Source organism: Phenylobacterium sp. (assembly GCF_031181185.1).
Taxonomy (GTDB): Bacteria; Pseudomonadota; Alphaproteobacteria; order Caulobacterales; family Caulobacteraceae; genus Phenylobacterium.
Map to the genome: position 1 here is coordinate 1 of NZ_JAPSKZ010000006.1, position 45,547 is coordinate 45,547.

The 45,547-nt window shown below is 70.1% G+C and carries 50 protein-coding genes; 25 read left to right on the top strand and 25 right to left on the bottom strand.

Features of this window, described 5'->3' with window-relative positions; all coding sequences use genetic code 11:
• Positions 1–60 precede the first annotated feature (60 nt).
• From RIF93_RS01285 to RIF93_RS01300, 4 genes are read left to right on the top strand one after another with little or no spacing between them, the layout of a single operon-like run.
• Complete coding sequence (locus RIF93_RS01285) at positions 61–552, top strand: MarR family transcriptional regulator (RefSeq protein WP_309087656.1); 492 nt, start codon at positions 61–63, stop codon at positions 550–552.
• Complete coding sequence (locus tag RIF93_RS01290) at positions 549–1,256, top strand: response regulator (protein WP_309087658.1); 708 nt, start codon at positions 549–551, stop codon at positions 1,254–1,256. The genes RIF93_RS01285 and RIF93_RS01290 overlap by 4 nt, the downstream gene beginning before the upstream one ends.
• Entirely contained in the window at positions 1,256–2,620 is a 1,365-nt protein-coding gene (locus RIF93_RS01295) for an ATP-binding protein (RefSeq protein WP_309087660.1), read from the top strand. The genes RIF93_RS01290 and RIF93_RS01295 overlap by 1 nt, the downstream gene beginning before the upstream one ends.
• Before the next feature lie 24 nt (positions 2,621–2,644).
• Positions 2,645–3,055 carry a DUF2147 domain-containing protein gene (locus RIF93_RS01300; RefSeq protein WP_309087663.1) on the top strand — a complete coding sequence of 137 codons (411 nt, stop codon included), beginning with the start codon at positions 2,645–2,647 and terminating at the stop codon, positions 3,053–3,055.
• Here the strand turns inward: RIF93_RS01300 and proC are convergent.
• From proC to RIF93_RS01315, 3 genes are all read right to left on the bottom strand, one after another.
• Positions 3,052–3,849, bottom strand: coding sequence for a pyrroline-5-carboxylate reductase (proC, locus tag RIF93_RS01305; protein WP_309087747.1), 798 nt, complete (start codon positions 3,847–3,849; stop codon positions 3,052–3,054). The genes RIF93_RS01300 and proC overlap by 4 nt on opposite strands.
• Before the next feature lie 46 nt (positions 3,850–3,895).
• On the bottom strand, positions 3,896–4,399 hold the full coding sequence (locus tag RIF93_RS01310; protein WP_309087665.1) for a YbjN domain-containing protein: 504 nt from the start codon (positions 4,397–4,399) through the stop codon (positions 3,896–3,898).
• Positions 4,400–4,543: 144 nt separating this feature from the next.
• The gene (locus tag RIF93_RS01315) at positions 4,544–4,801 is read right to left on the bottom strand and encodes an accessory factor UbiK family protein (protein ID WP_309087667.1); all 258 of its coding nucleotides are present in this window, start codon (positions 4,799–4,801) and stop codon (positions 4,544–4,546) included.
• Positions 4,802–4,921: 120 nt separating this feature from the next.
• On the opposite strand from RIF93_RS01315, the gene lgt reads away from it, so the two are divergent.
• From lgt to RIF93_RS01360, 9 genes are all read left to right on the top strand, one after another.
• Positions 4,922–5,794, top strand: coding sequence for a prolipoprotein diacylglyceryl transferase (gene lgt, locus RIF93_RS01320; RefSeq protein ID WP_309087749.1), 873 nt, complete (start codon positions 4,922–4,924; stop codon positions 5,792–5,794).
• Entirely contained in the window at positions 5,781–6,836 is a 1,056-nt protein-coding gene (locus tag RIF93_RS01325) for an SAM-dependent methyltransferase (RefSeq protein WP_309087669.1), read from the top strand. The genes lgt and RIF93_RS01325 overlap by 14 nt, the downstream gene beginning before the upstream one ends.
• 1 nt (position 6,837) lies before the next feature.
• Entirely contained in the window at positions 6,838–7,599 is a 762-nt protein-coding gene (gene pgeF / locus RIF93_RS01330; RefSeq protein WP_309087671.1) for a peptidoglycan editing factor PgeF, read from the top strand.
• 57 nt (positions 7,600–7,656) lie between these two features.
• Positions 7,657–8,592 carry a ribose-phosphate pyrophosphokinase gene (locus RIF93_RS01335; protein ID WP_309087673.1) on the top strand — a complete coding sequence of 312 codons (936 nt, stop codon included), beginning with the start codon at positions 7,657–7,659 and terminating at the stop codon, positions 8,590–8,592.
• Positions 8,593–8,705: 113 nt separating this feature from the next.
• Positions 8,706–9,728 (top strand): hypothetical protein, encoded by a 1,023-nt coding sequence (locus tag RIF93_RS01340; RefSeq protein WP_309087675.1) that lies wholly within the window; start codon positions 8,706–8,708, stop codon positions 9,726–9,728.
• 138 nt (positions 9,729–9,866) lie between these two features.
• Positions 9,867–10,487 carry a 50S ribosomal protein L25/general stress protein Ctc gene (locus tag RIF93_RS01345; RefSeq protein ID WP_309087677.1) on the top strand — a complete coding sequence of 207 codons (621 nt, stop codon included), beginning with the start codon at positions 9,867–9,869 and terminating at the stop codon, positions 10,485–10,487.
• 17 nt (positions 10,488–10,504) lie between these two features.
• On the top strand, positions 10,505–11,134 hold the full coding sequence (gene pth / locus RIF93_RS01350; RefSeq protein WP_309087679.1) for an aminoacyl-tRNA hydrolase: 630 nt from the start codon (positions 10,505–10,507) through the stop codon (positions 11,132–11,134).
• Between the two features lie 69 nt (positions 11,135–11,203).
• A complete protein-coding gene (ychF, locus tag RIF93_RS01355; protein ID WP_309087681.1) occupies positions 11,204–12,301 on the top strand; it encodes a redox-regulated ATPase YchF in 1,098 nt (365 codons plus the stop codon).
• A gap of 19 nt (positions 12,302–12,320) precedes the next feature.
• Positions 12,321–13,007: a dienelactone hydrolase family protein gene (locus tag RIF93_RS01360; RefSeq protein WP_309087683.1), complete on the top strand. Its 687-nt coding sequence runs from the start codon at positions 12,321–12,323 to the stop codon at positions 13,005–13,007.
• On the opposite strand, the gene RIF93_RS01365 is transcribed toward RIF93_RS01360, so the two are convergent.
• On the bottom strand, positions 13,004–13,474 hold the full coding sequence (locus RIF93_RS01365) for a hypothetical protein (RefSeq protein WP_309087685.1): 471 nt from the start codon (positions 13,472–13,474) through the stop codon (positions 13,004–13,006). The two genes, RIF93_RS01360 and RIF93_RS01365, sit on opposite strands and share 4 nt — an antisense overlap.
• 68 nt (positions 13,475–13,542) lie before the next feature.
• Here RIF93_RS01365 and RIF93_RS01370 point away from each other — a divergent pair, with 68 nt between their 5' ends.
• Complete coding sequence (locus tag RIF93_RS01370; protein WP_309087687.1) at positions 13,543–14,343, top strand: hypothetical protein; 801 nt, start codon at positions 13,543–13,545, stop codon at positions 14,341–14,343.
• A gap of 57 nt (positions 14,344–14,400) precedes the next feature.
• On the opposite strand, the gene RIF93_RS01375 is transcribed toward RIF93_RS01370, so the two are convergent.
• The 3 genes from RIF93_RS01375 to petA are packed head-to-tail and all read right to left on the bottom strand — an operon-like array spanning position 14,401 to position 17,101.
• Positions 14,401–15,246 carry a cytochrome c1 gene (locus RIF93_RS01375; RefSeq protein ID WP_309087689.1) on the bottom strand — a complete coding sequence of 282 codons (846 nt, stop codon included), beginning with the start codon at positions 15,244–15,246 and terminating at the stop codon, positions 14,401–14,403.
• Between the two features lie 8 nt (positions 15,247–15,254).
• Positions 15,255–16,541, bottom strand: coding sequence for a cytochrome b/b6 (locus RIF93_RS01380; RefSeq protein WP_309087691.1), 1,287 nt, complete (start codon positions 16,539–16,541; stop codon positions 15,255–15,257).
• A 5-nt stretch (positions 16,542–16,546) separates the two neighbouring features.
• Complete coding sequence (gene petA / locus RIF93_RS01385) at positions 16,547–17,101, bottom strand: ubiquinol-cytochrome c reductase iron-sulfur subunit (RefSeq protein ID WP_309087693.1); 555 nt, start codon at positions 17,099–17,101, stop codon at positions 16,547–16,549.
• Positions 17,102–17,290: 189 nt separating this feature from the next.
• Here petA and RIF93_RS01390 point away from each other — a divergent pair, with 189 nt between their 5' ends.
• Both RIF93_RS01390 and hemF read left to right on the top strand, forming a co-directional pair.
• The gene (locus RIF93_RS01390; protein WP_309087695.1) at positions 17,291–17,752 is read left to right on the top strand and encodes a tRNA (cytidine(34)-2'-O)-methyltransferase; all 462 of its coding nucleotides are present in this window, start codon (positions 17,291–17,293) and stop codon (positions 17,750–17,752) included.
• Positions 17,753–17,756: 4 nt separating this feature from the next.
• Positions 17,757–18,632, top strand: a complete 876-nt coding sequence (hemF, locus tag RIF93_RS01395; RefSeq protein ID WP_309087697.1) for an oxygen-dependent coproporphyrinogen oxidase — start codon at positions 17,757–17,759, stop codon at positions 18,630–18,632.
• Here hemF and RIF93_RS01400 read toward each other — a convergent pair.
• Genes RIF93_RS01400 through RIF93_RS01430 form a run of 7 tightly spaced genes read right to left on the bottom strand, consistent with a single transcriptional unit; the run spans position 18,629 to position 22,693 of the window.
• On the bottom strand, positions 18,629–18,769 hold the full coding sequence (locus RIF93_RS01400) for a hypothetical protein (RefSeq protein ID WP_309087699.1): 141 nt from the start codon (positions 18,767–18,769) through the stop codon (positions 18,629–18,631). The two genes, hemF and RIF93_RS01400, sit on opposite strands and share 4 nt — an antisense overlap.
• A 14-nt stretch (positions 18,770–18,783) precedes the next feature.
• Positions 18,784–19,479, bottom strand: a complete 696-nt coding sequence (locus tag RIF93_RS01405) for a type 1 glutamine amidotransferase (protein ID WP_309087701.1) — start codon at positions 19,477–19,479, stop codon at positions 18,784–18,786.
• A complete protein-coding gene (locus tag RIF93_RS01410) occupies positions 19,476–20,726 on the bottom strand; it encodes a CCA tRNA nucleotidyltransferase (RefSeq protein WP_309087703.1) in 1,251 nt (416 codons plus the stop codon). Before RIF93_RS01410 ends, RIF93_RS01405 begins: the two co-directional genes overlap by 4 nt.
• Positions 20,723–20,953, bottom strand: a complete 231-nt coding sequence (locus tag RIF93_RS01415; RefSeq protein ID WP_309087705.1) for a hypothetical protein — start codon at positions 20,951–20,953, stop codon at positions 20,723–20,725. Before RIF93_RS01415 ends, RIF93_RS01410 begins: the two co-directional genes overlap by 4 nt.
• 25 nt (positions 20,954–20,978) lie before the next feature.
• Positions 20,979–21,629 carry an NUDIX hydrolase gene (locus RIF93_RS01420; protein ID WP_375163813.1) on the bottom strand — a complete coding sequence of 217 codons (651 nt, stop codon included), beginning with the start codon at positions 21,627–21,629 and terminating at the stop codon, positions 20,979–20,981.
• Positions 21,626–22,156, bottom strand: coding sequence for a DUF1285 domain-containing protein (locus tag RIF93_RS01425; RefSeq protein WP_309087706.1), 531 nt, complete (start codon positions 22,154–22,156; stop codon positions 21,626–21,628). The genes RIF93_RS01420 and RIF93_RS01425 overlap by 4 nt, the downstream gene beginning before the upstream one ends.
• 36 nt (positions 22,157–22,192) lie before the next feature.
• The gene (locus RIF93_RS01430; protein WP_309087708.1) at positions 22,193–22,693 is read right to left on the bottom strand and encodes an N-acetyltransferase; all 501 of its coding nucleotides are present in this window, start codon (positions 22,691–22,693) and stop codon (positions 22,193–22,195) included.
• A gap of 221 nt (positions 22,694–22,914) precedes the next feature.
• Here RIF93_RS01430 and RIF93_RS01435 point away from each other — a divergent pair, with 221 nt between their 5' ends.
• A complete protein-coding gene (locus tag RIF93_RS01435; protein ID WP_309087710.1) occupies positions 22,915–24,213 on the top strand; it encodes an MFS transporter in 1,299 nt (432 codons plus the stop codon).
• A 33-nt stretch (positions 24,214–24,246) separates the two neighbouring features.
• Positions 24,247–25,179, top strand: coding sequence for an SDR family NAD(P)-dependent oxidoreductase (locus RIF93_RS01440; protein ID WP_309087712.1), 933 nt, complete (start codon positions 24,247–24,249; stop codon positions 25,177–25,179).
• Here the strand turns inward: RIF93_RS01440 and RIF93_RS01445 are convergent.
• The 5 genes from RIF93_RS01445 to RIF93_RS01465 form a co-directional block, all read right to left on the bottom strand.
• Positions 25,176–25,892 carry a polysaccharide deacetylase family protein gene (locus tag RIF93_RS01445; RefSeq protein WP_309087753.1) on the bottom strand — a complete coding sequence of 239 codons (717 nt, stop codon included), beginning with the start codon at positions 25,890–25,892 and terminating at the stop codon, positions 25,176–25,178. The genes RIF93_RS01440 and RIF93_RS01445 overlap by 4 nt on opposite strands.
• Positions 25,885–26,367 (bottom strand): GNAT family N-acetyltransferase, encoded by a 483-nt coding sequence (locus tag RIF93_RS01450; RefSeq protein ID WP_309087714.1) that lies wholly within the window; start codon positions 26,365–26,367, stop codon positions 25,885–25,887. The genes RIF93_RS01445 and RIF93_RS01450 overlap by 8 nt, the downstream gene beginning before the upstream one ends.
• Positions 26,364–27,161 carry an enoyl-CoA hydratase-related protein gene (locus tag RIF93_RS01455; RefSeq protein WP_309087716.1) on the bottom strand — a complete coding sequence of 266 codons (798 nt, stop codon included), beginning with the start codon at positions 27,159–27,161 and terminating at the stop codon, positions 26,364–26,366. The genes RIF93_RS01450 and RIF93_RS01455 overlap by 4 nt, the downstream gene beginning before the upstream one ends.
• Positions 27,162–27,197: 36 nt before the next feature.
• Positions 27,198–28,265 (bottom strand): MBL fold metallo-hydrolase, encoded by a 1,068-nt coding sequence (locus tag RIF93_RS01460; protein WP_309087718.1) that lies wholly within the window; start codon positions 28,263–28,265, stop codon positions 27,198–27,200.
• Between the two features lie 66 nt (positions 28,266–28,331).
• Positions 28,332–28,778 carry a MarR family transcriptional regulator gene (locus tag RIF93_RS01465; RefSeq protein ID WP_309087720.1) on the bottom strand — a complete coding sequence of 149 codons (447 nt, stop codon included), beginning with the start codon at positions 28,776–28,778 and terminating at the stop codon, positions 28,332–28,334.
• 153 nt (positions 28,779–28,931) lie between these two features.
• Here RIF93_RS01465 and RIF93_RS01470 point away from each other — a divergent pair, with 153 nt between their 5' ends.
• The 4 genes from RIF93_RS01470 to RIF93_RS01485 are packed head-to-tail and all read left to right on the top strand — an operon-like array spanning position 28,932 to position 32,680.
• On the top strand, positions 28,932–30,113 hold the full coding sequence (locus RIF93_RS01470; protein WP_309087722.1) for a glycosyltransferase: 1,182 nt from the start codon (positions 28,932–28,934) through the stop codon (positions 30,111–30,113).
• A 13-nt stretch (positions 30,114–30,126) separates the two neighbouring features.
• The gene (locus RIF93_RS01475) at positions 30,127–30,645 is read left to right on the top strand and encodes a PepSY domain-containing protein (protein ID WP_309087724.1); all 519 of its coding nucleotides are present in this window, start codon (positions 30,127–30,129) and stop codon (positions 30,643–30,645) included.
• 14 nt (positions 30,646–30,659) lie between these two features.
• A complete protein-coding gene (locus RIF93_RS01480) occupies positions 30,660–31,331 on the top strand; it encodes a response regulator transcription factor (protein WP_309087726.1) in 672 nt (223 codons plus the stop codon).
• Entirely contained in the window at positions 31,328–32,680 is a 1,353-nt protein-coding gene (locus RIF93_RS01485; protein ID WP_309087728.1) for a HAMP domain-containing sensor histidine kinase, read from the top strand. Before RIF93_RS01480 ends, RIF93_RS01485 begins: the two co-directional genes overlap by 4 nt.
• Here the strand turns inward: RIF93_RS01485 and RIF93_RS01490 are convergent.
• The 5 genes from RIF93_RS01490 to thrB form a co-directional block, all read right to left on the bottom strand.
• Positions 32,677–34,479: a DUF885 domain-containing protein gene (locus RIF93_RS01490; RefSeq protein ID WP_309087730.1), complete on the bottom strand. Its 1,803-nt coding sequence runs from the start codon at positions 34,477–34,479 to the stop codon at positions 32,677–32,679. The genes RIF93_RS01485 and RIF93_RS01490 overlap by 4 nt on opposite strands.
• Positions 34,480–34,574: 95 nt before the next feature.
• On the bottom strand, positions 34,575–39,059 hold the full coding sequence (locus RIF93_RS01495) for an ATP-binding protein (protein ID WP_309087731.1): 4,485 nt from the start codon (positions 39,057–39,059) through the stop codon (positions 34,575–34,577).
• Positions 39,060–39,236: 177 nt separating this feature from the next.
• The gene (locus RIF93_RS01500; RefSeq protein WP_309087733.1) at positions 39,237–40,502 is read right to left on the bottom strand and encodes a serine hydrolase domain-containing protein; all 1,266 of its coding nucleotides are present in this window, start codon (positions 40,500–40,502) and stop codon (positions 39,237–39,239) included.
• Between the two features lie 71 nt (positions 40,503–40,573).
• Positions 40,574–41,023 (bottom strand): ribonuclease HI, encoded by a 450-nt coding sequence (gene rnhA, locus RIF93_RS01505; RefSeq protein ID WP_309087734.1) that lies wholly within the window; start codon positions 41,021–41,023, stop codon positions 40,574–40,576.
• Entirely contained in the window at positions 41,020–41,988 is a 969-nt protein-coding gene (gene thrB, locus RIF93_RS01510; protein ID WP_309087736.1) for a homoserine kinase, read from the bottom strand. The genes rnhA and thrB overlap by 4 nt, the downstream gene beginning before the upstream one ends.
• Before the next feature lie 94 nt (positions 41,989–42,082).
• On the opposite strand from thrB, the gene RIF93_RS01515 reads away from it, so the two are divergent.
• On the top strand, positions 42,083–42,310 hold the full coding sequence (locus RIF93_RS01515; RefSeq protein ID WP_309087738.1) for a hypothetical protein: 228 nt from the start codon (positions 42,083–42,085) through the stop codon (positions 42,308–42,310).
• On the opposite strand, the gene ispH is transcribed toward RIF93_RS01515, so the two are convergent.
• Positions 42,307–43,251 (bottom strand): 4-hydroxy-3-methylbut-2-enyl diphosphate reductase, encoded by a 945-nt coding sequence (gene ispH, locus RIF93_RS01520; RefSeq protein WP_309087740.1) that lies wholly within the window; start codon positions 43,249–43,251, stop codon positions 42,307–42,309. The genes RIF93_RS01515 and ispH overlap by 4 nt on opposite strands.
• 122 nt (positions 43,252–43,373) lie before the next feature.
• On the opposite strand from ispH, the gene RIF93_RS01525 reads away from it, so the two are divergent.
• A complete protein-coding gene (locus RIF93_RS01525) occupies positions 43,374–44,072 on the top strand; it encodes a Tat pathway signal sequence domain protein (RefSeq protein WP_309087743.1) in 699 nt (232 codons plus the stop codon).
• Positions 44,069–45,547: arginine--tRNA ligase (gene argS / locus RIF93_RS01530; RefSeq protein ID WP_309087745.1), on the top strand; the 1,479-nt coding region annotated here is incomplete at its 3' end. The genes RIF93_RS01525 and argS, both read left to right, overlap by 4 nt.

Here is a 45,547-nt window from a genome sequence, read left to right on the forward strand (position 1 = left end):
CCCAGAAGCCTGGCTGGCCTGACCTAGCGAAACCCGGCGGGCGCGGCGTATGGTGACGGCGTGAACGCGCCTGCCGACCCGCGCCTGATCCTCCGAGAAGACGAGCTGGACGCCGGGCTCGAACTCATCATGCTGTCCGAAGCCGCCCTCTGGGCCGCCGTGGACCAGGGGCTCGAGGCCGAGAACCTGGGCCTGGGTCGCTCGCACTGGCGGGCCTGTTTCCTGCTGCGCCGCCGACCGGGCATCGGCGTCCAGGAGCTCGCCCACCTGACCAGCCTGTCGAAGCAGGCCGCCAGCCGCATCCTCGTCGACCTCGCCGGCAAGGGCCTCGTCGAGAAGACGGCCGGCGACCTCGATGGCCGCCGCCGCACCGCGGCGCTCACCGAGAAGGGCCTGGCCTTCGAAGCCGCCGTCAGCGAACGCCTGCGCAGCCAACTCGGCCGCGCCTACCGGGTGGGCGGTCTGGACGGCGTGGCCGGCGCCCGCAGGATCCTCGCCGCGCTGGCCGGCGGCCGCACGCGCAGCCCCAACGCCGGAGGAGGCGTCGGATGAGCCTAGCCCAGTCCAATCCCCGCGGCCGCCACCTGCTGGTGGTCGACGACGACGACCGCATCCGCGACCTCCTGAAGGCCTATCTCAGCCGCGCCGGCTTCCGGGTGACCGCGGCGGCCGGCGGGGCGCCAGCCCGACGTCTGCTCGCGACGCTGGACTTCGACCTCGCGGTCTTCGACGTGATGATGCCGGGCGAGGACGGCTTCTCCCTGACCCGCTGGCTGCGCGAGCAACGCGGCCCGGCCGGCAAGACGCCGGTCCTGATGCTCACCGCCCGCGGCGAGGCCGGCGATCGCATCGAAGGCTTGAAACTGGGCGCCGACGACTACCTGCCCAAGCCGTTCGAGCCCGAGGAGCTGCTGCTGCGCATCGAGGCGATCCTGCGCCGCGCCCAGGACAAGCCCACGCCCGGCGGCGTGCTGTCGCTGGGCCGCTGCCGGTTCGACGCCGAACGCGGCGAGCTCAGCTGCGACGGCGAGGCCGTGCGCCTGACCGAAGCCGAGGTCGCCCTGCTGCGCCAGCTGGCCCGCACGCCGCACGAGCCGGTCGACCGGCTGGAGCTGGCCCGCGGCTCGGTCGATCCCTCCGGCCGCGCGGTGGATGTCCAGGTGACCCGCCTGCGCCGCAAGATCGAGGAAGACCCCAAGGCCCCGCGCTACCTCCAGACCGTACGCGGCGTGGGCTACCGCCTCGTCCCCGACTGATGACCTCGCCGTCGTTCCTGCGCGGGATCGGCCGCTGGCTGAAGCGGCGCCTGCCGACGTCGCTGTTCGGGCGCTCCCTGCTCATCATCGTCCTGCCGGTGGCGCTGATGCAGATCGCGGTCACTTGGGCGTTCTTCGACGCCCACTGGCAGACGGTCACCGCCCGACTCTCCGAGGGCCTTGCCGGCGACATCGCCTGGGCGGTCGAGAGCTACAAGGACGACGCCCGGCCCGAGAGCTTCGCGCGCCTGTCGCGCCGCGCCGAGGAGTCGATGGGTCTCTCCATCGCCCTGCAGCCCGGCCGCCAGCTGCCTGCCCGGCGGCGCGACCCGCCCGTGATCTGGGAGCCGTTCTTCGCCCCCATCGACCGCTCGCTGCAGCGGGCGCTGTCCGAGCGGCTGGACGACCCGTTCTGGTTCGACACCACCCGCTACCCGGCCTACGTCGACATCCGCGTCGCCGTACCGGGCGGAGTGATGCGGGTGCTGGCGCCGCGCGACCGGGCCTTCGCCACGCAGGGACACATCTTCATCCTCTGGATGACCGTGGCCACGGTGCTGCTGACGGCGCTCGCCATCCTCTTCATCCGCAACCAGGTGCGCTCGATCGAGCGGCTGGCCAACGCCGCCGAAGCCTTCGGGCGCGGCGCCGACCAGCCCAGCTTCAAGCCGCAGGGCGCCAAGGAGGTCCGCCGGGCCGCACGCGCCTTCCTCGACATGCGCGCGCGTATCCAGCGCCACATCGACCAGCGCACGGCCCTGCTCGCCTCGGTCAGCCATGACCTGCGCACGCCGCTGACCCGCCTGAAGCTGGCGCTGGCGCTGGCCGAGCCCAGTTCGGCGACGGCCGAGATGAAGCGTGATGTCGTCGAGATGGAGCACATGATCGACGAGTACCTCGCCTTCGCCCGGGGCGAGGGCGGCGAGGCGCTCGAGGCCGCCCCACTGCGCCGGCTGATCGACGAGGTCAGCGAGAACGCCGTACGCGCCGGCGCCCAGGTGAAGGTCGTCGCAGACCCGGACCTCACCGCAACCGTCCGGCCGAACGCCATGAAGCGGGCGCTGTCGAACCTGGTGATGAACGCCGCGGCGCACGGCCAGCGCGTCGAGGTCGCCGCCCGCAAGCGGCCCCAGGGCGGCGTCGAGATCGTCGTCGACGACGACGGCCCCGGCATCCCTCCCGATCGCTACGAGGACGCCTTCAAGGCGTTCTCGCGCCTCGACGAGTCCCGCAACCAGAACACCAAGGGCGTAGGCCTGGGCCTCGCCATCGCCCGCGACGTGGCCCGCGGCCACGGCGGCGACATCACGCTCGATCGATCGCCGCTCGGCGGTTTACGCGCTGTTGTCCGGCTGCCGGGATAGACTGAAGCAAACCGGAGGAACCACATGCGTCCGATCCTGCTCGCCGCCGCCGCCTCGCTCCTCGCTACGCCCGCCTTCGCCGCCGATCCGGTGGAGGGCGAATGGCTCACCCAGGCTGGCACGGCCAAGGTCCGGATTGCGCCGTGCGCCGGCAAGGCCGACCGCCTGTGCGGCACGGTCGTCTGGCTGAAGAACGCGGGCGCGAAGGACGCCAACAATCCCGATCCGAAGCTTCGCGACCGCGCCATTGTGGGCATGAACCTGATCCGCGACTTCAAGCAGGCGGGCCCCGGCCGCTGGACCGGCGGCAAGATCTACGATCCGGAGAGCGGCAAGACCTACGACTCCAAGATCAGCGCGAACGCCAACGGGACGCTGAAGGTCGAGGGCTGCGTCCTGGTGGTCTGCCAGGCGCAGACCTGGCGGCGCGGCTAGGCGCCCAGCTCCTTCGACCGACGCACGGCCGCGCCCACAGCCTCGCGCAGCAGGTCGGGCAGACCGCCCTGGGCGGCCAGCAGCACGTTCAGCGCCGCCTCGGTCGTGCCCCCCGGCGAGGTGACCTGCCGGCGCAGTTCCGCGGGGTCTTCGCCGGTGCTCGCAAGCAGGGCCGCCGCTCCGGTCAGCGTGGAGCGCGCGAGCCGGCGCGCATCCGCCGGGGCCAGGCCCGCCGCAGCGCCCGCGCCTTCCAGGGCCTCGATGAAGGCATAGAGATAGGCTGGCGCGGACCCAGAGACGGCGGTGGCGGCGTGCATCTGGCCCTCGTCGGCGAGATCCACCACCGCCCCCAGCGGCTCGAACAGCGCATGCGCCCGCGCCAGGGCCGCCGGATCGTCCGAGAACAGGCTCGCCGTACCCTGGCCGATGGCCGCCGCCGTCGTGGGCATGACCCGCGCCACGGGGCGGCCGCCGAATTCCTTGGCAATGTCGGCGGCCTTCACGCCGGCCGCGATGGAGACGATCACCGCGTCGGCGGCGAGCCAGCCTTGCGTCTCGGCCGCGGCCTCGCGCCACAGCTGCGGCTTCACCGCCAGCACGACGGTCTTCGCCCTCGCGAGCTCCCCGTCCGGCGGATTGAGGATAGCGCCCGCCGCCGCGGCGTCCGTCGCGGACGGTCCCGGATGCGGGTCGCGGATCATCAGCTCGGCGGGGTGGAAGGCCTGGGCGGCGCGCCAGCCGTCCAGCATGGCGCCGCCCATCCGGCCGGCGCCCAGCATCAGTATGGGCGTCATCATCGCGGGCGAACCTAACGGCGCCGCCCGCGATGCGCGAGGGGTGTTACGCCTCGCCGACCGTCTCGAACATGCAGGCGGCGATCGCCTCCTGCGGGCTCTTGGCCCCGCGCAGCATGAAGTCGAAGGCCGGGTAGAAGCGGTCAGCCGCCTCGACGGCCACGTCGATCATCGCCGCGGCCTGGGCCAGGCTGGGCTGCTCGCCGGTCATCAGCGCCATGCCGTGGCGGAAGATGATCTCGCCGTCTTCCCAGAGCTCGAAGTGGCCCAGCCAGACGCGGGGGTTGATCGCCGCGATCAGCTCGTGGGCCGCCATCCGCCGCTCCTTCGGCGCCGTCAGGTCGACCGACAGGCACAGCTGCAGGGTGTCGCCCTCGGGCCGCCAGGCGAACCAGAGCTCATAGTCCTTCCAGTCGCCGGCCAGCGAGAAGGCCAGGTCGCCGTCTTCTGTCCGGTCGAAGGGAAGGTTCTCGGCGGTGAGCACGTGCTCGACCACATCGAGAGGATCGTTGGAGAGGAGGACGGTTTCGTCCGACAGGGAGGTGTCCAATCTAAGACCCCTTTCGCAGCGGGCTGGGGGCGGAGAGCCGTCCCCGAATCGCCTGCGATACTGAAAGTAATCTGGTTTGCGGCCGCGCCGTCACTTCGTTCTTGCGACGCGCGGGCCTCGTGGGCGTGTTGTGCACAGGAACGGTCAGGCCGGGCCGCCCTTGGTCGTGCGCTTGGGCGCGGTCTGCGCCGCGCGCAGGGCCTCCACCTCGAGGCGAAGGGCGGCGAGCTCGGCCTTGAGCGCATCGAAGTCCTCGCGTCGGACGAGGTCCATCTCGGCCGCGATCCGGTCGGCCTGGCTGCGGAAGGCGGCCTTGGCCTCCTCGCCCGCGGCCTGGGCCATGCCCATGGCGGCCGTCGTCAGCTTCGCGAGTTCGTCGAGGATCGGGTTCTGGGTCTGCATTCTGCGTTCGTCTTGGCCTGCGGGAGCGCCGGCCTCTTCCTCTATATGGCCCTTCAGGGGGTGAAAGCGAAGGGCTTCTCGTCTAACACCCAGGACACCAACGCCGGAGCAGCCCAAACCGTGCCGTTTCCAGAGTTCGATCCTGTCCTGGTCCAAATGGGACCCATCGCCATCCGCTGGTACGCCCTGGCCTACGTCGCCGGCATCCTGCTGGGCTGGCGCTATGCCGCAGCCATCGTGAAGAACCCCCGGCTGTGGACGCGCCGTCCGCCGCCGGCCACCACCGAACAGATCGACGACTTCGTCCTTTGGGTGACGCTGGCGATCATCATCGGCGGCCGACTGGGCCACGTGCTCTTCTACACGCCCCAGCTGATCTGGACCGAGCCTCTGCGGATCTTCCAGATCTGGGAAGGCGGCATGAGTTTCCACGGTGGGGCGATCGGCGTCTTCATCGCCATCATCCTCTTCGCGCTCCGCAACAAGGTCGACCTCTGGCGGCTGGGGGACGTCGTCGCCGCGGTCGTGCCGATTGGGCTGTTCTTCGGCCGTGTGGCCAACTTCATCAACGGCGAGCTCTGGGGCCGTCCGACCGACGTCCCCTGGGGCGTCGTCTTCTGCAACCAGAAGATCCAGGAGACGCTCGGCTGGTGCCCTGCCGGCGACGTCGCCCGCCATCCCAGCCAGCTCTACGAAGCGGCGCTGGAAGGGATCGTCCTCTTCCTGATCCTGCGCTGGGCCACCCATGGGGCGAAGCTTCTCAACCGCCGCGGCGTCGTCATGGGCCTGTTCACCGCCTTCTATGCGCTCTTCCGCATCAGCCTCGAGAACGTTCGCCAGCCCGACGCCGGCCTCGAGAACCTGCCGCTGGGCCTGACCATGGGCATCTATCTTTCCATCCCGATGCTGCTGTTCGGCCTCTGGCTGATCTGGCGCGGGATGCGCGAGCCCTTGCCGCCGGAGACCGCCGCCCAGGCCCATGACGCTCGCTGACAAGCTGGCCGCCGAGATCGGTGAAGGCGGCCCCCTGACGGTCGCCCAGTTCATGACCGCCTGCCTGCACGACCCGCAGTTCGGCTACTACGCCACGCGGCCGGCCCTGGGCGAAGCCGGCGACTTCGTCACCGCGCCGCTGGTCAGCCAGATGTTCGGCGAGCTGATCGGCGCCTGGGCCGCCGTCTCCTGGCAGCGGATGGGCGAGCCCGCCCAGGTGCGCCTCGTCGAGATGGGGCCCGGCGACGGCACGCTGATGAGTGACGTCCTGCGCGCGGCGCGAACGGCGCCGGGCTTCCTCGAGGCCTGCGATGTCTGGCTGGTCGAGACCTCCGAACCGCTGAAGGCGCGCCAGGCCGAACGCCTGGGCGATGCGGTCAGCTGGGCCGCCGCCCTGGCCGACGTGCCCGGGGATGCGCCGCTGATCCTCTTCGCCAACGAGCTCCTGGACTGCCTGCCGGCCCGCCAGTTCGTCCGCACCGCGACCGGCTGGGCCGAGCAGGTGGTCGGGCTGGGCGCCGACGGCCGCCTCGCCTTCCGGATGGCGCCGACGCCCGCGAACCTCCTGCTGCCCGACGCCCGCGAAGGCGCGGTGTTCGAGCAGTCGGCGCCACAGGAGGCCCTGGGCGCCGAGCTCGGCGCGCGGGTCGTGCGTGACGGCGGCGCGGCCCTCCTGGTGGACTATGGCCGCAGCCTGCCCGGCTTCGGCGACACCCTGCAGGCCCTGAGGCGGCACGAGAAGGTCGATCCCCTGGCCTGTCCGGGCGAGGCCGACCTGACTGTTCACGCCGACTTCCCCGCCGTGATGGCCGCCGCCCGACGCGAGGGCGCCTCGGCGGCTATCCTGACCCAGGCCGAGTTCCTGGCGAGGCTCGGGATCGGCGAGCGCGCCGAGGCCCTGGTCCGCGCCCGCCCCGACAAGGCGCCCGCCATCGGCCGCCAGCTCAACCGACTGGTCGCCGCCGACCAGATGGGCGAGCTCTTCAAGGCCTGCTGCCTGCACTCCCCCGGCTGGACCCCGCCGGCATTTGAAGAGGCGTGACATGACCCTCCCCGTCCTCACCTCGCCGCTGCTGGACCTGCCGGGAATCCGCCACGCGTTCTTCACGCGCCAGGGCGGCGTCTCCGAGGGCCTCTACGCCAGCCTGAACGTCGGCGCGGGCTCAAACGACGAGCCGGCGGCGGTGCAGGAGAACCGCCGACGCTGCGCCGAGCACCTCAAGGGCGAGCTCGTCACCGCCTACCAGGTCCATTCGCCCACCGCCCTCGTCGCCGACGGCCCGTGGCCCGCGGGACCGCCCCAGGCCGACGCCGTCGTCAGCGCCACGCCCGGCGTGATCTGTGGGGCGCTCTCCGCCGACTGTGCGCCCATCCTGCTCGCCGACCCCCAGGCCGGCGTGGTCGCCGCCGCCCACGCCGGCTGGAAAGGCGCGCTGACGGGCGTCGCCGAGGCCGCCATCGCCCGGATGGAGACGCTGGGCGCCCGCCGCGACCGCATCCGGGCCGCCGTGGGCCCCTGCATCGGGCCGGAGTCCTACGAGGTCGGCCTGGAATTCGCCCACCGCTTCCTGCAGCACGACCGCGCCTATGCGAAGTTCTTCCAGTCGGCCGCGAGCGACGACAAACGCATGTTCGACCTGCCGGGCTTCGTCCTGGCCCGGCTGAAGGCGGCCGGCGTGCAGCGTTGCGAGTGGATCGGCCGCGACACCTGCGCCGAGGAGGACCTGTTCTTCTCGAACCGGCGGGCCTTCAAGCGTGGCGAGAGCTACTACGGGCGCCTCCTGTCGGCCATCGTGCTGGCGTAACTGGACTCCCGCGCCGCCGCTGCTACAAGCGCGCGCATCAAGACATCTGGGGGTCCGATGAAGCTGCTGGCCGGCAACTCCAACCGCACCTTGGCGCAGGCGGTGGCTTCCCACCTCGACCTGCCCCTGACGCGGGCGCAGGTGAAGCGGTTCCCGGACAACGAGGTCTGGGTGACCATCGACGAGAACGTCCGCGGCGAGGACGTCTTCGTCCTGCAATCGACGGCCTATCCCGCCAACGACCACCTCATGGAGCTCTTGATCTGCATCGATGCGCTGAAGCGCGCGTCGGCCCGCCGGATCACGGCGGTGATGCCCTACTTCGGCTATGCGCGTCAGGACCGGAAGACCGGCGGCCGCACGCCGATTTCGGCGAAGCTGGTGGCGAACCTCATCACCCGCGCTGGCGCCGACCGGGTGCTGACGATGGATCTGCACTCGGGCCAGATCCAGGGCTTCTTCGACATCCCGACCGACAACCTTCAGTCCGCGCCCCTGATGGCCGCCGACATCAAGACCAACTACGCCAAGCCGGACGAGCTGCTGATCGTCTCGCCCGACGTGGGCGGCGTGGTCCGGGCGCTTGCGGTGGCCAGCCGGCTGAACGCCGACCTGGCCATCGTCGACAAGCGCCGCTCGGGCCCGGGCAAGTCCGAGGTCGCCAACATCATCGGGGACGTGACCGGCCGCCGGCTGATCATCTTCGACGACATTGTTGATTCGGCCGGGACGCTCTGCTCGGCGGCGCAATCGCTGATGGATGCGGGAGCGGCCGAGGTCTCGGCCTACATCACGCACGGCGTGCTGTCGGGCGCCGCGGCCGAGCGGGTGAAGAATTCGGTCCTCAAAGAGCTGGTGATCACCGACTCCATCGAGGCGTCGGACCAGGTGTCCCAGTGTGGGAAGATCCGCACCGTCGGCTGCGCGGCCCTGATCGGCGAGGCGATCCGCCGCATCGCCAACGAGGAGTCCGTCTCCAAACTGTTCGACTGAGAGACGTCGAGTTCCAGGCCACGCTTGCTCAGCAAGAGTTTACGGGTCTAGGGCACGATCTGCCGGGGGGCATGCTAAAGATTCATCCACTCGTAAGAGGGGGAAGCCGTCCGATGCCGTCCTTCATTCAGGCCCGCCGCGCGCTGACCGCGGCCGCCGTCGCCGCGGCCGCCGTGCTCGCCAGCTGCGCCGAGCCCGCCCCGCCCGTGATCGCCCCGCCGCCGGCCCCGCCGGCGGTCAGCCTTTCGCCCAAGGTGATCGAGCAGGCCAGCGCCTATCGGCGCTACGTCGCCACCGCCGGCGCCATCTCGCCGACGTTCGCCGGCCCTGAGGAGGTCGCCCAGGGCGTGCGCACTGGCGCCGCCTACGAACCCCAGCAGCTGCTGCGCGGCGCCATCGCCTATGGCGCGGTGGTGGCCTTGCAGGACCCCGGCTTCGTGGCGGGCGTGCGCACCTACGCCTCCGACCCGACCCAGCGCCGGACGATCGCCTACGAGATCATGAAGGACCCGGCCTACGTCATCGGCATCCAGGGCTCGGCCGGCGCCGCCGGCATGGTCATGAACGCCCTGGGCGAAGACGGCCGCAAGCTGCTCGCCGCCGGCAAGGCGGTGCGCCAGGCCGCCTATGACGTGCAGCGCGCCCCCTGGTCCAAGAAGGAAGTCGCCGGCCGCGAGGCCCGGCTGATCCTGGCAAAGCAGCTCTCCGCCACCCCGGTCATGGGCGACACCGCCGAGACCGCCCGCCTGCAGCAGGCGGTGGTCAGCGCCGGATCGCTGGGCGTCAGCGGCCAGACGGCCAGCCCGCCGTACACGCCGGTCGTCGTCCGCTCGATGGCGGTGGCGGCGCTCGCGGCCCTCGGCTTCGCCGACGACGCCAGCCTGGAGCAGGTGATGCCGATCCTGGCCGACCCGAACGCGGCCACCTGCCTGAACATGTCCAAGCTGAATCTCTATCAATGCCTGGCCGTCTCCAAGCCCCACTACGAGGACGTCTTCTGCCTCGGCGTGCACAGCCTGATGGACACCGGCAAGTGCGTGCTGAAGAGCGCGGGCGTGCCCGAGCCGGTCGAGCCTTCGACAAAGCTGACCGCCGCGCCGCAGGCCGCCGCGACGCCCGTCAGCACGACGCGCTAAGGCCCCGACTTTTCTAAGGCCCCGGCCGTTGCGCAGGCCGGGGCTTTTGTGTATCTACGCGCACCTTTCGACCCGGATGGGTCTGCGGAATTCCGTCGCCGCGCGGTTCGCGCGGCGGCTTCGTTTTGAGGCAAGGCCATGGCCGAGATCGTTTTGAACGTTGAAGTGCGCGAGCGGACCGGCACCGGCGGCGCGCGCGCCGCCCGTCGCTCGGGCCTGGTTCCCGGCATCCTGTATGGCGGCGACAAGGATCCCGTCGCCATCGCGGTGAAGAGCAATGAGTTCCGCAAGGCGCTCTACACGGGCAAGCTGCTGGGCCACCTCGTGACGCTGAAGTACGGCCAGGAGACCCAGCCGGTCATCGCCAAGGCGGTGGACATGCACCCGGTCACCGACGAGCCGTGGCACTTCGACCTCTACCGGGTCGACGAGCACCAGCAGATCAAGATCGAAGTGCCCGTGCACTTCACCAACCAGGACGATTCGCCGGGCCTGAAGCGCGGCGGCACCCTGAACATCGCCCTGCACACCCTGACCGTCTCCTGCCCGGCCGACCAGATCCCGGAAGAGATCGTGTTCGACCTGACCGGCCTGGACATCGGCGCGACCATCCGCGTCGGCGACCTGAAGCTGCCGGCCGGCGTCGTGGCCGCGGTCGATGCTGAGGCCACGGTCGCCAGCGTCGCTGGCGCGATGGCCGAGGCCGCTGAAGAGACGGGCGAGGGCGGTGAAGCGGCCGCGGAGGGCGGCGAGGAGTAGTCCTCCCCGCTTCGGCGATGCTGCTGATCGCAGGCCTGGGCAATCCTGGCCCGACCTACGCGAAGAACCGCCACAACATCGGCTTCATGGCCGTGGACGAGATTGCGCGCCGCTGGGGCTTCTCAGCGGCGCGTTCGCGTTTCCAGAGCCTGGCTTCGGAAGGCTCGATCGACACGCCGCAGGGTCCGGTCCGGGCGCTGATCCTCAAGCCCCAGACCTACTACAACGAGAGCGGCCGCGCCGTGGGCGAGGCCATGAAGTTCTTCAAGCTCAAGCCCGCCGACGTGGTCGTCTTCTACGACGAGATCGACCTCGCGCCCGGCCGCTTCCGGATGAAGACCGGCGGCGGCGCGGCCGGCAACAACGGCATCCGCTCGGTGACCTCGCAGATCGGTCCGGACTTCCGCCGCGCCCGCCTGGGCACTGGCCACCCGGGCGACAAGGCGCTGGTGCACGGCCACGTGCTGTCCGACTTCCACAAGGCCGAGATGAAGTGGGTCGAGCCGCTGCTTGAAGCCTGCGCCGACGCCGCTCCCTTGCTCGCGGCCGGCGACGACGAGAAGTACCAGGCCGAGGTCATGCGCCTGGCCCCCGCCGAGAAGGCCGATCCGCGCAAGCTCGCCCAAGGGAAGTCCCTGGGGGAATGACGCCGAAGGCATGACGCTACCGGCGGCCCGTGCTAGGTCCGCCGCCACTCTAGGAACACCGAAAGTCCCATGGCCCTGAAAGTCGCGATCGTCGGCCTGCCGAACGTTGGCAAGTCGACCCTCTTCAACGCGCTCACCCAGACCGCCGCGGCCCAAGCCGCGAACTATCCCTTCTGCACGATCGAACCCAACGTCGGCGACGTGGCCGTGCCCGAGCCGCGCCTCGACGCCCTGGCCAAGATCGCGGGCTCCAAGGAGATCATCCCCGCCCGCATCAACTTCGTGGACGTGGCCGGCCTCGTCCGCGGCGCGTCCAAGGGCGAAGGCCTGGGCAACCAGTTCCTGGCGAACATCCGCGACTGCGACGCCGTGGCCTTTGTCGCCCGCTGCTTCATCGACGACGACATCACCCACGTGGAGGGCCGCGTCGATCCGCTGGCCGACCTCGACACCATCGAGACCGAGCTGATGCTGGCCGACATGGAGAGCCTCGAGAAGCGGGTGGTGAACCTCGAGAAGCGCGCCAAGGTGGGCGACAAGGAGGCCACTCAGACCCTGCGCCTCGTGAAGGTGGCGCTCGCGGAGCTGAACGAAGGCCGTCCCGCCCGCGTCGCCAAGATCTCGCCCGAGGACGAGAAGGCCTGGCGCATGCTGCAGCTGCTGACGTCCAAGCCCGCCCTCTACGTCGCCAACGTTGACGAGGGCTCCGCCGCCGACGGTAACGAGCTGTCCCGCAAGGTGCAGGAGCGCGCGGCCAAGGACGGCGCCGACAGCGTGGTCATCTCGGCCAAGATCGAGAGCGAGATCGCCCTGCTCGACCCGGCGGAGCGCGCCGAGTTCCTCGAGACCCTCGGCCTGTCCGAGCCCGGCTTGAACAAGCTGATCCGCGAGGCCTACCACCTGCTGGGGCTGCAGACCTACTTCACCGTTGGGCCCAAGGAGGCGCGCGCCTGGACCATCCACAAGGGCGACACCGCCCCGGTGGCCGCCGGCGTTATCCACACCGACTTCGAGAAGGGCTTCATCCGGGCCGAGACCATCGCCTACGACGACTACGTCCGTCTCGGCGGCGAAGCCGGCGCCCGCGACGCCGGGAAGTTGCGTTCCGAGGGCAAGGAGTATGTGGTCAAGGACGGCGACGTGATGAACTTCCGGTTCAACGTCTAGCGGACCAAGGGTGGCGAAGATGGGCGAGACGATCCGGCTGACCAGCTCCCTGGACGGTTTCGAGTTCGACGCCTACCGCGCCCGCCCCGACGACGCCCGCCGCGGCGGCCTGCTGCTGATCCAGGAGATCTTCGGCGTCACCGACCACATCCGCGAGCTCGCCGACGGCTTCGCCGCCGACGGCTACGAGGTGATCGCGCCCAGCTTCTACGACCGCCTCGAGCGCGGCTTCGAGGCCGACTACAGCGAGGCCTCGATCCAGAAGGGCGTCGACCTTTCCAAGGCGACGCCCTGGGACCAAGTGGCCGCCGACGCCCAGGCGGCGCTGGACGCTCTGGCAGGCCCGCGTTTCGTCGCCGGATACTGCTGGGGCGGCGCCGCCACCTGGCTGGTCGCCTGCCGTTGCGAGGGCGTCGCCGCGGCCGCCTCGTTCTACGGCCGGCGGATCAGCGAACTCGTGGACGAGACGCCCCGCTGCCCCACCATCCTCCACTTCGGCAAGACCGACGCCTCCATCCCCATGGAGCGGGTGGATGAGATCCGCGAGAAGCACCCCGATCTGCCGATCTACCTCTACGACGCCGGCCACGGCTTCGTGTCGGATCGTCGTCGCGACTACCACGAGGACTCCGCCCGTTTAGCCCGCCTCCGCACCCTGCAGCTCTTCGCCCGCAACGGGGGCGGCAGCAGCCGCGGCGACGTCTAGGGCGTCTCGATCTCGCGCCTCACCTCGGGGTGCTTCTCCAGCACCCGCACCAGCAGCGCCTGGGCCGCGAGGATGCCGATGCCGGCGGCGTAGCCCGAGAACACGCCCGCAGGATAGCGCCCGCCGTTCTCGGCGCTGGCGATCTGCCAGTACATGAAGAGCGCCGCCCCCATCAGCAGCACCACGCCCATGACGACCGAGCCCGCGGTCTGGCCGAAGCCCGCCTTGAAGCTCATCCAGACATAGCGAGCCAGCGGCCGGCGCACGACGCCCACGGCCAGGGGCACGCCCAGCGACAGCAGAAGGAAAATGCCTGGCCATACCAAGGTGCGCTGGACGATCAGCGCCGTCGGCCCCGGCAATCGCTCGAAGGCGTGCAGCACCGCGCCCGCATAGATCAGCACGGCCGCGGCGGCGGTCATGTCCTGCATGCGTCTGAAGTTCCGCCAGGCGGGCGTGTGGGTCATCCCCCACTCTAGGCCGGGCGATAGGGCTGGGGTAAGGCGCAAAGCCGCGGAAGCCGCTATGGTCGGGCGTGACACGCGACAGACTCACCCTGGCGATCCTGGCGGCGGCGCTGGCGGCCCCTGCGGCGGCGCGCGCCGGCGAGACCGCCTGCTGGTTCGAAGGCGGCGTGGTCGTGGTCCCGGCCCAGGTGGCGGGCATCTCCGGCGACTACATCCTGGACACCGGCAGCGCGCGCACCCAGCTGCACGAGACCAAGGCCCAGGCCGAGGGCATAGACGCGCCGACGGTCACGGAGATCAGCGGCGGCGTCCGGCTGGCCGGGGTGGAGATCGCGTCCGGTCCGGTGGCGGTGGCCGACCTCGACTACCGCGGCTGGAACCTGCCGACGCCGATCCTGGGCGTGGTGGGCGCCGACGTCCTGAAGGATTTCGTGGTCGACGTGAGCTTCGCGCCCTGCCGCGTGCGCCTGTCGAGACCCGGCGAGGCGCCCGCCTTCCGCGCGACCCGCGCCCTGCCGCTCGCGTGGGACCAGGGACGTCCGGTGGTCCAGGCCGAAGTCGCCGACGGCCAACGCCTACTCAAGGGGCCTTTCACGCCCGCCACGGGAGAGCCCGCCGCCGTGCGCCTCGCCGACGACCTTGCGACCGTCGCCGGGACCGATCGGCCGCAGGAACTGCAGCCGACCGGCGTCTGGCTGGCGCGCCTGCCCGAACTGGGCTTAGCCGGCGCCGGGCTCCGCGATCAGGCCGCCGGCCTGGAGCCGGCCAAGGGTGAGGCGGCTGGGACGATCGGCGGGCCCGTGCTCTCGCGCTACCGCCTGCGGTTCGACTTCCCCGCCGGCAAGCTGCTGCTTGCTCTACCCCGCTAACGAAAAGGGCCCGCCGGATCGCTCCGGCGGGCCCTTCGATCGGCCAGGCGCGGCGCCCTAGTGGGCGACGTTGCGCCAGATGCGGCGGTAGCTGAACCACAGCAGCACCGAGAACAGCACCAGGTAGATCATCGCGCCGAGCCCGAAGGTCTTGCGCTCGATCATCTTCGGCTCGGCGGCCCAGGTCAGGAACGCGGTCACGTCCTTGGCCTGCTGATCGATCGTCGACGGCGTGCCGTCGTCGAACGTCACCTTGCCGTCCGCGAGCTGGGGCGGCATGGCCAGGGTGCCGCCTTTCGGCACGTTGTGGTGATCCCCGCTCCAGTAGGCGGTCAGGTCGCCCGGGAAGTAGGGGTTGTAGTAGGCGCCGGGCGGCACCGCGAGACCCGCGGGCGGGTTCACGTAGCCGGTCAGCAGCGAGTAGATGTACTGCGGACCGCCCGAGCGGGCCTTGGTGATCACCGACAGGTCCGGCGGGACCGCGCCGCCGTTCGAGGCGCGCGCGGCGGCCTCATTCGGGAACGGGTTCGGGAACTTGTCGGCCGTCGTCGCGGGACGCTGAATCGTGTCGCCCGTCTCGGAGTCGACGTCGCTGACCTGCACGTCGGCGGCCAGCGCCTTCACGTACGGGTTGTCGTTCGGGTTCGGATACTTCGGGTCGTAGAACGGCCCGCCCTTCTCCGCGAGGGTGCGGAAGTAGAGCAGATCCATCGCGTGACAGGCCGAGCAGACCTCCCGATAAACCTTGTAGCCCCGCTGAAGCTGGGCCTGGTCGAACTTGCCGAACGGACCTTCGAAGCCCCAGGTGACGTTCTTGGGCTCCTTGGGCGCGGAGGCCGACAGGGCGGGACCCGCGAGGAAGGCGAGCCCCAGCGCCGCGAGCGCGATACCTTTGCGCAGCATCTTCAGGCTCAATCCTTCTTGTCGTGGTCGAGGACAGGCGCGGAGATCGACTCCGGCACCGGCAGCGGCTTCTCGACCAGGCCGAGGATCGGCAGGACGAGCAGGAAGTAGGCGAAGTAGTAGGCGGTCGCGAAGCGGCTCAGCCAGACGTAGCTGTTGATGTCCGCGTCCAGCAGCTGGAAGCCGCCGCCCACGCCCGGGATCACCGGATCGTCGGGGAGCTTGGCGCCGCAGAGGCCCAGCACCAGGGCGGCCAGCACGAAGATGAAGAAGTACAGCTTCGCGGTGGGCCGGTAGCGCATCGAGCGCACCTTGGACGTGTCCAGCCACGGCAGCACGAACAGCACGCCGATGGCGCCGAACATGGCCAGCACGCCGCCCAGCTTGTCTGGCACGGCCCGAAGGATCGCGTAGAACGGCAGGAAGTACCATTCGGGCACGATGTGCGCCGGGGTCACCAGCGGGTTGGCCGGAATGTAGTTGTCGGCGTGGCCCAGGATGTTCGGGTTGTAGAACACGAAGCTGGCGAACAGGATCAGGAACACGCTGATCGCGAAGCCGTCCTTCACCGTGTAGTACGGGTGGAAGGGAACGACGTCCTCCTTGGACTTCACGTTCACGCCGGTCGGGTTGTTGTTGCCCGGCACGTGCAGCGCCCAGATGTGCAGGCCGACGACGCCGGCGATCACGAAGGGCAGCAGGTAGTGCAGCGAGAAGAAGCGGTTGAGCGTCGGGTTGTCGACCGCGAAGCCGCCCCACAGCCAGGTGGTGATGCTCTCGCCGACGATCGGCAGGGCGCCCAGGAGGTTGGTGATCACGACCGCGCCGTGGAAGCTCATCTGGCCCCAGGGCAGCACGTAGCCCATGAAGGCCGTCGCCATCATCAGCAGGTAGATGATGCAGCCCAGGATCCACAGCACCTCGCGGGGGGCCTTGTAGGACCCGTAGTAGAGGTTGCGCAGGATGTGGATGTAGACGGCCACGAAGAACATCGAGGCGCCGTTGGCGTGCATGTAGCGGATCAGCCAACCGTAGTTGACGTCGCGCATGATGCGCTCGACCGAATTGAAGGCGTGGTCGACGTGCGGCACGTAGTGCATCACCAGGACGATGCCGGTGACGATCTGGATGCCCAGCATCAGCGCCAGGATGCCGCCGAAGGTCCACCAGTAGTTCAGGTTCTTCGGGGTCGGGAAAGCGACGACGCTGTCGTAGGCCAGCCGGATCACCGGCAGGCGCATGTCCATCCAGCGTTCAAAGCCGGTTTTCGGCTCGTAAGTGGAGTGTCCGCTCATCGATATCAGCCGATCTTGACCTTGGTGTCGGAGACGAAGGCGTACTCCGGAACTTCGAGGTTCTTCGGCGCGGGGCCCTTACGGATCCGGCCGGAGGTGTCGTAGTGCGACCCGTGGCAGGGGCAGAACCACCCGCCGTAGTCGCCGCCGCCGAACGTGGGCACGCAGCCCAGGTGCGTGCAGGTGCCGACCAGCACCAGCCACTCGGGCTTGCCGGGCTTGTGCCGCGCCTCGTCGGGCTGCGGATCGGGCATCGGGGCGTTGTCGTCCTTGATCGCGGCGGCGATCTGCTGCGGCGTGCGGTTGCGCACGAACAGCGGCTTGCCGCGCCACTTCACGACGACCTGCTGGCCAGGGGCGACCTTCGACAGGTCGAACTCGATCGACGCCAGGGCGAGCGTGTCGCCCGACGGATTCATCTGGTCCACCAGCGGCCAGGCCAGCGCGGCGACCGCGCCGACCGCCGCGGCGCCCGCCGCGATGTGGATGAAGTCGCGACGGTTCGGGTCGTCGCCCGAGGCGTGCGGATCGGGATTTGCGCCCACGACGGTGTCGGCCACCTTAAAGCTACCCTTCGATGACGGCCCGCCCTGCAGCGGCGGACCAGAAGCATTCGGACCTGATAATGAGGTCCTCTCGAAACAGAGGTCGGGTAGACGAGCATCCCGGAGAGGGCTTCGTATCTCGCGAAGGCCCGTCCGTGATTCTGTCTTTGCGCCCCGGCCTAGTCCCGTGGCGGGTGCCTTAGAATGCGTTTGGGCCTTTTTCAACCGGACATTCCGCAAAACCTGGGCGCCGCGATCCGGCTCGGCGCTTGCTTGGGCGTAGCGCTCGACGTGATCGAGCCCTGCGGCTTCCCGCTGGACGACCGGTCCGTGCGTCGCGCGGCCATGGACTACGCCGCCCGCGCCGAGGTCGTGCGCCACCGCTCCTGGACCGATTTCCTCTCGGAAAAGCGCGGTCGGCTGGTGCTTTTCACGACCCGCGGCGCAACAGCGTTCCATGACTTCGCCTTCCGGTCCGACGACGTCCTGTTGTTCGGCCGCGAGAGCGCCGGCGTCCCCGACGAGGTCCACGCGGCGGCCGACGCGCGGGTCTTCATCCCGCTGGTTCCGGGCGCGCGTTCGCTGAACGTCGTCACCGCCGCGACGCTGGCGCTCGGCGAAGGCTTGAGGCAGATCAAGGCCTTTCCGACGCCCCAGCCAGATTGATCAGATGTCCCTCCCTGCCGAGATCGAAGACCGCCGCCTGCGGGCCAAGGAATGGTTCGAGAGCCTGCAGGCGCGGATCTGCGCCGAGCTGGAGCGCCTCGAGGACGAAGCCCCGCCCGAGCTCTTCCCGGAGCCGACCGGCCGCTTCGACTTCCGCCCGTGGACGCGGGAGGCAGGCGTCGGCGGCGGCGTCGGCGGGCACCTGAAGGGCCGTCTGTTCGAGAAGGCGGGCGTCCACACCTCGTCGGCGGTGGCGAAGTTCTCGCCGGAGATGGCGGCCCAGATGCCCGGGGCCGACAAGGACCCGTCGTACGTGTCGGCCTCGATCAGCCTGATCGTCCATCCGGTCAGCCCGCGGGTGCCGACGGTGCACATGAACACTCGCTTCCTGTCGACGGCCGAGAGCTGGTTCGGCGGCGGCGCCGACCTCACCCCGATGCTGGACGAGCAGCGCAGCCAGGACGCTGACGACGCGAAGCTGTTCCACGCCGCCATGAAGGCCGCCTGCGACGCCTTCGACCCCGAGTACCACCCGAAGTTCAAGGCCTGGTGCGACGAGTATTTCTTCCTGCCGCACCGCGGCGAGCACCGCGGCGTCGGCGGCATCTTCTACGACCGCCTCAACACCGGCGACTTCGAGAAGGACTTCGCCTTCACCCGCGCGGTAGGCGAGGCCTTTCTGGACGTCTATCCGAAGATCGTCCGCCACCGCATGGTCGAGCCCTGGGGCGAGGCCGAGCGCCAGGAGCAGCTGGTCCGCCGCGGCCGGTACGTCGAGTTCAACCTGCTCTACGACCGCGGCACCATGTTCGGCCTCAAGGCCGGCGGGAATGTCGAGACGATCCTCAGCTCCATGCCCCCGATGGTGGCCTGGCCCTAGTTCAGGTCCGGCAGCTTCTGGGCGGCGATCAGCACGTCCTCTGGCTTCCCGTCGCGCCGCGTGTCCACGCCCAGGCCGAACAGCAGCGCAGCCAGCGCGGCGGCGGCGATCAACAGGAAGGCGTTCGGGCGTTTCATCCGGCTAGAAGCGATCACGCCGCCAGGAAGTTGCGGATCCAGCGCCCCACCCTCGCCCGGTCGTCGGGCCGGCCGTAGCTGGCGATCGCGCCGTCGGCCTGGTCGTCGGCATAGACCTTCCCGCGGCGGGCCTCGATCAAGGCCACGGCGTACTCGGGCTCGAACTCAGGGTGCAGCTGCATCGAGATCGCCGGCTGGTCGCGCCAGGCCAGCGCCCCGAACGGCGAGAACTCCGAGGCCGCGATCACCTCTGCGCCGGGCGGGAGCTTCACCACCTGGTCCTGGTGGGAGGCGGGCAGCCGGATCGTCTCGGCGCCGTCCATCCAGGGCTCCTGGCTCAGCACGCGGTACGCGTGCTCGCCGATGCCCCAGCCCTTGTCCGACTTCACCACCTCGCCGCCGAAGGCCTCGGCCATGGCCTGGTGGCCGAAGCAGACGCCGACCAGCTTGGCGCGGCCCTTGGCGCTGCGCAGGAAGTCCATCAGCTGCCCGATCCACGGCTCCGGGTCATAGACCCCGCAGGCCGAGCCCGTGACGATGTAGGCGTCGCAGTCTTCCGGCGTCCCAGGATACTCGCCCTCGTCCGCCGCATAGGTGCGCCACGCGTAGGCGTCCGGCCCCAGCAGCTTCATGAACATGTCCGGATAGGTCCCGAACCGCTCGATCGCGGGCTTCGGCGGGCGGCCGGTCTTGAGGATGCCAACCTTCAATAGGCCATCCCCTGGACCACGGCCTTCAGCTTCTCGATGGCCGAGAGTTTGTCGTCGAGGAAGTCATGGTCGATCCACCAGTCCTCGACCTCGCGCAGCACCTTGCCGACCAGCGGCCCCTTGGGCGCGCCGGCCTTGATCACGTCCTCGCCGCTCAGCGGAAAGACGGGCGCGGTCCAGCCCTCGGCGAGCGCGATCATGCCCCGCCACTGGTGCGTCACAGCCGTGCCCGGCGCGGCCGCCCAGGCGAGCTTGGCCCGATCGCGGAACACCGCCTGGCCCTCGCGATAGACGGCGCGGCGGATCTCCCGCGGGCTCATCCAGCTCTTCAGCACCGGCGTCGGCGACAGCGCCGCCACGATCCGGTCGCGGTCGGCGTTCGACAGCCGCAGCCGCTCGGCCAGCTTCATCGCCGCTGGCTGGTCGTCCGGCAGCAGCGCCGCCAGGCGCAGGACCGCATCGGTTTCGAACAGCTGCTCGCTCTCGACCTCCACCAGGCCGTCGAAGCGGGCCAGGTTCGGCTCGAGTTCGAGGATCACCGCCAGCACCCCCGTCTGCGCCATCAGCCGCACCGAAGCGCGGGGATCGTCCGCCGCCAGCAGCTTGAGCAGCTCCTTCGAGATGCGCTCGGCAGCCAGCGTCCGGATGTCGTCCTTCAGCGCCGAGCACGCCGCCACCGCGGCCTCGTCGGGCTCGCCCCGGCCGTACCAGGCGTGGAACCGGAAGAACCGCAGGATGCGCAGATAGTCCTCGCGCAGCCGCTGTTCGGGCTCGCCGACGAACACGATCCGCCCGGCCCGCGCGTCGGCGACGCCCCGGCCGGAGGGGTCGTAGATTGTGCCGTCGCGACAGGCATAGAGGGAGTTCAGCGTGAAATCCCGCCGGCCGGCGTCCTCGGCCCAGTCGTCGGTGAAGGCCACCGTCGCCCGGCGGCCGTCGGTGGTGACGTCCCGGCGCAGGGTGGTGATCTCGTAGGGCCGATGGTCGGCCACCGCCGTGACGGTCCCGTGCTCGATGCCGGTGGGCACGGCGCGGATCCCCGCCGCTTCCAGGGCGGCGGTGACCCTTTCAGGAGTCAGCCTGGTTGCGATGTCCACGTCGTGGACGGCGGCGCCGATCAGGGTGTTGCGCACGCAGCCGCCGACGAACCGCGCGCAGTCGGGGCCGCCGGCCGCCTCCAGGGCGTCCATCACCCGAACCGCCGGCTTGGCCGTCATCCAGGCGGGCTGTCCCAAGCTGTCCGTCATCGCGTCTCGTAGCGTCCCTCAGTGACCCGGCCGTCGGGACCGACCTCGCCGGGCACATAGGTCTGTCCCCGCGTGTCCGTATGGAAGATCGCCGTCGCCATCAACGACAGAGCGAGCAGGACGCCGGCCGCGGCGAACAGCCAGGCCCACGGCGTGGCGCCGGGCTCCCGGCCATTCCGCCTGGCCCAGGCCCGCCACAGGAACCAGGCCGCGAACGGCGCCGCCATGAGCGCGCCCCGGAGCAGCAGCAGCCTAAGCAACGGCGGCCCCGTACAGCCGGTCGTACAGCGCCCGCAGGATGCCGGCGGTCGCGCCCCAGATCACCCGCTCGTCATGGGTCATGGCGTAGAAGCGCCGCGTCTCGCCGTTCGGTAGCGCACGCTCGTGCTCCTCGTGGTTGGCCGGGTCCATCAGGAAGCCGAACGGGGTCTCGAAGATGTCGGCCACCTCGTCGGGATTGGGCGTCAGCGTGAACCCCGGCGCAACGAACCCCACCACCGGCGTCACCAGATACCCCGTGCCGGTCTGGTAAGGGGTCGACAGCCCCGCCAACGTCACGAACCGCCGCTCCAGGCCGATCTCTTCCTCCGCCTCGCGCAGCGCCGTCTCCCACGGCGTCTCGCCCGGGTCCTGCCGTCCGCCCGGCAGCGCCACCTGACCGGTGTGTCGGCGAAGGGTGTCGGCCCGCCGCGTCAGGAGGACGGTGTAGCCAACATCGCGCTCGACGAGGCCGATCAGCACCGCCGCCGGCGTCAGGATTTCGTCGGGCGCGGCGGCGCCGCTCGGGTCCAGGTCGAAGTCGGATCGCCGCTTCATCCCCGCCACAGCCCCGCCGTGGTGCAGCGGGTCCAGGTGGTCGGCGATCCACGCCTTCAGGTCTCTGCCGCGGGACAGGTCGTTCACGGCCGGCCTATGGGGAACCAGGCGCCGTTCGAGCCGACGCCCAGCGCGCCGTCCCGTTCTTCCGCCATCTCGACAAGCTCGTAGAAAACTGGCCGGGCGATCAGCGCCTCCAGGCCGGCGCGCACATGCACATAGGGCCTGGGCTCGCCGCCCTCGCCTTCGACGATGCGGATGGGGTTTTCTGGCCCCGCCTCCACGACGTCGCCGACATTGGTGGTGAAGCGCAGCGCCTCACCCGCGCGGTCCACGCGAACCGCCGTGAACGGAGCGTCCTCCACCGTGATCTTCAGCTTCTCGACCGGCGTGACGAGGTAGATGCCGTCGGCGTCCTTGCGCAGGATCGTCGAGAACAGCCGCACCAATGCCTCGCGCCCGATCACCCCGCCCTCGTGGACCCAGGTCCCGTCGCGGCGGATGACGATGTCGATCTCGCCCGAGCGCGCCGGATTCCACAGATGCACGGGCGGCAGGCCGCGCTTCGGCTGCGCCGCCTCGGCCAGATCGTCCAGGGTGGTCTTGCTGCTCACCGCCGCAAGGTAGGGGCCGGACGGAGTGGGCTCAACCTATCGCGGCCGGACTGGACCGCTCAGCGTCACATCCGTGAACGGCAGCATCAGCACGCGCCGTTGCTCCACCGGCCCCGGCATCACGGCCTCGGGCGCGCCCGTGAAGCCAAAGCGTTCGAAGTACGGCGGGTCGCCCACCAGCAGCACCGCCGCCTCGCCGGCCGCCTCGGCCGCGGCGCAAGCCCGCTCGACCAGCCGGCCGCCGACGCCCGTGCTCTGAAGGTCCGGCTCCACGGCGAGCGGGCCCAGGAACACCACCGGCGTCTCGCCGACGTTCACCCGCCACATGCGCACCACACCGGCGAGGCGCCCGCCTTCCCAGGCGCAGAACGACAGCTCGGGCGCGAAGTCGGCGAACTCGCGCACGCGCTCGGACGACTTGGCGAACCGGCCCGGCCCGAAGGCGCGGTCCAGCAGCTCCTCGATGGGGACCCCGTCGGCAGGGGTTTCATGGGCGAAGGTGAGCGCCGGACCCGGCGCGCAGCATTCAACGGACATGGGCGGATTTTTCTCGAGATGCGGTTTCGGCGACGTTCGGCAGGACGGCTTCAATGCCCAAGCCTGCCGGGCGGTTCAGGGCGCTTCTTCAGGCGCGCGGACGTCGTCGCATCTCGGGGCCCTCCGGGCCGTAATCGGGAAGCGCGCAAATAGGGCCCTGGGGTGCTGGCGTCAACGCCGTTGCGGGGACGAGCGACGCAGGGCAGGGTCGCGGGCCACCGATGGCCGACACCCCGCCCGAAGCGCCGCCCTCCGCCCGCGAGCTCCTCCGCGAGCGCGACTACGTCCTGTTCTGGGGCTCGCGCTGGACCGGAAGCTTCGCCGCCCAGATCCAGAGCGTGGCGATCGGATGGCACATGTACGTGCTGGCCCGCGAGACCCGCTCCGTCGAAGAGAGCGCCTTCCTCATGGGCATGATCGGCCTGGCCGCGTTCCTACCAGTGCTGCTGCTCACCCTGCCTGCGGGCGAGATCGCCGACCGCTACGACCGCAAGAAGGTCCTGCTCCTTTGCCTCTCGGGCGAGATCCTGAGCGTGCTCGCGCTTGCCATCGCTACCGTGAACGGCCTGGCCTCGCCGGCCCTCCTGCTGGTCATCGCCGCGCTCTTCGGCGCAAGCCGCGCGTTCTTCGCTCCCGCCAACACCGCCCTGGGGCCCATGCTGGTTCCGCGGCGCCTGCTGCCGCGGGCCATCGCCTGGAACTCGCTGGCCTGGCAGAGCGCCTCCATCGCCGGGCCCGCCGTGGGGGGCCTGCTGATCGCCCATACGCCCCAGACCGCCTACTTCACCGCCTTCGGCCTGTACGGCCTGGCCGGCGTGTTCGTCGCCTCGATCGGCAAGAACGCCAAGCCCGAGGTGAACCCGGGCTCGCGCTGGCAGCTGATGAAGGAAGGCCTGGCCTACGTCTGGCGCCAGAAGATCGTGTTCGGAGCCATCTCGCTGGACCTGTTCGCCGTGCTGCTGGCCGGCGCCACCGCCCTGCTGCCGGTGTTCGCCCGCGACATCATCGAAGTGCCCGCGGTCACCGTGAACCTGCTCTTCTGGCAGCTGCCGCTGACCCGCGAGCTCGCCTTCGGCATGCTGCGGGCTGCGCCCGCCGTCGGCGCGACCGGCGTGGCGCTGTGGCTCGCCGCCAACCCCATCCACTCCAAGGCCGGCGCCTTCATGTTCGGCGGCGTCGCCCTGTTCGGCGCCGCGACCGTCGTCTTCGGCCTCTCCACCTCGCTGTGGCTGTCGCTGGCGGCGCTGGCGGTCCTCGGCGGCGCCGACATGCTCAGCGTCTACATCCGCCAGACGCTGGTGCAGCTCGTCACCCCCGACGCCATGCGCGGCCGGGTGGCGGCGGTCTCCTCGGTGTTCATCGGCGCGTCCAACGAACTGGGCGAGTTCGAGAGCGGCCTGGTCGCCCGCATCATGGGCCCTGTGGCCGCCGCCGTCTTCGGCGGCGTCGGCGCCATGGCCGTCACCGCTCTCTGGGCCCGCCTCTTCCCCGACTTGCGCCGCGCCGACCGGCTTGAATAGGCTTCCTCCCATTCAATTTGGGAGGATTTCAGAATGGGCGCGTTGGAAGGAAAGGTCGTCCTGGTCACGGGCGGCGGCAACGGCATCGGGCGCGATTGCGCGCTGATCGCGGCGCAGGAAGGCGCCAAGGTCCTGGTCAACGATTTGGGCGGGGGCCTGAAGGGCGACGATCCCGGCTCGGCGGGCCCGGCGGAAGAGGTCGCCCGTCTGATCCGCGAGCGCGGCGGCGAGGCCGCGTCCAACTCCGACAGCGTCACCAGCTACCGCGCCGTCCAGGGCATGGTCGAGCAGGCCATGGACACCTTTGGCGGCCTGCACGCGGTGATCAATCCGGCCGGCATCCTGCGTGACGTGATGTTCCACAAGATGACCGAGGACGACTGGGACCGGGTGATCGACGTCCACATGCGCGGCTCGTTCAACGTCGCCCGGGCGACCATCGAGCTGTTCCGCAACCAGAACGACGGCGCCTACATGTTCTTCACGTCCACGTCGGGCCTCTACGGCAACATCGGCCAGGCCAACTACGGCGCGGCCAAGATGGGCATCGCCGGCCTGTCGCGCATCATCGCCATGGAGGGCGCCCGTAACAACGTCCGCTCCAACTGCATCGCCCCCGTCGCCTGGACGCGGATGACCCAGTCCGTGCCGATCAAGGACGAGGCCCAGGCCGAGCGCCGCAAGGTGATGGCCGAGAAGATCCGCCCCGACCAGCCGGCCCGGTTCTCGGTGGCCATGGTCAGCCCGGCCGCGGCGAATGTCTCGGGCCAGGTGTTCGGCGTCTCGGGCGAGAACATCATCCTCTACTCCCAGCCCAGGCCGATCGAGACCTGCTCCAAGCCGGAAGGCGAGGAGTGGACGGTGGACTCCATCCTCAAGGAAGCCGTGCCGCAGATGGCGCCCAAGTTCTACGACCTCGGACGCGCCCCGCCCTCCACCCAGCCCAAGCAGGCCCAGCCGGCCTAGCGCTCGGCCCCGCTGGCGATCAGCTCGCCGGCGGGGACCACCTCCAGGCCCTTGGCCTTCAACCCCTGCAGCACCCGCGGCAGGGCGGCGCGGGCGGTCTCGTTGGCGCCGTACATCGGGTGCATCAGGATGATCGAGCCCGGTTTCGCCTGGGCGACGATCTCCTGGGCAAAGCGGGCCGGATCGGTCGTGGTCGGCTCCTCCACGTCCCAGGTGACCATCGTCAGGCCCTCCGCCTCGACGGCCAGTGGCAGGCCGACCAGCTTCTTGCCGTAGGGCGGCCGGAACAGCCGGGGCCCGGGTCCGCGGTCGCCATCCAGCACCGCCTCCGTGCGGCGCAGCTCGTGGGTATAGGAATCGCCCCATCGGAACGCCATCCGCCGGTGCGACCAGCTATGGTTTTCAACCTCGTGGCCGGCCGCCGTGATCCGCCGCACCAGGTCCGGCCGTTGCGCCGCCTCGCGCCCGACCAGGAAGAACGTCGCCCGCGCCCCGTGCGCCTCCAGCACCGGCAGCACCGCCTCGAGGCCGCGCTCGGTCGGGCCGTCGTCGAAGGTGAGCGCCACCGCCGGGCGCGCCGTCTCGACCCGGCAGACGACCGAACCCGTGAGCGTGAAGCAGCGCGCCTTGCTCACCTTGAAGAGGCCGTAGAGTCCGACGACCGCCAGCACGACGGCGGCCGCGGCCCAGAGGCCGAACCTGCGCCTACTCACCCGCAAGCGTGCGCAGCGCCGCACCGTCCAGCCGGCGAACGGTCCAGTCGGTCATCGCCGCCGCGCCCAGGCTGTCGTAGAACGCGATCGAGGGCGCGTTCCAGTCCAGCACCGCCCACTCCAAGCGACCGAGGTCCGCCTCCACGCACCGCTGCGCCAGGCGGGCCAGCAGGGCCTTGCCGGCGCCCAGGCCCCGCGCCTCGGGCCGCACGAACAGGTCCTCCAGGTAGATCCCGGCCCGCCCGCGGAAGGTCGAATAGTTGTAGAACCACAGCGCAAAGCCCACCGGCGTCCCGTCGGCTTCCGCGATGTCGCAGAAGGCCCGCGGGTTCTCGCCGAACAGGTCGCGGCGGATGTCGGCCTCGGTCGCCTCCACCTCGTGCAGCAGCCGCTCGTACTCGGCGAGCTCCTTGATGAACGCGAGGATCAGCGGCGCGTCGGCGACGGTGGCGACGCGGATCGTCACGCCGCTCATGCCGGCTCCTGCGCCCGGACCTTCGAAAAGTCCGGCGCCCGCTTCTCGGCGAAGGCGGCGAAGGCCTCGGCCGCCTCGGGCGACTTCAGCTGGGCGGCGAAAAGGCGGCCCTCTTCCTCGTAGCGCACGGCGATCGGCTCGGCCGGCCGGCGCATCAGGGCCTTGGTGGCTGCGACCGAAGCGGGCGCCCGCGCCGCCACGGCCTCGGCCGCCGCCCGCGCCTTCGCCCGCAGCTCGGCCGCGGGGACGACGGCGTTGGCGATACCCCAGGCCTCGGCCTTCTTCGCATCGACCGCCTCGCCCAGCACGAACATGGCGAAGGCCCGCGCATGTCCGATCCGGGCCGGCAGCAGCATCGAGGACGCAGCCTCCGGCACCAGGGCGAGGTTGACGAACGGCGTCGTCAGCAGCGCGTCCTCGCTCACATAGACCAGGTCGCAGTGCAGCAGCATGGTCACGCCGACGCCTACCGCCCGGCCGTTCACCGCCGCCACGATGGGGGTCTTGGCCCGCTCCAGCGCGTTCAGCAGCGGATTGCCCTTCTCGCGGGCGGCGTTGGCGCTCTCATCGCCGCGGTTCACCGCCGCGAAGTCGGCCAGGTCGTTGCCGGCGGTGAACATGTCCCCCTCGGCTTGGATCAGCACGCAGCGCACGTCCGGATCGGCGTCCGCCGCGTCGATGCCGTCGGCCATCGCCTGGTACATGGCGCGCGTCAGGGCGTTCTTCTTCTCGGGACGGTTCAGCGTGATGGTCAGGACGCCCGCGGACGTCTCAATGAGCACATGTTCGGCCATGGCCGGCCTCCTTGATCGGGAAACTTCCCGTCAAGCTTAGGCGGCGGCCGAGTACCAGTCGATCCCGTCCGCGTCTCGCTCGCGCCGTCCCAGGCCGCGGCGCAGCAGACAGTTCAGGTGCGCCAGGCTCTCGCCCGTCGCCAGCCCCAGCAGCTCGGGGCCGATCGGCCGGCGGAACAACACGTGGAAGACGTCCACCACCCGCTTCGGCGTCGCAAGCTCCGCCACCAGCCGCGCCAGGCCCCGCTCGTGCCCGGCCACCAGGTGGTCCAGCCGGGCGTGCAGGCCGTGGAACGGCTCGTTGTGGGCGGGCAGCACCAGGACGTCGTCTGGCACGCGCGCCTTGATCGCCTTCAGCGAGGTCAGCCAGTCGGTCAGCGGATCGGCCTCGGGCTCGGTCGGGAACACCGAGACGTTCGACGAGATCTTCGGCAGCACCTGGTCGCCCGAGATCATCAGCTTCAGGTCGCGACACCACAGCGAGGCGTGTTCCGGACTGTGACCGGACCCCACCACGACTTCCCACTCATGATCCCCGATCCGGATCCGCTCGCCGTCGTTCAGCCGGCGGAAGCTGTCGGGCAGCACGTGCAAGCCGCGGCCGAACCCGCCGAACTTGGCCTTGTACTGGTCGATGGCGTCCTCGTCCCAGCCGGCGGCCCGATAGAAGGTCACCGCCACCTCCGGCGCCTCGCGGCCGGTGTCCAGCGCCAGCGATCGGCAGGTGACAAACTCCAGCCGCGTGATCCACAGCTGGCAGCCGAACTTGCGCGTCAGCCAGCCGGCCATGCCGATGTGGTCGGGGTGCATGTGGGTGACGAAGACCCGCGTCACGGGGCGCCCTTCCAGCGGCCCCTGGAACGCCGCGCGCCAGGCATCCCGCGTGGCCACGCCGCCCAGGCCCGTGTCGACGATCGCCCAGCCTTCCCCCTCGCGAATGGCCCAGACATTGATGAAGCCCAGCGGCCCGCCCAGCGGCATGCGCAGCCACTTCACGCCCGGCGCCACGTCCACCGCCTCGCCTGCCGCGGGCGAGGCCTCGAACGGATAGCTCAGCTTCGGCCGCGCCAGTTCGGCAGGCGGGTCTTCCAGTCCGTCGCGCAAGCGCCGCGCTCCTCGTCTGTTCAGTATCGAAGCTTCTCCCCGCTGCCGCAGCGGAGGGCAAGCGCCTCAGCCCTGCTCGGTCATCCAGATGCGCAGGGCGCGCAGGAACGGCAGGGCTTCGCGGAACTCCTTCTGGGTGAAGGCCTCGCGCAGCTTCTCCATCTTCGGCCGGATCGCGACCATCGACCGGTTGTAGGCCTCACGCCCCTTGGGCGTCAGGCGCACCCGCTTCTTCCGCCGGTCGGCGCCGCAGGGCTCGAACACGATCAGCCGCATGGCCTCCAGCCGCTGCAGGGTGTTGGTGATGGCCCCCGGCGTCATCTGCAGCGCCGCGGCGATCCGGGCCGGCGTCAGGTCCTCGCCGCGCCGCGCGATCAGGTTCAGCACCTCGAACTGGGGATAGCTCAGGCCCACGGGCAGGCAGCCGCCGATCACCGTCCGCACCCCGTGCTCGATCATGCTGATCTCGTCGAACACCTGGACTTCCGGATGTTCCTCGACCGTCACCGCCATGCCTGAGCCCTCCGTCCACCGACGAAGCTCTACCATTCGAGTTTCAACGGAATGTTTCGATATTGAAGCACCTTCCGGGGCCGGCCCGCGAACATGGCGAAAAGCAAATGTTGGCCGCAAGCGCCTGTCATGCGGCGTGGCGAAGCTCGGCCGATGCCTCGCCCCCTCATTCTCTTCTGCGCCGCCCTGGCCCGCGACGGCGTCGCCCGCAACACCGTCTATGTCGCCAACGCGCTCGCGCGGCGCGGCGCCGCCGTGGAGGTCGTCTGCCTCGAAGCGGGGCCGCTCGCCGACGACCTTGACGGCCCGGCGCTCACCCGGCTGGGCCGGCCGCCCGGCCCGCGTCCGCTGGCTCTCGCGGCGGCCGTCCCGGCGCTGCGGGCGCGGTTCAGGCAGGCTGGCGCGGTCGTCTCGATGGGCAACCACGCACACCTGGCGGTCTGGGCCGCCCTCCAGGTCCTGCCAGGGCTGCCGCGCCTCTACCGGATCAGCAACGATCCGTTCCATGCCGGCGAGCCGGCCGCCATCCGGCGGCTCCGCGGCGCAGGTCTCAGCCTCATTGTCCGAGACGGCGCCCCGTTGGTCTCGGTGTCCAGCGTGGCCGCCCGCCGGCCCGCCTTCGAGCCCGCGCGGCGCGAGGGACGGCTGCACGTGGCGCCGAACGGTGTAGACGTCGCAGCGATCCGGGCGCGCGCCGCCGAGCCCTGTGCGCACCCGTGGCTCAGCGACGGGGCGCTATACCTCGCGGCGGTCGGCCGCCTGCACCGCCAGAAGAACGTGGAGGCCTTGATCCAGGCCCTCGCCGTCCTGCGCGCCGGCGCTTGGCCGGACCTGCGCCTGCTGGTCCTGGGCGGCGGAGGCGCCCGCCGCCGCCGCCGGCTCGAAGCGCTCGCCCGGAACTTGGGCTTGCAGGAGGCCGTCCGGTTCGAGGGCGAGGTCGCCAACCCCTTTCCGCTGGTCGCCAGAGCGGCGGCTTACGTCCTGCCCTCCCGTTGGGAAGGGGCCTCGAACAGCCTGCTCGAAGCCCTGGCCTGCGGCGTTCCGGTGGTGGCCGCTGTCACGGCCGGCAGCGCGCCGGAGGTGCTGGCGGGAGGGCGCTACGGCGCGCTCGCCTCGCCCGAGCCTCAGGACCTGGCCCACGCCATCGGCGCCCAGCTCGACCCCGCCACCCGCGTGCTCCCGAGGGATCGCGCCGCCGACTACAGCCTCGAGGCCGCCGTGGAGCGCTTCTGCGATCTCGTCCTGGCCGTCCGCGACCAACATGGCGAAATCCAAATCCGGGCGGCAGCTCCGGCTCATCTCGCGCCGGTAGGAAGGGGCGTGCGGGGGCGCTGAACGGAGAAGTAAGATGAAGACCCAAAGCCTGATCCTCGCCGCGGTCGCCGCAGCCCTCGCCGTCCCCGCCCTCGCCCAGGAAGGGGCTGCGACGCCGCCTGCCAGGCCCCAGACGATCCCGCTCGCCCAGGCCGTCGCCGCCGCCGAACAGGCGCTGGGCGCTCGCGCCTTCGACGCCGAGCTGGACCACGAGCGCGGCGGCCTCGTGTACGACATCGACCTGGTGAAGGACGGCCGGCCCGTCGAGGCCGAGGTCGACGCCGCGACCGGCAAGGTGCTGCGCCACTCGCGCCCGGCCGCCATCCGCCTGCCCTTCGGCGGCGACGCGCTCAAGGCGGCCCAGGCGGCGCCTCGCACGCTCAGCCAGACGATCGCCCTGATCGAGACCTCTACGAAGGGGCGCGTGGCCGACATCGGGCTGGAGCGGGAAGGCGGCCGGTACTACTACGAGGCCGAGCTGACGGGCGCGCCCGACCGCGAAGTCCGGGTCGACCTGCGGACGGGCGCGATCAGTCCGGTGATCGACGACTAGCCTCGGAGTTCGGCATGCACGTGCTGGTCGTGGAGGACGACGCCCGGGTCGCCGGCCACGTCGTGAAGGGCCTCAAGGCCGAGGGCTGGCTGGTCGACCACGTGGCCGACGGGCGCGAGGCCCTCTTCCGCGTGGCCGCGGAGACCTACGACGTCGTCGTCCTCGACCGCATGCTGCCGAACGTGGATGGCCTGAAGATCCTGCAGACGATGCGCGCCGCCGGCGACAGCACGCCGGTGCTGATCCTCTCGGCGCTGGGCGACGTGGACAACCGGGTGAAGGGACTGAGGGCGGGGGGCGACGACTACCTCGCCAAGCCCTTCGCCTTCTCCGAGCTGCTGGCCCGCGTCGAGGCGCTCAGCCGCCGCAAGGCGCCGGTGCAGGAGACGACCGAGCTGTCGCTGGCCGACCTGCGCATGAACCTGATCAGCCGCACGGTGACACGCGCCGGCAAGCCTGTCGACCTCACCGTCCGGGAATTCGGGCTCCTGGAATACCTCCTGCGCAACGCAGGCCGCGTGGTGAGCCGCAGCATGCTCCTCGAGGCGGTCTGGGACTACAATTTCGACCCCCAGACCAACATCATCGACCAGCACGTCAGCCGCCTGAGGCAGAAGATCGACAAGGACTTCGACCCGCCCCTGATCCAGACGATCCGCGGCATGGGCTACTCCCTGCGCACATGAGGCGGCCCCATCCCCTCCGCAGCCTCACGCTCAGGCTGACCCTGGTCTACATGGCGCTGTTCTACGCCTCGATCGGGCTGATGCTGGGCGCGAGCTACGTGGGCGGGGTGTGGCGGCCGCTCCAGCAGGTGGAGCGGCAGATCCGCGCCGAAAGCGACAGCCTCGCCGCGATCTACGAGCGCCAGGGCCGCAACGCGCTGATCCGGGCGCTGGAGCGACGCGCCGCCGAGCCGCGCGTGCGAACGCCCTACCATGTGCTGGTCGCGCCGAACGGCGCGGTGGTCGCCGCCAACCTCCTCGACTGGCCGCGCGTCACAGGCCCCGAGTGGGTCCGCTACGAGTTCGGCACCTACGCCACCGGGGCCGAGGAGGAGCACGAGGCGGTGGTCCGGGACCGGCGGCTGCCGGGCGGCTGGCGCTTGCTGGTCGGGCTCGACACCGAAGACCTCGACGAGCGCGAGGACCTGATCCTGGAGGCGCTGTCGTGGGGCCTCGGCATGACGCTGGCCCTGGGGGTCATCGGCGGGCTGGTGATGACGCTCGCTGTTTCGCGGCGGCTGGAGAGCATCAACCGGGCCGCCCGCGCCGTCATCGCCGGCGACCTCACCGGACGCGTCGCCCTTCGCGGCAGCGGCGACGACTTCGACCAGCTCGCCGCAACCCTCAATGAGATGCTGGCCCGCATCGAGCATCTGGTCGCCTCCATCAGCCGCGTCTCGGACAGCATCGCGCACGAACTGCGCACGCCGCTCACCCGCCTGCGGGCCGAACTCGAGGAGCTGGCCGTCGCGGACGATCCGACCGATGTTCAGGCCCGCGCCGCCGCGGCCCTCGACGAGGCCGTCCGGCTTCAGGCCATGTTCGAGGCTCTTCTGCGCATCGCACGCCTGCAGAGCGGCCCGCGCGCCGCCGGCGCCACGGTTGACCTCTCGCGCCTGCTCGCCGACGCCGCCGAACTCCACCGCCCCGCAGCGGAGGATCGCGGCCAGACGCTGACCGAGACCCTCCAGCCCGGCCTTGCCGTCACCGGCGATCGGGACCTGATCTTCCAGATGGTCAGCAACCTGCTGGACAATGCGGTGAAGTTCGCACCCGAGCGCGGCCACGTGGCGCTAGAGGCTCGCATGACCGCTCGCGGCGTCGAGGTGGCCGTGAGCGACAACGGTCCGGGCGTGCCGCCCGCGCACCGCGACCGCGTCTTCGAGCGCTTCTGGCGCGGCGACGACGTCGCGCCGGGGTTCGGCCTGGGCCTCAGCCTCGTGGCCGCGGCGGTCGAGGCGCACAACGCGGCGATAGAGCTCGCCGACGCCGGGCCGGGCCTGCGCGTGACGGTCCGCTTCCGGGCCTAGGCCTTCCGGCTGGCGGTCCAGCGCCGCACGCGGGTCTGCAGTACGCCCAGCGGCAGGGCGCCGGCGCCCAGCACGGTGTCGTGGAAGCCCTTCAGGTCGAACTTCGCGCCCAGGTCGCGCCGCGCCTCGTCGCGCAGCTCGAGGATCTTGACCATGCCCACCTTGTACGAGGTCGCCTGGCCCGGATTGACGAAGTAGCGGCGGATCTCCGAGCGGATCTTGCCGATCGGCTGGGGCGAGTTCGACGAATAGAACTCCAGCGCCTGGGCCTCGCTCCAGCCCTTGGCGTGGATGCCGGTGTCGACCACCAGGCGGATGGCGCGCCAGATCTCCCGACCCAGCCGGCCGAAGTCGCTGTAGGGGTCCTTGTAGAAGCCGACCTCCTTGGCCAGCCGCTCGACGTACAGGCCCCAGCCCTCGATGTAGGCGCCGTAGCCGTACTGGCCGCGGAAGGCGGGCACGCCGGTCATCTCCTGGGCCAGCATGATCTGCATGTGATGCCCCGGCCAGCCCTCGTGGTAGCAGGTGCCCTCGATCTCGTAGATCGGCGTCGCGCGCGTGTCGGCCAGGTGGACGTAGTAGATGCCGGGCCGCGAACCGTCGGGCGCGCCCGAGCTGTAGTGCGCCGCCCCGCCCGGCTCCTCGCGGAAGCTCTCGACCCGCTTCACCACCAGCTCGGACTTCGGGATCCGGCCGAAATACTGCGGCAGCACCGCCTTCATGCCGGCGAGGAATTCCTCGCACATCTTGAGATAGCGCGCCCGGCCAGCGTCATCGTTCGGCACGTAGAAGCGGTCGTCGGTGCGCAGATGGACGAAGAACTCCTCCAGCGTCCCGGCGAACCCGATCTTGGCCTTCAGCGTCTCCATCTCGCCGCGGATGCGCTTCACCTCGGCCAGCCCCAGCTGGTGGATCTCTTCCGCGCTCATGCCGGTCGTCGTCTGCAGGCGCAGCATGGCGTCGTAATAGGCCGCGCCGTCCGGCAGGGCGCCCGCGCCCTTCGGCTCGGGCGTCGCGTTCGCCACGTCGGCCGCCAGCCAGGCCGACAGGCGGTCGTACGCGGGCTTCATCTTGCCGGTCATGGCCTCGGCCAGCGCCTTGGTCAGCCGGTCGGCCTCGGCCGCCGGCAGGTCCAGCTTCGCGATCTTCGCCTTGCCGTCGGCAAACAAGGCCGAGTCCGGGCCCGCGCCGAACGGCGCGCCAGCCGTCAGGCGCTTCACCTCCTCGGCCGACTGCTCGTAGGCGAACCTGGGCATGCGGACGCCGTTCGCCGCCGCCGCCTTCGCCCGCGCCAGCTGCACGTCCAGCGCCGGACCGATCTGCGCGACCCGGCTGATGTAGGCGGCCATGTCCGCGGGCGTGTCCACGCGGTGCTGGTTGATCATGAAGTTGGGCAGGCGCGTGTGATAGCCGCCCCGCTCGAAGACATAGTTGTGGCCGCGCCACCGGTGCGCCGTCTCGGCCCGCTCCAGTTCCAGCGCCCACATGTCGAACGAGACCCGCGCATCGTCGCCCAGCTTCGCCGGATCGAACCTGCGCTTCATCTCGGCCACGCTCTGCCGGCGCCAGGCCAGCTTCTTCTCGGCGGCCGCCTCGCTGTGATCGGTCAGACGGTCGTACTGCTCCTTGCGCCCGAGGCTGGTCAGCTCCATCGGGTCCATGGCCAACTCTTCCTCGAACTCGGCGTCGAGATAGGCCGTGAGCTGCCGGTCGAGGTCGCTCTGCGCGGCCGCCGCCACAGGCGTCAGCATCGTCGCCGCCGCCAGGCTCAGTCCGAAATCACGCCGGGAAAGCTGCATATTCTCATCCTCTCGGGATCACTGCGCCGGCGAAGCTAGCCGGTCGCGACGCGGCGCGACAGTCGCCGCGACCGTTTAGCGTGCCCGGCGCCGGCTCAACGCTGGTCGAGGATGTCGCGGACGCGCGTGGCGAGCTCCTCGAAGGTGAAGGGCTTGCTGATCAGCTGCACGCCGGGGTCCAGCCGGCCGTGATGGACGATGGCGTTGCGCGAATAGCCCGTCGTGTAGAGCACCGGCAGGTCCGGCCTGAGCGCCCGCGCCTCGTCGGCAAGCACGCGCCCGGTGCGTCCGGGCAGCACCACGTCGGTGAACAGCAGGTCCACACGAGGCGCGCTCCGAAGGAGCACCATGGCCTCGTCCGCGTCAGCCGCCTCCAGGACGGCGTAGCCCAGCTCGCTCAGGATCATCGAGCTGTAGTTGCGGACGTCGTCATTGTCTTCGACCAGCAGCACCACTTCGCCCGCACTGGCGCCCGGAGCCGCGCTGTTGCTCGGCCTCTCCACGGCCTCGGCGGGCCCCGTGAACCGCGGGAAGTAGAGCTTGACGGTCGTACCCTGGCCTTCCTCGCTGTAGATCGTCACGTGGCCGCCCGACTGCTTCACGAAGCCGTAGACCATGCTCAGGCCAAGGCCCGTGCCGCGGCCGACTTCCTTGGTCGTGTAGAACGGCTCGAACACACGGCTCAGCGTCTCCTTCGACATGCCGTGGCCGGTGTCGCTGATCGCCACCATCACGTACTGGCCCGGGATCACCTCGGCGTCGGTGGCGGAATAGCTCTCGTCGAGCGCGGTGTTGGCCGTCTCTATGGTCAGTTTGCCGCCTTCGGGCATCGCGTCGCGCGCGTTGACCGCGAGGTTCAGGATAGCGCTCTCCAGCTGGTTCTGGTCCGCCTCCACGCGCCACAGCCGAGGCGCGAGCACGCCTTCCAGCTCGATGGTTTCGCCCAGCGTTCTGTGCAGCAGGTCCGTCATGTCGCGCACCAGCGCATTCAGCTCGAGCGGCTTGGGGGCCAGCGGCTGGCGACGAGAGAACGCGAGCAGCCGCCCGGTCAGGCTGGCGGCGCGCTGCGCGCCCTGCAGGGCCATGTCGGTGGCGCGCCGGATGCGCGCTTCGTCCTCAGGCCGCGCGCGGCGGATCGTGTCCAGGCCGCCGATGATCACCGTGAGCAGGTTGTTGAAATCGTGCGCGACGCCGCCGGTCAGCTGCCCGATGGCTTCCATCTTCTGGGCCTGGCGGAGGGCTTCCTCCACCTGGACGCGGCTAGCCACCTCCTCGGCGACCCGTTGCTCCAGGGTGGCGTTGATCGCCTGCAGCTCGGCCTCGGCGCGCCGACGCTGCTGCAGCTCCCGCTGCGCCGACCGGAACAGCTCGGCGTTGTCGAGCGCCACGGCGGCTTGCGCAGCCAGACCCAGCATCAGCTCCTCGGCGGTCTGGGTGAAGACGCCCGTATCGGGATGTCCAAAGAACAGCCCCCCGAGGACCTGCCCTGTCCGGGACTTCACCGGCACTGCGAGATAGCTGCGGACCGGCAGATGGCCTTCGGGCATGCCCCGGCGCGGCGCGTTCCGGCCATAGCGCGGGTCATTCGTGATGTCGTCGGACCGTACCACTCCCTCGCCGCGGAACGTCGGTCCGAAGACGTCCGTGTTGCGAGGCATCGGGAACTTCTCGAACGCGCTGCGGGGCGCGCCGGACAGAGCGTAGAGGGTGTAGTGCTCGCCCGCCTCGTCGACCACGTTGTAGAAGAACGCGCCGAACGCCGCGCCAGTCAGCTCAACCCCGGCGTCGATGATCGTCTGGACCACCCGATCCTGGTCCAGGTCGCCGGAGATGGCGGTCGCCGCGCGGTTGAGGATCTGCAGCGCCCTTGTCCGCGCCTCTAGGGCCTCGCGTTGGGCCTTGTCCGCCGTCAGATCGATCAGCACGCCTGAGAACACCGGCCGCCCTTCCGGGCTCAGGCTCATTTGGCCGCGCGACAACACCCAGCGGACGTCGCCGGCGGCGGCGACCCGGTATTCGGCTTCGAAAGGCGCGCCGGTCTCGACCGTGGCGTTGACCTTGGCCATGGTCTCCGGCTGGTCGTCCGGGTGGATGGCGTCCACGAACCTCTGCAAAGGCAGGCCGTGAGCCGCCGCCTCGGCGCTCACGCCGAACACCTCACTCAGCGGGCCCTGGATGCTCAGGCGGTCTTCGTCGACCTTCCAGTCGTACACCGCCACCCGGCCCGTCGCGAGCGCCCGCGAGAGCTGTTCCTGCGTCATCAGGAACCGGCGCTCGCTTGCCATCACCGCGCGCGCCGCCTCGCGGCGGACCGTCGCCAGCTGGATGTTGGCGTTCACCCGCGCCAGCAGCTCCCGGGCCGCGAACGGCTTGATCAGGTAGTCGTCGGCGCCCGCATCGAGTCCTTCGACCTTCGCCTCCTCGCCGGCGCGCGCCGACAGGAGGATCACCGGCGTGCCCGCCAGTGTCGGCGTTCGCCTCACCTCGGCCACGACACCGAAGCCGTCGAGGTTCGGCATCATGACGTCGCTGAGGATGAGGTCCGGCGGCGCCTTCAGGGCGGCCTCCAGCGCCTCGCGGCCGTCGCTCACCGCCACCACCTCGTAGCCCTGAGATCGCAGAAGGCGGGCGACGTAGTCGCGCATGTCCGCATTGTCGTCGGCGAGGATGATCCGCCCACCGGCGACGAGCGTGTCCGGCCTTCCGTCCGCCAGAGGGATCAATTCCGCCAGAGCAGGCTCCCGGGCTCCGGTCGACGACCAGCGCATCGCCTCCTCGACGAACGGCTGCGCCCGGGGCGCAGGGCTCGGCTCGAGCCCCTCTTCGCCCACCTGTTCGGCGGGCAGGTGGCTCTTCCCGAACGGCACGACGATCGTGAAGGTCGAGCCCTTCCCCAGCGCGCTCTCGGCGGAGATGGCGCCGCCGTGCAGTTTCACCAGCTCCTGCACCAGGGCGAGCCCGATGCCGCTCCCTTCGAAGCTGCGGCCCTTGGCGCCTTCGACCCGGTGGAAGCGCTCGAACAGCTTGGGCAGCTCTTCCTCGGGGATGCCGGTCCCGGTGTCGCGCACCTCGACCACCACCCCACGGCCGTCCTGAGAGGCTCGTGTGGTGACGCTGATCTCGCCTTCGAAGGTGAACTTGAAAGCGTTGGAGATGAGGTTGAGGAGCACCTTCTCCCACATCTCCCGGTCCACATAGACCGGCTCGGCCAGGGGCTCGGCGTCCACCCGCAGGGTGAGCCCGGCCTTCTCGACCGCTGACCGGAAGCTGGCGGCGATCTCGGCGTTGAAGCTCGCCAGGTCCGTCGCCTGGTACGACGCCTTCACCCGGCCAGCCTCGATCCGGGAGAAGTCGAGAAGGCTGTTCACCAGCCGCAGGAGACGCAGTCCGTTCCGATGCGCGAGCTCCACGTGCGAGTGGGCCTGCTCGGTCCGAAGGTCGGACGTCGCGAGCAGTTCCTCGAGCGGCCCCAGCATCAGCGTGAGCGGCGTCCGGAACTCGTGGCTGACGTTCGAGAAGAATGCCGTCTTCGCCCGGTCGATTTCCTCCAGCGCCTCTGCGCGCTTGCGTTCTTCTTCGAAGGCGCGGGCGCTCGCCAGGGCGGCGGCGATCTGCCCGGCGAGCATTTCGATGAAGCCGGTATAGGCTGCGTCGACCGGGCGGTACGGGTTCAGGGCGGCGACGAAGAAGCCCGCCGCCGTGCGCTCGTGCCCCTGTTGCGCGAGCGGCACCAAAAGCACCTGCTGAGCGACCTTCTCCCAGGCGCCGCAAGGCAGTTCCCCGGGCAGCATTCCGGCGTCGATCACCTGGGGTTCGCTGCCACCCTGGATGTCGCGGACCGGCCAGAAGGTGTCGGAGAGCTGGATCTCGGACGCGGCGGCGGGGTGCATCGCCTCGATGCCGGAGGCCGCCGCGAGCCGCGCGGTCTTCCCGCCTTCGTCGAAGAGGTAGGTAAGGGTGAAAGGAAGGTCTGAGAGGTTTTCCGATAGCCGCCGCTCGATCGCGTCGAACAATTCCTGCTCGGTCTTTGTCGCCGCGGCGGCCGAGGAAAGGGCTCGCAGCGTGGCGAGCCGTCGGTCGTTGATGACCCGTTCGGTCTCTTCCATCACGACGCAGAAGAGACCCGAGATCGCGCCGTGATCGTCGAACAGCGGGCTGTAGGAGAAGGTGTGGTAGGTCTCCTCCGAGAAGCCGCTGCGCTCCAGCAAGAGCAGCATGCCTTCCCGGAACACCGCCTCCCCGGTGCTCATCACCTCGTCGATGAGCGGTCCGATGTCGTGCCAGATCTCTCGCCAGACTTCCGGGGCCGGCTGGCCGAGGCCGTGCGGGTGCTTGACGCCCATCGTCGGCCGGTAAGCGTCGTTGTAGAGGAAGGCCAGTCGAGGTCCCCAGCCCAGCCACATCTGGTAGCCGGACGTGAGCATGATCCGGACAACCGAGCGCAGGCTTTTAGGCCAGGTGTCCGGCGGGCCCAAAGACGTCGACGCCCAGTCGAGCTTGCGCATGATGGCGGCGACCTCGCCGCCCCCGGGAAAGGGGTCGCCGTCCACGATCTCAGTCGAGGTCCCGCGCTCGCTCAACCTGCGCCCCCCTTTCCGAAAGCAGCACCGCTTTAGCTCAGTTCGACGAAGCCGCAAGCTCTGCCTTGAAGGCTCAACCTATTGTTTTGCTTGTTGATCCAATCCAGGAACAAACGTCGCGATGAGACGTTTTGGTTGGTTCTGCCGCCGTTCAGGGCAAGGGTTGGCTGCCGCCAGTCACTTCACCAGCGCGTCGTAGATCCACCCGCGGTTCTTGCGCTGGTACTCCTGGGCCGCCTCCCGGGCCTGCACCATGAACACCATGAAGACCTCGTTCTTCGGGTCGACCCAGAACTCGGTGCCGGCGATGCCCCACCACGAGAACGTGCCCGCCCCCGGCCGCTGCACCGTGTCGTCCAGCACGAGGCTGAACCCAAGGCCGAAGCCCATGCCCCGGCCCGGGAAGAACGCGCCCGCCTGACGGATCGCCGGCGTCGTCTCGTCCTGCCGCATGCGCAACAGCGTCTCCTTCTTCAGGATCCGCACGCCCTTGTACTCGCCGTCGCCCGCCAGCATCAGGACGAAGCGCAAGTAGTCCTCGGCCGTCGACGAGAGCCCGCCGCCGCCCGACAGGAACGGGGTGGGTTTGGCGTAGTCGTAGTAGACCATAGCGTCGCCCTTGGCCGGCTCGGCGAACCGCGCGCGCTTGGCCTCGGGCTGGAAGAAGGCCGTGTCGGTCATGCCCAGCGGGCCGGTGATCCGCTCGCGGATCAGGACGTCCAGCGGCTTGCCGCCGGCCACCTCGACGACGGCGCCCAGCACGTCGGTCGAGCGCGAATAGTTCCAGGCCGTCCCGGGCTCCGCCTTCAGCGGCAGCTTCGCCAGCACCTTGGCGTATTCGCGGTTCGGCAGGTCGTTGCGGTTCTCGCCGCCCGCGGCCCAGACCTTGCCCAGCGGCGAGCCCGGCTGCACGAACCCGTAGATCAGGCCCGAGGTGTGGCTCATCAGGTGGCGCACCAGCATCGGCTGCGCCGCCGGCTTGGTCGTGCCGTCCGCCTGCCATACGGCCAGGTTCGCGTACTCGGGCAGGTACTTCGCGACCGGCGCGTCGAGGTCCAGCTTGCCTTCCTCGACCAGCGTCATGGCCGTGACCGACACCACCGGCTTGGTCATGGAGAAGATGCGGAAGATCGTCTCGTTGGTCACCGGCGCCGTCTGGCCCGGCCCTTGGACGCCGAAGCCCTCCTCGAACACCACCTTGCCCTTGCGGCCCACCAGCAGGTAGGCGCCGGCGATCTTGCCCGAAGCCACGTCGGCCTTCAGGCCCTGGCGCGCCACGTCCAGCTTGGCTGGGTCGAAGCCCAGCGCCGCGGCGTCGCCCTTGACGATCGAAGAGACCTTCGGATCGACGCTCTTCGCCGGCCGCGCCGAGGCCTCCGCCCCCGCGAACACCAGCGCCGCGACCAGCGCCAGACCGGCCGCGCCGACATACCTGTTCTTCATGATGACGCTTCCCCCATGCTCTTAGAAGAAGCGGTTTGGCACGGCTTCGCAACGGCCGTGTTTCAGGCCTGTCAATCGGCGCCCGCGACCGTCTCCATCAGCCCCTGCCGCGCCAGGGCGTCGGCCCGTTCGTTCAGTTCGTGGCCGGCGTGGCCCTTGATCCAGCGCCAGTCCACCTGGTGGCGCAGCCTGGCCTGGTCCAGCCGCTTCCACAGATCGTCGTTCTTCACCGGCTTCTTGTCGGCGGTCAGCCAGCCGCGCTTCTTCCAGTTGTGGATCCACTCGTGGATGCCCTGCTGGACGTACTTGCTGTCGGTGTGCAGCTCGACGCGGCAGGGCTTCTTCAGCGCCTCCAGCGCCTGGATCGCCGCCATCAGCTCCATGCGGTTGTTGGTGGTGGCGAGTTCGCCGCCGCAGATCTCCTTGCGCTTGTCGCCGTACAGCAGCACCGCGCCCCAGCCGCCCGGCCCCGGGTTCCCCGAGCAGGCGCCGTCCGTATAGATCACGACTTGAGGAGTCATTCCGCCGCCTGACCGAACAGCACGAGGTCCGGCGACGAGCGGTGCACCGCCAGCTTGCGCTCGTATTCCAGCGGGTCCTTCGGCTTCACCAGGGCGCCGGCCGGCGTCGCGCCCCAGTCGGCAAGCCTAGTCAGGAAGAACCGCATCGCCGCCCCGTGCGCAAGCACCGGCAGGGCCGCCCGCTCGGCGTCGGTCAGCTTGCGCCGGCTCTCATAGCCGGCCACCAGCGCGCGCGCCGCGGTGATGTTGAAGCTGCCGTCCGGCTCGAAGCACCAGGCGTTCAGCGCCACCGCGATGTCGTACGCCAGCGCGTCGTTGCAGGCGAAGTAGAAGTCGAAGGCCGCCGCGAACTTCCCCGCCTGGAAGAAGACGTTGTCCGGGAAGTAGTCGGCGTGAATCACGCCCTGCGGCAGCCCCGTCGGCCACCGCTTGGCCAGCAGCTCGAGGTCCGCGGCGATGGTCTTGGAAAGCCCCGGCTTCAGCCCCTCGGCCGCGTCGTGCAGGCCCGCGAACATCGGGAGCCAGGCGGGCTGGCCCAGGTCGTTCGCCCGGGTCATGGGAAAGCCCGCCTGCGCCTCGTGCAGCCAGGCCAGGCTGATCCCCGCCTCGCGGCAGTGGGCGACCGTCGGCCGGCGCACCGACAGGCCCGACAGGTACGAGACCATCGCGCAGGGCTTGCCGCGCACGGTCTTCAGGATCTCGCCGTTGCGGTCGGCGATGGGCGTGGCGCACGGGAAGCCGCGCTCGGCCAGCCAGCGCATCAGCCCTAGGAAAAAAGGCAGCTCCTCGGGCCGAACCCGCTTCTCGTAGACCGTCAGGAAGTAACGGCCCGTCTCGGTCTCGAGCAGGAAGTTCGAGTTCTCGATGCCCTCGGCGATACCCTTGAACGACAAGGGCGCCCCCAGCTCGAAATCGGCCAGGAGCTTCTGGAGCTCGTCGTCGGTTATGTCGGTGTAGACCGCCATCGACTGCCCGCATGGGGTACGTCGCGGATGGAGTCAAACCCTGACCGGCGGTCCCCCATATGCTAGATTTGGCGTGATCTCCCTGGAGGATCCGATGCTTGCCCTGAAGGTGGAAAAGATCGGCGACCGGGTCGCGGTCGTCCTCACGGAAGAAGCCCTGGCGCAGCTGAACCTCGCCGTCGGCGACGTGCTGCACGTCGAGCCCGGCCGCGACGGCGCCGTCCAGGTCGTGACCCGCGAAGTGTGGTTGGAAGATCCTCACGCCCGCGGCCGCGCCTTCCTGCGCCGCTACAACAAGAGCTTCGAGCGCTTCGAAGGCTAGGACGCCAGCGCCCGCGGCAGCTTGAACGTCACCGTCTCGCGGGCGACCTCGGCCTCTTCCAGGCTCACGTCGAAGCGTTCGGCCAGCCGGTCGAGGAGGCCCTGCACCAGCACCTCGGGCGCCGAGGCCCCGGCGGTGACGCCCACCGTCCGCGCGCGCTCCAGCCAGGCGAAGTCCAGCCCGCCGGCGTCGTCGATCAGATAGGCGGCGGCGCCCGCACGCTTGCCCACCTCCGCCAGCCGCACAGAGTTCGAGGAGTTGGCGCTGCCCAGCACCAGGAGCACGTCGGCCCGCGCGGCGATCGCCTTCACCGCCTCCTGCCGGTTGGTGGTGGCGTAGCAGATGTCTTCCTTGTGCGGGGCGGCGATGCCCGGGAACCGCGCCCGCAGCGCGTCCACGATCTCGGCCGTGTCGTCCACCGACAGCGTCGTCTGGGTGACGAAAGCGACGTTCGCCGGATCCCGGGGTTGGAAGGTGCGGGCGTCTTCGACCGTCTCGATCAGGGCCACGGCCCCGTCCGGCAGCTGGCCCATGGTGCCGACGACTTCGGGGTGGCCGGCGTGGCCGATCAGCACGATCTCGCGGCCGGCGTCATAGTGCCGCTGGGCCTCCACGTGCACCTTCGAAACCAGCGGGCACGTGGCGTCGAGGTACAGCATCTTCCGCGCCTTGGCCGCCGCCGGCACCGACTTGGGCACCCCGTGCGCCGAGAACACCACCGGCCGGTCCTCGGGACACTGGTCCAGCTCCTCGACGAACACGGCGCCCAGCGCCTTCAGCCGGTCGACCACATGGCGGTTATGGACGATCTCGTGGCGCACATAGACCGGCGCGCCATAGGTCTCGATCGCCCGCTCCACGATCTGGATCGCCCGGTCCACGCCCGCGCAGAAGCCGCGGGGGCTGGCCAGGAGAACGGTGAGCGCGGGCTTCGTCGACATGGCGCGGAACCTAGTGCCGCAGGCCGTCCATTGCCAGCCGCGTTGCCGCCGCAATCGTGAGGCTGTAACTAGGCCACGACCGCGCGGAACCCTCCGCGCCCTTCTGTTCCGAGACGCTTCCCATGCGCCGCCATCTGCTCGCAGCCGCCGCCGCGGTCCTCACGGCCGCCATCGCCCTGCCCGAACTCGCCATGGCTCAGGGCCGCGGCGGCCAGGACCAGCAACGCCAGCAGGAAGAAGACGCGGCCAAGAAGCGCAAGCGCGACGCCGAGTGGGGCAACCGCCAGGCGCCGCTGCCGGCCCTGCGCAACGCCGGCCCCTGCCCCTTCGTGAAGACGCTGTACGACGCCGCCCGCTACGTCGAGTTCAAGGACGGCCGCGAGGCCTCCGCGAATGTCTCCTTCTCGGGCGAGATCCAGGGCATCTCGGCGGGCTGCCAGTACAAGGACGAAGAGCCGATCGAAGTCGCCATGGAGGTGCTCTTCGAGCTGGGCCGCGGGCCGCAGGCCGAGGGCCGCGCCAAGACCTACCGCTACTGGGTCGCCGTCACCGACCGCAACCGCTCGGTGCTGGCCAAGGAATATTTCGACCTCCCCGTGACCTTCAAGGAGGGCGAGGACCGGGTCTATGTGCGCGAGACGCTGAACCGCATCGTCATTCCCCGCGCCGAGATCACCACCTCGGGCTCGAACTTCGAGGTCCTGATCGGCTTCGACGTGACGCCGCAGATGGCCGCCTTCAACCGTGAGGGCAAGCGCTTCCGCCTGAACGTCGGCGGCGCCCAGGCGTCCAACACCGCCGGGTCGCCCACGCCGCAATGAGCGATCTGAAATCGGTCCTGGGCGAGGCGGTGGAAGCCGCCTTCGCCGCCGAAGGCGTTCCCGCAGAGCTCGCCCGGGTCACCCCCTCCGACCGCCCCGACCTCGCCGACTTCCAGTCGAACGGGGCGCTCGCGGCCGCCAAGCGCGTGGGCAAGAACCCGCGCGAGATCGCCAGCGCCGTCGCCGAGCGCCTCAAGGGCGACCCGAGGCTGGCCTCGGTCGACATCGCCGGCCCCGGCTTCCTGAACCTGAAGGTGGCTGACGCCGCGCTCGCCGCGCGCGCCGACGCCATCGCCGGCGACCCGCGCGCCGGCGCCGAAACGGTGAGCCAGGCCCGTCGGGTGATCGTCGACTACGGCGGCCCCAACGTCGCCAAGCCGATGCACGTGGGCCACCTGCGCGCCTCGATCATCGGGGAGTCCATCAAGCGCCTCTACCGCTTCCGCGGCGACCAGGTGGTCGGCGACGCCCACTTCGGCGACTGGGGTTACCAGATGGGCCTCCTGATCGGGGCCATCATGGACGAGAACCCCGACATCGCCGAGCGCATCGCCGCCCTGAAGGACGCCGACCCGAACGGCCCGATCCCGTCCGAATTCGAGCGGATCACCCTGGCCGACCTCGACCGGCTCTATCCCGAGGCCGCGGCCAAGGGGAAGGCCGATCCCGAGTACCGTGATCGCGCGCGCAAGCTCACCGCCGACCTGCAGAACCACGACCCCGGCTGCTACCTCCTGTGGCGGCGGTTCCGGGACGTGACCCAGGTCGCCCTCGAGCGCGACTTCCACGCGCTGGGCGTCGACTTCGACTGGTGGAAGGGCGAGAGCGACGTCGACCACCTGATCGAGCCGATGGTGGCCGAACTCGACGCCAAGGGCCTGCTGGTCGACGACCAGGGGGCCCGGATCGTCCGGGTCGCCCGCGAAGGCGACAAGCGCGAGCTGCCGCCGCTGCTGGTGGTCTCCTCCGAGGGCTCGGCGATGTACGGCACGACCGACCTCGCCACCATCCTAGACCGCAAGCAGTCGTTCGATCCCGAACTCGTCATCTACTGCGTCGACCAGCGCCAGGCCGATCACTTCGAGATCGTGTTCCGCGCCGCCTACCTGGCCGGCTACGCCGCCGAAGGCCAGCTCGAGCACATCGGCTTCGGCACGATGAACGGGACGGACGGCAAGCCCTTCAAGACCCGCGAGGGCGGCGTCCTGAAGCTGAACGACCTCATCGAAATGGCCCGCTCCAAGGCCCGCGAGCGCCTGCACGAGGCGGGTCTGGGCGAAGACCTGCCCGAGACGGAGTTCGAGGACATCGCGGCCAAGGTCGCGGTCGCGGCCCTGAAGTTCGCCGATCTCTCGAACTTCCGCGGCACCTCCTACGTCTTCGACCTCGACCGCTTCACCAGCTTCGAAGGCAAGACCGGCCCGTACCTGCTCTACCAGGCCGTTCGCGTGAAATCCCTGCTGCGCAAGGCCGAG

Bases quoted from the DNA above. Each gene is read 5' to 3' on its own strand.
- RIF93_RS01360 (WP_309087683.1), top strand. From the start codon at position 12,321: ATGGGCGAGACGATCCGGCTGACCAGCTCCCTGGACGGTTTCGAGTTC.
- RIF93_RS01475 (WP_309087724.1), top strand. From the start codon at position 30,127: ATGAAGACCCAAAGCCTGATCCTCGCCGCGGTCGCCGCAGCCCTCGCC.
- ispH (WP_309087740.1), bottom strand. From the start codon at position 43,251: ATGTCGACGAAGCCCGCGCTCACCGTTCTCCTGGCCAGCCCCCGCGGC.
- RIF93_RS01325 (WP_309087669.1), top strand. From the start codon at position 5,781: ATGACGCTCGCTGACAAGCTGGCCGCCGAGATCGGTGAAGGCGGCCCC.
- RIF93_RS01375 (WP_309087689.1), bottom strand. From the start codon at position 15,246: ATGCTGCGCAAAGGTATCGCGCTCGCGGCGCTGGGGCTCGCCTTCCTC.
- RIF93_RS01380 (WP_309087691.1), bottom strand. From the start codon at position 16,541: ATGAGCGGACACTCCACTTACGAGCCGAAAACCGGCTTTGAACGCTGG.
- RIF93_RS01435 (WP_309087710.1), top strand. From the start codon at position 22,915: ATGGCCGACACCCCGCCCGAAGCGCCGCCCTCCGCCCGCGAGCTCCTC.
- rnhA (WP_309087734.1), bottom strand. From the start codon at position 41,023: ATGACTCCTCAAGTCGTGATCTATACGGACGGCGCCTGCTCGGGGAAC.
- RIF93_RS01430 (WP_309087708.1), bottom strand. From the start codon at position 22,693: ATGTCCGTTGAATGCTGCGCGCCGGGTCCGGCGCTCACCTTCGCCCAT.
- RIF93_RS01335 (WP_309087673.1), top strand. From the start codon at position 7,657: ATGAAGCTGCTGGCCGGCAACTCCAACCGCACCTTGGCGCAGGCGGTG.
- RIF93_RS01340 (WP_309087675.1), top strand. From the start codon at position 8,706: ATGCCGTCCTTCATTCAGGCCCGCCGCGCGCTGACCGCGGCCGCCGTC.
- RIF93_RS01440 (WP_309087712.1), top strand. From the start codon at position 24,247: ATGGGCGCGTTGGAAGGAAAGGTCGTCCTGGTCACGGGCGGCGGCAAC.
- RIF93_RS01500 (WP_309087733.1), bottom strand. From the start codon at position 40,502: ATGAAGAACAGGTATGTCGGCGCGGCCGGTCTGGCGCTGGTCGCGGCG.
- RIF93_RS01480 (WP_309087726.1), top strand. From the start codon at position 30,660: ATGCACGTGCTGGTCGTGGAGGACGACGCCCGGGTCGCCGGCCACGTC.
- thrB (WP_309087736.1), bottom strand. From the start codon at position 41,988: ATGGCGGTCTACACCGACATAACCGACGACGAGCTCCAGAAGCTCCTG.
- RIF93_RS01290 (WP_309087658.1), top strand. From the start codon at position 549: ATGAGCCTAGCCCAGTCCAATCCCCGCGGCCGCCACCTGCTGGTGGTC.
- ychF (WP_309087681.1), top strand. From the start codon at position 11,204: ATGGCCCTGAAAGTCGCGATCGTCGGCCTGCCGAACGTTGGCAAGTCG.
- RIF93_RS01490 (WP_309087730.1), bottom strand. From the start codon at position 34,479: ATGCAGCTTTCCCGGCGTGATTTCGGACTGAGCCTGGCGGCGGCGACG.
- RIF93_RS01390 (WP_309087695.1), top strand. From the start codon at position 17,291: ATGCGTTTGGGCCTTTTTCAACCGGACATTCCGCAAAACCTGGGCGCC.
- RIF93_RS01470 (WP_309087722.1), top strand. From the start codon at position 28,932: ATGCCTCGCCCCCTCATTCTCTTCTGCGCCGCCCTGGCCCGCGACGGC.
- pgeF (WP_309087671.1), top strand. From the start codon at position 6,838: ATGACCCTCCCCGTCCTCACCTCGCCGCTGCTGGACCTGCCGGGAATC.
- RIF93_RS01515 (WP_309087738.1), top strand. From the start codon at position 42,083: ATGCTTGCCCTGAAGGTGGAAAAGATCGGCGACCGGGTCGCGGTCGTC.
- pth (WP_309087679.1), top strand. From the start codon at position 10,505: ATGCTGCTGATCGCAGGCCTGGGCAATCCTGGCCCGACCTACGCGAAG.
- RIF93_RS01345 (WP_309087677.1), top strand. From the start codon at position 9,867: ATGGCCGAGATCGTTTTGAACGTTGAAGTGCGCGAGCGGACCGGCACC.
- RIF93_RS01400 (WP_309087699.1), bottom strand. From the start codon at position 18,769: ATGAAACGCCCGAACGCCTTCCTGTTGATCGCCGCCGCCGCGCTGGCT.
- RIF93_RS01365 (WP_309087685.1), bottom strand. From the start codon at position 13,474: ATGACCCACACGCCCGCCTGGCGGAACTTCAGACGCATGCAGGACATG.
- RIF93_RS01410 (WP_309087703.1), bottom strand. From the start codon at position 20,726: ATGACGGACAGCTTGGGACAGCCCGCCTGGATGACGGCCAAGCCGGCG.
- proC (WP_309087747.1), bottom strand. From the start codon at position 3,849: ATGACGCCCATACTGATGCTGGGCGCCGGCCGGATGGGCGGCGCCATG.
- RIF93_RS01315 (WP_309087667.1), bottom strand. From the start codon at position 4,801: ATGCAGACCCAGAACCCGATCCTCGACGAACTCGCGAAGCTGACGACG.
- RIF93_RS01465 (WP_309087720.1), bottom strand. From the start codon at position 28,778: ATGGCGGTGACGGTCGAGGAACATCCGGAAGTCCAGGTGTTCGACGAG.
- RIF93_RS01485 (WP_309087728.1), top strand. From the start codon at position 31,328: ATGAGGCGGCCCCATCCCCTCCGCAGCCTCACGCTCAGGCTGACCCTG.
- RIF93_RS01455 (WP_309087716.1), bottom strand. From the start codon at position 27,161: ATGGCCGAACATGTGCTCATTGAGACGTCCGCGGGCGTCCTGACCATC.
- RIF93_RS01525 (WP_309087743.1), top strand. From the start codon at position 43,374: ATGCGCCGCCATCTGCTCGCAGCCGCCGCCGCGGTCCTCACGGCCGCC.
- RIF93_RS01300 (WP_309087663.1), top strand. From the start codon at position 2,645: ATGCGTCCGATCCTGCTCGCCGCCGCCGCCTCGCTCCTCGCTACGCCC.
- RIF93_RS01415 (WP_309087705.1), bottom strand. From the start codon at position 20,953: ATGGCGGCGCCGTTCGCGGCCTGGTTCCTGTGGCGGGCCTGGGCCAGG.
- RIF93_RS01295 (WP_309087660.1), top strand. From the start codon at position 1,256: ATGACCTCGCCGTCGTTCCTGCGCGGGATCGGCCGCTGGCTGAAGCGG.
- hemF (WP_309087697.1), top strand. From the start codon at position 17,757: ATGTCCCTCCCTGCCGAGATCGAAGACCGCCGCCTGCGGGCCAAGGAA.
- RIF93_RS01450 (WP_309087714.1), bottom strand. From the start codon at position 26,367: ATGAGCGGCGTGACGATCCGCGTCGCCACCGTCGCCGACGCGCCGCTG.